This window comes from uncultured Meiothermus sp. (assembly GCF_937863175.1).
Taxonomy (GTDB): domain Bacteria; phylum Deinococcota; class Deinococci; order Deinococcales; family Thermaceae; genus Meiothermus.
In genome coordinates this window covers 1-42734 of sequence record NZ_CALMCQ010000124.1, presented here as the reverse complement: position 1 = coordinate 42734, position 42734 = coordinate 1, and the positions used below count along the sequence as shown (strand labels likewise).

Below are 42734 nucleotides of genomic sequence, written 5' to 3'. Positions count from 1 at the left end.
AGCCGTGCAGTGCAAGCAGCGCGGTTTTCTTTTTCACGACCTCGGCTTCGGACTTGCCGTAGATACTCTTCCGCACCCGCTTGCCGTTGTAGTAGCCCAGGGCCACCTGGGCTTCATACCTTCCATCCGCACGGCGGCGGATGTGGCCTTCGCCTTGCGCCTTGCGGGTACCTTTCTTATTGGGCATCCTTTTCCCCCCTGGCTACCAAGCGAATCTCCACCTCGAGAAACTCGAGCAAGTCCTTCCCGGTGTTGGTGAGCAGCCCCTTCCTACCGGTAAAGTATTGGCTCACCGTCTGCCGCTTCACTCCCTTCTTGCGCGCAAAGTCGGACTGGGTATAGTGGACCCCATAAACTGGACACGAAAACCGCAGGCTCTAAGCGACTATAGAAGATGAGAAAGAACCACTCAGCCAGTTTCAAAGCGCAGGTGGTCCTGGAGCTACTCAGGGAAGAAAAGACCGTTTCGGAGCTGGTCTCTGCTTACGGGGTACACCCCAGTATGCTGCACCGCTGGAAGAAAGCTGCCCTTGAGGGGTTGCCGCAGCTGTTCGACCGGGATAAGGATGCTAAAGCAGCCCAAGCAGCCTATGAGCAAAAGATCGAAGAGCTCTACACCGAGATCGGCCGGCTGAGCACGCAACTGGCTTGGCTCAAAAAAAAAGGTCTCTATGATGACCAGAGCTGAACGCCTGGCCCTACTCGACTGGGAGGATGAGACCATGCCTATCACGAAGCAAGCGGAACTGTTGAACCTGAACCGCTCAGGGCTCTACTACTGCCCGCTTGCGCCGTCGACTGAGGAGATCGCCCTGAAACACCGCATCGACGAACTCTACACCCGTTGTCCCTTCTACGGTTCCAGGCGGATCACCGCGAGCTTGCGCCGAGAAGGCTGGCACCTGGGCCGCAAGACTGTCCAGCGGCACATGCGGGAGATGGGCATCCAGGGGATTCATCCGGGTCCAAACCTGAGCAAACGCCGCAGCGATCATCAGGTCTACCCCTACCTGTTACGAGGTCTAGCCATCACCCTTCCTAATCAGGTCTGGGGGATAGACATCACGTATATCCGCTTAGCCAGGGGCTGGCTCTATCTGGTGGCCATCATGGACTGGTTCTCCCGGTACGTGGTCAGTTGGGAACTAGACGACAGCCTCGAACTGGGATTTGTGCTGGAGGCGGTGGCACGGGCCTTTGTACAAGCCAGGCCCGACATCTTAAATAGCGACCAGGGCAGTCAGTTCACCAGTCCCAGCTATCTCCAGCTCCTTCACCGCGCCGGGGTCAGGGTCAGCATGGACGGCAAGGGACGAGCCAGTGACAACATCTTTACCGAAAGGCTGTGGCGCACTCTGAAATACGAGGAGGTCTACCTGCACGACTACCAAACACCAAAACAAGCCAGAGGCGGTATCAGCTGCTATCTGGAGTTCTACAACCAGGAGCGGCTGCATCAGTCACTCGAGTATCAGACCCCTGCGGAGGTGCACTTTGGTTCAACCCAGCCGGTCAGCCAGAACGTCCAAACCAAGACTCATGCAATGCTAATGGAAGGGAGGGAGTGTCGCTTAGACCAGGCCCGAATCTTGTCTTGACAGAGGGGTCCACCTTAGGGTTTTCCCCTTGATTCGCATGACCCGCTCGATCTGCTCCAGCAGTTGGGCTTCCACTCGTCTCATCTCCGAAGCATACACAGCTATAAGCCCTTGGGACTGAGTATAAGTCTTCACGACTTATATTGCAAGTCCCTAAGACTTACCTTAGAGCCATTGCTGACAATCCTGGGAGTCGGGAAAAATATCACTGTCACCGACAATCGGGGCATGGCGGACAGGGATTAGAGCTTCGCCAACCTAAAACTGCTACATGATGACAAAGCCTCGCTGGTGATGATTGCCACTGGTAATATGGAGAGGAGTACGCCCATCAGGCATGACTATGGAGATTCGACCCGAGCAGTTACGAGGAGTAGTGCAGCTACTGGAAAACGACCCTGCTTCTTACCGGGCGTTTGGGCCATTCTGGTGGTTTATCAAGCGGCTGTTACGGCGTTTCTATGCCCAGAATCGCGCCCTCTATTTCCTGGGGGGTAGCGATGAGCCAGAAACCCGCCGACGGTTGGCAGGATTGTATCCGTCTGAGAGCGGTATGTTCGAGGCCGCCTTGCATCACTACGCCGCCAAAGTGCAATACGGTGAGGTGTATGACGGCGAAAGTTACTGGCCAGACGATGAAAGCCCCTACCGGCTGGTTGACCCCGACATGGGGCCTGCCAACCTAGTGCAGTAAGGCGATTTGGGAGATTTGTCAGTAGCGCACTTCGGATGGCGTAGTGGCGGTAGCGGAGAGAGCAGAGCAGTGTACGCGATTTCACCGACCATTGTTTGGTCGTGGTTGTTACCTCTCTGGCATTAGCCGGACTCTCGTTCTGGGTTAAGTGATTAGCGGTCGGTTATGCCGCTCCTGCCAGTCGCTCGAGCTCAGACACCACATCGTTGAACTCCTCCACCATTCGGATCGGAGCCTGCGCCTCCCTGAAGGCGCCAACCAACTCCCGGTAGTACCACAACTGGTCTTCCTTGCCCGCGTTGAACCGCAACCATAGTTCATCGCCGATCCGCCTGTAGTCGGCCAGGATGGCCCGTGCATTATGGAGCTTATCGGCAAGAGCCACCCGTGCGAACTCCGAGCCCTGCTGCCGGATGTGCTCGACGGACTGCCTCTTGCGCTCGTGCCAGGGAGGTTTCGCACCCCCATGATAGTTCGGCGGCGTGTCGGTACAGCCCTCGATAATCCTGACGACCCGCTCTCCAAAACGCTGGCGAAGGTCCTCTCGGGTGACCAGCTCCGGGTGATCCTCCAGGGTGTCATGAAGGAGGGCCGCAACTGCCTCCTCCTCGTCGCCACCGTGCTCCAAGACGATGGCGCAAACCGCCAGCAGGTGCGACACGTAGGGAATGCTGGTTCCTTTTTTGCGCTGGCCGTTATGCACCGTAGCTGCGTATGCCAGGGCTTCCCTGAAACGGGTTCCAAGCTGAGGGGTTTCCACCTATCCATCACCTCCGGGCAAATCTACATCCTGCGGCACAATAACTGCGAGCTGGACAGCGCTGCACAGCTACATCGTACATGACATCGCCCTGAGGCCACGTCCGCTCCCCCCGAGGTTCTTGGGATGCACAGCCTGTCCCTGGACAATACCAGACAGTTGAAGGTGTACTCGAGGGCTTGGCTGTATTTCTGTGTGAGCATGAATCCTCCTTCGGCTCCCTTCGGAAGGGGAGTCGCTTTTGGGGTACTGGATTTTGGCCTGTTGGGGACACCTCAATACTACACCCTGCGTGGGGTGGGGGTGCGGCATATGACCGTGACTTGGACACCTCGCTTTTGAAACGCGGGGTTTATGAAACAGCGTCGAGGTCGTGAAGTTCGCCCGCACCAACGCATATGCCGAAGCTGTCGGAGTTTGCGACAACTTCATTTTCCCCGACAAGGGCTGAGGTGGGGATGGGTAGCGTTTGAAACGCTACCCTACTCGAGCATCTCCCAACTCGGACAGCCTGGCGTGTCCTGGTAGGTCGGCACGACCTTGTTGCCGTGGCTGGAGTGCTTGCAACGATGGAGTTTGGAGTTGAAGAAGGCGCAGTCACCACAGGTGGGAGGAATAGGCTCGAGGCGTACCCTGACCCGCAGTGCAGCCAGCATCCTTCTGGCGGTTCCCGTGAGCAGCCCTCGCCCACCCGATAGGTAGGTGGTGACCTGCTTGTCGCCCACCTTGAGGGCTCTCGAGAGGCCTACCTGCGTCCTGCCTTGCACCTTGATGATCCGGCGGATTTCACTTGCTACTTGGGCCTCGACCTGCCGTTGTTTCTTGTCCATGATTCCACCCTACACGGCATAGGGGTAGGGCATACACAGCGTGGGGTGGGGCATACCTTGGGTGAGGTATTGGAGGATAGGACAAAGGGAAGGGGGTGTCTGGGGAGCCCTATGGACGTTAGTGCTAGGGTGTAGGTATGGAAGGCATAGACGACCGCCTCGAGCCTTTCTGCAATCATCTCAGGGGCCATCCTGCCCGCTGCCAGGCTAGGGCGCACGGCTCTGGGGAGCAGTGTAAAAAGCCCGCCGTGAAGGGCCTCCGGGTTTGCTCCACGCACGGAGCGGGCTACCCCAAGCGAGTACGGGAGGGCAAGCGCCAAGACCCCACCACTGCCTCCGTGAAGCACCGTCTTTACTCGGGCATAGAGTACGACAGCCCCTTCACCCTGATTGACCGCATCCACGAAGCTCTCAAGGACAACCACGCCACCGACGACGAGTTAGCCGTAGCCAAGAGCAGCCTCGAAGTGGCCCTGAACCGCTGGGTGGCGGCGATGGGCGGGAAAAGCCTGGGTGAGCTGCTGGCCCCGCTGGATGCCGAACTCGAGCGCTCCCTCTTTGATGGGGACGGCATAGACGTTCGCGCCCTGCGCCCCCACGTCCACGCGCTGCACCGCTGGCTCAGGGAGGTTGTTAGGGGAGGCGATCAGGTCTTGGACTACGCGACCGAGATCATCAAGATGGAGCGCACCCGCGCCGAGATCAAAGACCGGATGTCGAACGAGAAGGCCAAGCAGCAGTTCCTGCTCTTCTTCGGAGTGACCTGGAGGATCGCGCTCGAGACTTTTCCGCCTGAACAGGCCGCTTTGGCAGCGGAGCGGCTAAGGCGGGAGTTGATGAACCCACAACGGCTCGATTTCGATTTTGGGGTGTAGGGTCAGCGCACTTCGCAGGCTGCCAAAGCAACGCGAGTTGGAGTGGCAGTAATCTGCACAACGAATAGCCTTGAACCCTTCGTGAATACGTGAAGCGCGTCTGGGGCCAGAACCCCCTCGAGAACGTATCCGGCTCCCCGGATCGCCGCGACCAGTGTTGTGCGTAACTGTCCCCCATCCCGGATGTCCTCCCATAGCCTGAACTCGCTGTTACTCAGGCACTCGGCATAGTTGTTGCGCTGGAGAGTCTCGAAAAAACTTGCACGGGCCTCTATAAACTCCACGCTATCAGGCACGTAGGCGGTGGCGAACCGGGGAAGGGTGATACCCAGCAGCGCTGAACGTGCAACGGCGGGGCGTTAGGGCGGTCGGGGAGGGTCGGGGCCGCTGTGGCGGCTGAGGACACCTTGCAAGCGGTGTAGAGGACATTCTGGTTGCCCACACTGAAGAACACTACGAAGCTCTGATCGCGCCTCTGAAGTAGGTAGGTTAATTGGTTTGGCGGCAACCCATCAGAGAAGTCAGTCATGCGATACCCCTGTGACTCCAAGGCACTGAGGAACCTCAACAAGGAATCAACGGGCTGCGGTGCCTGCCACAACCGCAGCTCCATTCCCCCCAAACACCGTCCGCCTCCGACCTGCTCAAGACCTATCCTCATAACGCCAGTCAGGGTGCGGTGAACCTTATGATTTGCTGGGTAGGCGTGGGCGGTGGGGTATAGATTCACACCGAACATTTCGGAGCGAGCGGTCGGGATGTAGCCCGCCAGTCGAAGCTGGGCAATCGCAGAAGTGCTCAACAAAAGGGCAATTAGAAATGCCAGAAAGCGGGGCATAAATGATCTCCTTTCATCCACCCTAGTAGGATTGCTCTGCTTCCCTTGTTCAAAAACATCAGCACCGCTCCTGAAGCGGTGCTGATGTTCCTTGTCCGGGCTTCAGGTGCCTTTGTAGTTGGGCACAATTGCCCTCACCATCTCCACGGCGGCCTTCTTGACTTCCTGCGCCCGCGCCTGATCTAGGCCGCGCACCTGGATGTTGTCCAACCCCACATGTTCCACCACCCGCATGGTCTGCTGTTGCGACTGTGGGAGGCTGGCTCCTGGTTTTTCTTTGTCCTGCATGTAGAACTTCAGAAAATCCCCCATGTTTTCGAGGCGGTTTCCACCTTTCCAGAACTCCATATCCACGTGGGGTGCGGTGGCCGCACCCCTCATGCCCTGCATCCCGATCACATCGCCGCGCTCGAGGGTGCTGGCCGCCCTAGCGGATGGTTTTGGGGCGCGAGAGACAGCAGCTGGCGGGCGCAACAGGGGCAAGAGGTAGGCCCGCCGCGCCCCCTTATGTCTCCTCTGCCTCGGCCTTGACCAGCAGTTCGGCCTGCTCGAGCACCACCCGAGCCGCCTTCTCCTGCCTGTCGGGCGGGTAGCCGTGCTTGCGCAGCACCCGCTTGACCAGCCGGCGCAGATTGGCCCGCACCTGCTCGCGCACCGACCAGTCAATGGTGGTGTTCTTGCGCACCGTCTCGGCCAGCTCGCGGGCGATCGTCTTCAGGGCCTCGTCGCCCATGACCTGTACCGCCGAGTCGTTGACCTCCAGCGCGTCGTAAAAGGCTATCTCGTCCTCGCTCAGCCCCAGCCTCTCGCCCCGGCTGCGCGACTCCCGCATCTCGCGGGCCAGGGCGATCAGTTCCTCGATCACCTGGGCAGTCTCGATGGCGCGGTTCTGGTACTTGGCAAGGGCAGCCAGGAGCTTTTCGGAGAAGGCCCTGGACTCAATCAGGTTCTTTTTCGACCTGAGCCGGATCTCGTCGCTCAGCAGCCGCTCGAGCATCTCCACCGCCAGGTTGCGCTGGGGCATCTGGCGCACCTCGGCCAGGAAGCTCTCGGACAGGATCGAGATATCGGGTTTTTGCAGTCCAGCAGCCTCGAAGATGTCTATGACCCCGGTAGGGGCGATGGCTTTGTCTATCAGCTGCTGGATGGCCGCCCCCAGGTCGGCCCGGGCCTGCTGCTTCTGGCTCTCAGTGGGCTTGGCAAGGGCGGCCCTGACCGTGAGAAAGAACGCCACCTCGTCCTGGGCTCTGGCGCCCTCGTCGGTGGCGGCAATCAGCGCGAAAGCCTGGGCAAGCTCGGTGGCGGCCTTGAGGAAGCGCTCCCGCCCGTCCAGAACCTTAGGGTCGAGAATAAAGTCCTGAGCGTCTCGCAGAACCTCGAGCTTCTCGGCCGGCGTGCCCTCCAAAAAGTCGGTGTAATCGAAGCCGTGAAAGAGGCCCCGGCAGACCGAGAGCCTGTCCTCGAAGGCCCGTAGCGCCAGGTCTTGATCCAGCACTGGCTGGCCCTGTCCGCCGCTCTGGGTGTAGACCGCCAGGGCCTCGCGCAGGCTGCTGGCGATGCCGATGTAGTCCACCACCAGGCCGCCGGGCTTGTCCTTGAAGACCCGGTTGACCCGGGCGATGGCCTGCATCAGGTTGTGGCCCTGCATGGGCTTGTCAAGGTACATGGTATGCAGACTGGGCACGTCGAGGCCGGTGAGCCACATGTCGCGCACGATGACCAGTCCAAAGTCGGACCCGGGGTCGCGGAAGCGCCTGGCGATCTCTTTGGTGCGGGCCTTTGAGCGGATGTGAGCCTGCCAGGCAGCGGGGTCGCTGGCCGAGCCGGTCATCACCACCTTGAGAAAGCCCTTGTCGTCGGCGGGGTGGTGCCACTGGGGGCGGCGCTGGGTCAGGGCGTTGTACAGGTCCACACAGATGCGGCGGCTCATGCAGACGATCATGCCCTTGCCCTTGAGGGCCGTCTGGCGTTGCTCGAAATGCCTGACCAGGTCGTCGGCGATCTGCCCGATGCGTTTGGGGGTACCCACCAGGGCCTCGAGCTGTGCCCATCTGCTCTTAAGCCTCTCCCGGCTCTCGCGTTCTTCGTTCTCGGTGACCTCTTCGAACTGCTGGTCGAGCTTAGGCTTCTCGGCCTCCTCGAGGCTCAGCCGGGCCAGGCGGCTCTCGTAGAAAATGGGTCGGGTAGCGTTGTCGGCAATGGCCCGCTCAATATCGTAGATATCAATGTAGTCGCCGAAGACCGCCCGGGTGTTGCGCACGTCGCCGAACTCGATGGGGGTTCCGGTAAAGCCCACATAAGTCGCGTTGGGAAGGGCATCGCGCAGGTTGCGGGCGAAGCCGTAGGCGGTGCGCCCCAGTTCGTCCACCCTGGCGGCGAAACCGTACTGGGTGCGGTGGGCCTCGTCCACCAGCACCACCACGTTGGACCGCTCGGACAGGGTAGGAAACTTGTCGCCGCGCTCCTCGGGCAAAAACTTCTGGATGGTGGTAAAGACCACCCCGCCCGACTGCACCGCCAGCAGCTTTCGCAGATGGGCGCGGCTCTCGGCCTGCACCGGCTGCTGGCGCAGCAACTGGGCGCTGTAGGAGAAGGTGTCGAAGAGCTGGTCATCCAGGTCGTTGCGGTCGGTGATGACCACGATGGTGGGGTTTTGCAGGGCGGGCTCGAGCACCAGCCTGCCCGCGAAAAAGGTCATGGTCAGGCTCTTGCCCGAGCCCTGGGTGTGCCAGATTACCCCTCCACGCCCGCGTTTCCCCTCTTCGGCGCTGCCCTGGCTGGCCGCCTTCACCGAGTCCAGCGCTTTCTGCACCGCGTGGAACTGGTGGTAGGCCGCAAGCTTTTTGCTGATGTTTCTGGTGTCGTCCTCGAAGGTCACGAAGTGCCGGATCAGTTGCAGCAGCCGCGCCCGGTCAAACACCCCCTTGGTCAGGGTCTCCAGCGACTCGCTCAGCACCTCCTGGCCGGTGACGGTCTTCCAGGCCAGGAAGCGCTCAAAATCGGCCCCCAGGCAGCCCAGCCGGGCCGCAAGGCCGTCCGAGATCACCTGCAAGACGTTGTAGACGAACAGACGGGGAATTTGCTGCGCATAGGTCTGGAGCTGGTCGTAGGCTTTGCCAACCGTGGCCCGCTCGTCCTTGAGGTTTTTGAGTTCAAAGATGGCCACCGGGATGCCGTTCAAGAAGACCAGCACGTCCGGGCGGCGCTCGACCGGGCCCTCCTGGATGGTGAACTGGTTCACCGCCAGCCAGTTGTTGTTGTCCGGGCTGGCATAATCCAGCAGTTGCACCCGGTACCCCCTGGGCTGGCCTTCCCAGAGTATCTCCACCTCCAGGCCGTCGGTGAGCATCCTGTGGAAAGCCCGGTTGTTCTGCATCAGGCTGGGGTGTTCCAGGGTGCCGATTTTGCGGATGGCCTCGTCCAGCGCGGCCTGGGGCAGGCCCGGATTGAGACGAACCAGCGCATCGCGCAGCCTGCCCAACAGCAGCACCTGGCGGTAGCTCTCGCGCTCGGCCTTGGGTTCTTCGGGGGCGATGCTGGGGCCGAACTGGTACTCGTAGCCCATGCTGCGGAGCCACTCGAGGGTGGCCTGCTCGACAGTGTTCTCGCTGAAGGCGTTCACGGTATATCCATCGTACAAACCACTCGCAAAATTCAAGGTTTAGTGCAATGGTATGTGTCGAAATTCTGTCTCATAATATACACATCTAAGCCATGTGTCGAAGCGAGCGACATTTGGGGGCGACCCTTGTCTGGAGGCATTGCAGCGGTCGGAACGTGATTTCGCACTCGCAGGTCTGCTCTTGCCATGCTACATTGTGCTCATTGGCCGAGAACTGCGTAGCGGGTCTCGGCGTTATTGTTTTGGCAAAACCACCAGGCCCGCCCCTGATAGCTGCCCTGATGCCGCCTGAATTTCGATGCGACGATTTCAAAATCTCTGTGCGTGCTTACCCCACACATGACGGGTCACAATCAAGTCTGCGAGTTGTAGCCCGGCAATGTTCGATCAAACGCCATAGCTGAAGTATATGTCAAATATCGTACTCACACTTTACACAGCAAATGAGAATGTCGTTTGGGTGTACATTGTGCTTGAGCTGCCTCTGTGACAAGCTGCTCGCGTTATCTGAAGCCAACCAGAAGTATAAAGAAGTGGGTGACGCGTAATGTCTCACAAGACGTTACCTAATAAGAATGTGATTTTTATACTAACTAATTAATAGCTGCTCTGCTAAGCTCTAACCATAAGCCGAGAACTGCGTAGCGGGTCTCGGCTTCATTGTTTGGGCAAAACCACCAAGCCCGCTCCCTTATAACTCCCCCGATACCGCCGGAATTTGGATTCGACGATTTCAAAATCTCTGCGTGTGTTCTTGCCCAACACATGGCGGCCTATCGGGCTGACAACCAAGTCTGCGAGTTGTAGTCCGGCTATGTTCTCGTTTTTTCGGTGGATCTTCAAACCTGCGATTCGCCGCTTGATCTGTGCGGCACGCATAAAGTGTGTACCGGCAACCTGAAGGTTAGCCCACGCCAGCCGGAGCTGGGCATCGAGTGGGCGGCCCCTCGCCTCTACCATCATCAGCCCACCCGAGGGTTGGTCGCCGATCTCCATACAGAAACGCTCTACCAAAACATTCAGACTAAGCATGTACGGGTCAAGGGCGTCATTCTAATACCTCGACAGGTGGTGATCCTTACGAATCGCACAAGCCACCACTTGATACTCCCAGCGCTGCATGACCTCATTTAGTCTCTCGAAGAACTCGGCTCCAAAAATGCTGTCTTTCACGCGCTCAAAACCGTTGCGGTTGCGGCTTATGTCTGCCGTGTGCAAAATTAGGCTCTCAGTGCCGAATAAATCCCGCTTCAGCTGGTCTAGCTCCGGCTGAATAACACTGCTGGCGTAGTCCTGATCAACAATCACGCCCCCCAACACAAACACCGGGTAGGACGGGTCAATCTTGGTCAGGCTGTGGTCGCCCGACTCGTCGAGGTACATGATCTTCACGCGCTAGCCTCCGCCAGTTGCCCTACTTCCGAAACCGACAACTCCCCCGACAGCAGCCTGGGCAAAAACGAATCTTGAAGGATAGCTTGCTCGACGGTGTTCTTGCTGAATGCGCTCACGGAATTAGTATCGTACCGCCGGGTTGAATTTGCGTTGGGTCATCAATCGTTTTGTCCCCGTTTCAATCCTCTTTGGAGGCGTTGGTTTTCCAGATGTACTGTTGGCGCAATGAATGCAGGTGTGTGGGTGGGAGGTGTTTATCGTACTGCAATCGCCCAACCACAATCCCGGCATGAACGCCAATATGCCGAGCAAACGTGCTCACGTCTGCATAGGTAAAGCTGTTTTTCCAGATGAAGCTTTCGTAATCGCCTGGTGCGATCAGGGTATTTCTAGAGAAGCAATTCGCTTCCTCCTCGAGTCGGGTAAACTCAGGGTCGTCGCTGTTATCTTCCTCGAGGATGGACTTCTTGCCATGCAAGACTAAATGTCCTATCTCGTGGAAAAGGGTAAACCAGAAGATGTCAGCCCACTTCCCGCGAATCGTCACCACCAGCACGGCCTTGTCGCCCACCCAGAAGACAGCACCGTGGGCGTAGGTCTTGGGCAGGTGGGGCTGGATAACGAGTGCAACCCCACACGAGGCCAGTAAGTCGTAAAGTTTGGGCAAAAAGACTTCGGGTTCGAGTGCGGTTAGTGCCCTGATTTCGGGCAGGAGAGCCTTTAGTCGGCCTAAACTGAACGGTGCGGTAGGGGTTTTGATGGCCTCGAGTTCGGCATGCCGCAGCCAAGCTGCTACCGCGTAGGGGGATGCCTTGCCCTTTTTGCGGAAGGCCAAGTTGTAAGCGTGGACGTTTTGAACCGACCCAAGCGAAGAGACACCGAGATAGCCTCTAAGCGCAAGCACCTTATCGGCGGGCTTCCGGGCTGGCGTAACCCACCTGAGCTTCACCATCTCGCGGTAGGGGAACTCGTCCACCAGACCGACCTCGAGCATCGAGTCCGCTCCCTCTGTCTGGCGGGCCTTGGTGAGCTGGTATTGACTCTCGAGGCCCAGCCATAGCGCGGCGGGCAGCCCCAGCGCCTTCTCAAGTTGTAAGGCGGTGTCGGGGGTGATAGCTTTGTCACCCTTAACTATCTCATTCACGGCCTGAGCGGGTCTCCCCATGCGGCGGGCCAGCTCGGCTTGGCTCATCCCGTACTCCTCGAGCACCTCTGAGATGTACTCGCCAGGCGGGATGGCAAGGTCAGACTGTAGAGCCGCTTCAGTCATCATAGTGGTTGCTCACCTCCTCTATCTGCACTATGGTTCTTGTGTCATCCTTGAACGTAAAGATTAGCCGCCACCGGTCTACAAGTGTGATAGCCCACTGACCGGCCCGCTTTCCCTTAAGCGGATGGCAGCGGAGCCCGGGCAGTTTCATAAGAGTGTCGTAGTCGGGTGCATTCTGAAGAATATCCACCCGCTGAATGAACCGGCGCGCCACCTGCTCCCCAAACTCACGAGTCGCCTTTTTGTGCTCAAGAAAACACCTCTCGAGCTTTTTGTCGCGGAACCTAACCTGCAACCGCCCCTCCCAACCGGTCACAACCCCGCGCCATCCCTACACAGAGCCCCGCCTTCAACCCTGGCGTGAAGAAACGGCCTCTAAATACGATAATATCGCATTTCCTAGAAATCATTGTAATATATATACACCCTTGGGGTGAAAACTGACAAGCCTATTTATGCCCGTAACGCTCGACTCCACCGAGAGCAGCCAGATAACATTTCTACTCAAGGGTGGCTTGTCCGGCATTGTTTTCGTCGAATGTTGACATCACTTTGCTCCTGCATCGGAAAGAACCTCATCATCAGGAACGTGAACACTCAGCCAATCGAGCAGTCTTTTTGATAAATGCTCGGCCTGCTCTGTTTTCTGACCGAACCTCAGGAAGACTCTTTTACTAGAAACCTTCAATCTTGATTGAAGCGTCGCTCTTGTTCTCCAATCAACGCCCATGTTCTCGTCAACAGTCGCCAGTAGCGAGTCAACGATGTGGGCACCATCGGAAATTGTAGCGCTAGTGTCTAACCCTTCGGACAGTAAGAACACATTCAACTTGGGTCTGAGCGGGGCTAGACGGCCGTTGTACGTAGAAGTCACTTCAGGCACTAGCTTAAAACTTGGGAACTGAAACTTTTCCACTATTTTTACTGTGGCATCATCGGGCCGAATTTCCTCAGGCATAATCTTGATGGACTTAGCTTCCTCAAGCATTTCGACGTATGCAGAACGATCAATACCGTACAGTAAACGACTAGGCTCAATCCGAATTTGCATGGCCTCATCGGGCCTACCTACAGCAAAAGATAGTACAATGGTTGATTTACCTTCGTCCTCCTCGGTTGCTGCCTGAACCGAAACGGCTTGATCTATCAGGTCATTGTAAGTTGGGAAACTTGTGTACGGCTCCCGCGTGACCTCAAGGTTAGGTTCTTTCCCATCAAAGGCATTTAAAAGGATGCCGAGGATTGCATCCCCCGCGTGAAGAAACGTCCGAGCATGATCGGCACTAATCGCGTCCAGAAACGCGTCTTTTCCATGCGCTACTGGGCCTAAATCGTTCCGCATATCAGACAACGCATCCGTAAGCTTATTGAAGGCGGAAAGCACTTTGTCGAGTTTGCTTGCCCCCCTAGTGTTCTGTAAGCCGAGAGGGCGTAGAGCTGCGACAAGCAATTCAGTGGTTGATGGCTGATTCGAGGGCATAGGTTGGCGAAACTCACCCAAGATTGTTATGCAGACGCTCTCAATGAAGGATTTGACGTGTTCAACTAGCCCGTGGTCGTTGGCTAAGAAACATGCTGAGAGCGCTTTGTGATACTGAGCAAGCGTAGGTGCGTTGGGCCATCGCTCTTTAGCACGGGTAAAGTTGACCGCCAACGAATCCAGATCAGCCATTAGGTCACCTCCCGATACGCTTCAGCTACATTTCCAGTGCCCAAATCCCCAGATAGCAGCCTAGGCAATAGCGCATCCCGCAGTGCGACAAGGGTGCGGGACTCCTCGAGGTTGGCAACCACGCGAGCGTATATGCCTCCAGCGAAAGTCTCGAAAGCCCGGAGACTTCCCGCGTCCGGCACGAGAATAGGCAACGTCCTGAAATTTGCCTTGCTGACCTCGAGGAACGTCGTTCCGTTTGCCCGGCCCTTGATGGCTTCCATGTTGTGCTCGGCCCAGTGCAGGACGTACCAACTGGACAGCTGCCTGGTGCATTTCATCGAGATGAAGCCCTGGTTAGTGGCGACAGGTATCTGGCTGACTGCCAGGTATCCGATGGGCGCTCTCGAGGACATCAACACAGTACCTACAGGCAGCAAACCAGAACCAATTTCAGCAAGTCCTAGCTCGGTTATCTTCCGCTCTGTGTCGAGCAAAATCGGGTTAGAAAGTGCCGATAAATCCTTGGGCGTTACCCAGTGAATATGACCATCCCAAAAGCTGGGTTCTTTGGTGCTGGGTGTGCTGCCACCGACAACATCAACCTCGAGGCCAATCTGGCTCACCGTCCACCCTCGAGGCACCTCCCCCAACTCCGAATCCTCAAACCCATCGGGACACAGGGCCGCCGTCTCTGCGTACATGCCTTCTGGCTGCCTGCCCCCCTGCTTAGCCCGCACGGGGTCGAAGTCCACGAACCACGACTTGAAGAGGGCTTTGGCGATGGCCTCGAGCGTCTCACTCATCCGCCGGTTCAGGTCTATCTTGTCGTCCAGCGTGCCGAGGATGTGGGCGATGGCGCGTTGGGTCTCGAGGGGCGGAACTTTTACCTTATGAGCTTTACGTGATTGCGGTTGACTCCAGGAACACTACTTTTGTCGTTGAACTGGTGAAAATCGATTGTCTGCAAAAGGTAGTAAATGTACCGAGGCAAGTTGCCGTGAAAGTCTTTTACCCAGAGGGTGGTGTTCAAGGGCCAGTAGTCTTGTTCGATGTAGAACACTTGGCCTATCGTGCCGTATCGTCCAGTCACCACGCCCGGCCCACTCACTCGAGCTTCGGAGTGAGTATCACTTGGCCCAGAAGATGACACTATCGGCACAGAGCCAGATTTACGCTCCTGGGTCGGCAGATCAAAACCTCTTTGCAAAGTAGCAACTTCGCCGAGAAGCTGTTCCCGCCACTCAATCCCCATAGCCCAGCCTCCGCAGGTTTTCTCCGGTTGGTGTTTTTGGTTCGCTCATAACGGCTCGGTTCCTTCGTTCAGGGTGGCTAGGTAGCGGCGGTAGGCGAACACCCGGTTGCGGCGCTGGCCGGTGATTTCCTCCACGATGCCCAGGCTTTCCAGGGCACCGATTCCCTTCGTGGCGGTGGGGAAGCTCAAGCCCGTGCGGTGGGTTACTTCGCCCACGCTCAGCAGCGGGCGTTCGCGTAGCACGTCGAACACCCGCAGGGCCGTGGCGGTCTGGCGGCCCAGGGTTTGAATCCGGGTGCTGTCCTCTTTGAACAACCCCACCAGGCGCTGGGCGGTCTGCACAGCGTTGTTGGCGGTCTGCTCCACGCCCTCGAGAAAGAAATCTACCCAGGTCTCCCAGTCGCCCTTTTGTCGCACCAGGTCCAGCAGGCGGTAATACTCGCTGCGATACCGCTTTAGGTAGAGGCTCAGGTAAAGCATGGGGCGAGAGAGCACCGCACCCTGGCTCAAGATGAAGGCAATCAGCAGCCGCCCGATGCGCCCGTTGCCGTCCAGGAAGGGATGGATGGTCTCGAACTGGACGTGGGCCAGCGCGGCCTTGACCAGGGTGGGGTAGGGGGCCTGCTCGTCGTGGATGAAGCGCTCGAGGGCCGACATACACTCCTGCACATCCGGGGGGGGCGGGGGAACGAAGTGGGCGTTGCCGGGGCGGGTGCCCCCGATCCAGTTCTGGCTGCGGCGGAACTCGCCGGGGGATTTGCCGCTGCCCCGCCCCCTCGAGAGCAGTACCTCGTGCATCTCCCGAATCAGGCGGCTCGACAGGGGGAAGCCTTCTTCGAGGCGAGCCATGCCGTGCTCGAGGGCTGCTACGTAGTTCGACACCTCCACCACGTCCTCGAAGGGCACGCCCGGCGCGTCCTCCAGCTCGAAGAGCAGCAGGTCGGAGAGCGAGGACTGGGTGCCTTCGATTTGCGAGGAGAGCACCGCCTCCCGGCGCACGTAGGCGTAGAGGAAAACGTTGGGCTCGGGGAGCAGCAGGGTGATGCTGTCGAGGCGGCCCAGGGCCAGGTGGGCGCGCTCTAGTAGGTGCTGGCGGGCGGGGGTGAACTCGAGAGGCGGAACCGGGGGGAGAGGGTTGGGAATGAAAGCCCGCACCACCTCGCCTGTTGTGCTCGTGACCGTGTAGCGCCCAGTCGTTCCTCTGTGCATGAAGGGGTAACTCCTTATTCAAACAACGTTGAATATAGCCGACCGCTATTAAAGCATAACAGCTTATCGCTTAATAAGCCTTTATTCCCCATAGCCCAGCCTCCGCAGGTTCTCTCGGATTTGGGCCTCGAGCTTCGCCCCCAAGGCGAACTGCTCGTTCAGGGTCTTGGTCAGCCGCTGCATCTTCTGGTCGAAGGGCTCGCCGTCGTCCTCCACCGCCTCTGCCCCCACATACCGCCCAGGGGTCAGCACGTAGCCGTGCCCCTTTATCTCTTCGGTTGTGGCGCTCTTGCAGAAGCCCGCTACGTCTGCGTACTCCCCCGCGCCGTCGCCACGCCAGTTGTGGTAGGTGCTGGCAATGCGGGCGATCTCCGAGTCGCTCAGGTTGCGGTTGACCCGGGTCTCCATATAGCCCAGCTTGCGGGCATCAATAAAAAGGGTCTGGCCGCTGCGGTTGCGCAGTATCTTGCCCTCCATGCCGCGCCCGTTCTTCTTGTTCTTGGCGATAAACCACAGGCTTACCGGGATCTGGGTGGTGTAGAAAAGCTGCCCCGGCAGGGCCACGATGCAGTCCACCAGGTCGGCCTCGATAATCGCTTTGCGAATCTCGCCCTCGCCGCTGGTGTTGCTGCTCAGCGAGCCGTTGGCCAGCACGAAGCCCGCTACTCCGTTGGGCGCCAGGTGATAAACCATGTGCTGCACCCAGGCATAGTTGGCGTTGCCCACCGGGGGCGCGCCGAACTGCCAGCGTTTGTCCTGGCGCAGCCGCTCGCCGCCCCAGTCGGAGATGTTGAAAGGTGGGTTGGCCAGAATATAGTCGGCCCGCAGGTCGGGGTGCAGGTTCTGGTGGAAGGTGTCGGCGTTGTGCGGCCCCAGGTTGGCCTCGATGCCCCGGATGGCCAGGTTCATCTTGGCCAGCCGCCAGGTGGTGGGGTTGGACTCCTGCCCAAACACGCTGATGTCTCCCAGCCTGCCGCCGTGGGCCTCGACAAACTTCTCCGAACTGACAAACATCCCGCCTGAGCCGCAGCAGGGGTCGTAGACCCTCCCCTTGTAGGGGGCCAGCATCTCCACAATCACCCGCACCACCGACTGCGGGGTATAGAACTCGCCCCCCAGCTTGCCCTCGGCGCTGGCAAACTTGGAGAGGAAGTATTCGTAGACCTGCCCCAGCACGTCCTTGGAGCGGTGCTCTGCGCTGCCCAGCCCCAGGTTGGAAAACTGGTCAATCAGGCCACCCAGCACTTCCTTGTTGAGCGTAGGGCGGGCGAAGCCTTTGGGCAGCACTCCCTTGAGGGTTTTGTTCTCGCGTTCCAGCGCTTCCATCGCCTGGTCAATGCGGCTGCCGATCTCGGGCTGCCTGGCGTTGGACTGGAGCACGCCCCACCGCGCCTCCTTGGGTACCCAGAAGATGCCCTCGGCGGTGTACTCGTCGCGGTCTTCGGCGGCCTCTTGGCCGTACTCGGCGCTCACTTGCTGCTAGCGCTCCTCGAAGGCATCGGAGATGTACTTGAGGAAGATCAAGCCCAGCACCACGTGCTTGTACTCGGCGGCGTCCATGTGGCCGCGCAGTTTGTCGGCGGCGGCCCACAAGGTGGCTTCAAACCCCAGCGATGCCCCGTTGTTCTTCCGGCTCGAGACTGCCTTAGCCATAGCTAGCTAATAGTCTACCCGGCTGCTGGTGTTAGCTTAAGCGGTTTTCGCTTACCCCAGGCCGCTGCCTATTGCGCTTCCCCTTTTGCACCGCTCCCCCGACTGTCCAGGCCCCAAATCCAGCACCTTGCGCCTGGCCCGTGGTTCAGGGCATCCTCGGGGGCCTCCCGGATAGTGCCCAGGGCGGGGGTGGGGAGTACCCAAAGGGAACCCCATATACCATACCAATAAAGGAACCCTCATGAACCAGGCCAATAAAGGAACCCTCTTGCACCTGATAGTGCCGGCCCTGACCCCTGAGCGAACGGGCTACAGCAACGACCCCTTTGTGCGCGCTGGACAGGCAGACCCTCCCGGTCAAATCCGGTGGGTAACGCACCTTGCTCGCACCTTATTGGGAAGGGTGGGGTCTATCGCTCGGGCCTGCGCCACGGCCACAGCCCAGAGAGCAGGGGGGCCCAGAATTCGGCCAGGTCGCCCCTTTCTAGCGCGTCCCGGTCTCCCTGGGCCAGCGAGTTGCCCTTGCCGGCCTCGACACCAGCAGGTTGTGTGTTCTTGGTAATGCCAACAGGGCCATTGGGTTTGGCGGTCTTACCGGAGGTCTGTCCAGCACGCACGCTGGTAACACCGCCAACCTGCCAGACCCAGCCACCTTTACTCCTGTTGCCAGTGCTTCGACAAATGGTCGCAGGTTCGAGCCCTGCTCGCGGAGCCAACAAACCCAGGGAAACCTGGGTTTTCCCTTGCTACAAACGCCCGGCTTCGATGATGCTCGACAGAAATTGCTGGGTACGCTCGTGCTGGGGGTTGAAAAATATCTGCTCAGGCGGGCCTTCCTCATGCACCACCCCCTGGTGCATAAAGCACACTTTGCTGGCTACTTCCCTGGCAAAACCCATTTCGTGGGTCGCCAGAATCATGGTCATACCCTCGTGGGCCAGCTCACGCAGCAGATTGAGCACCTCCGAGACCAGTTCCGGGTCAAGCGCCGAGGTGATCTCGTCCAGCAGGAGCAGCATGGGTTCCATGGCCAGCGCCCGCACGATGGCAACCCGCTGCTGCTGCCCGCCCGAAAGCTGGTCGGGATAAGCCTGGGCCTTGTGCTCGAGGCCAATCCTCCGCAGCAACCCCATGGCTTTTGCTTTGGCCTCGGCTTCGGGCATACGCAGCACCTGAATAGGGGCCAGAAGAATATTCTGCAAAACCGACATGTGCGGAAACAGGTTGAAGCTCTGAAACACGATGCCCACATCCCGCCGCAGAACGTTCAGGTCAACCCCCGGCCCGGTAATGCGGTCGCCGTGCAGTCGAATCTCACCCTCCTGGATTTCTTCCAGCCCGTTCACGCAGCGCAGCAGCGTAGACTTGCCACAGCCCGAAGGCCCAATCAAGCAGACCACCTGATGCTCTTCTACCGCTAGATTGAGGCCCCGCAATACCTCGTTGGTTCCAAAGCGCTTAACCACGTTTTTGACTTCCAGAAAGCTCATGCATGGCCTCCCAAGCCGAAAGCCCAAAGCCGAAGGCCAAGAGCCGAAAAAGCGCCTTTGGTCGGCGTTCTATCCATGACAAACGGTAAATTCACTCCCACGCTCCCCTGCTCAATTACCCCTGCCGGAAGCGGGCCCGATCCCGTTCTACCAGGCGATCCACAAGGCGGGTCTGGGGAATGGTAATCAGGATGAAGAGAAGCGCCACCGTGGTCACTGCCGAGAGATTAAAATCGTTGGAAGCAATGATGCGGGCCTGGTTAAAGGCATCTATCACCCCCACCACATTGACCAGGGCGGTGTCCTTTTGCATCCCGATAAAGTTGTTGAGCAGGGGTGGGATGATGCGCCGCACCGCCTGGGGCACCACTACAAAACGAAGGGTCTGTCCGTAGGAGAGACCCAGGCTGCGGGAGGCGGCCCACTGGCTGGGGTGGATGCTCTCGAGACCTGCCCGGTAGACCTCAGCCATATAGGCTCCGTAGGTCAGCGTCAGAGCCACCACCGCCAAAGCCTCCAACGGCAGATTGCGGAAAAAGGGGATACCGGTAAGCGGAAGGCCAAAGCCAATTAGGTAAATCACGATGATGGAGGGTAGGCTCAAAAAGGCATCGGTATATATGGTCGCAATGAAGCGAATGGGCTGGGCTGGTTTACCAGGCAGTAGCTTGGCAATAGCCACCACCAGGCCCCAGGCCAGCGAGAAAACACCTGCGAACAAGAAAATTACCACATTGACCCAGAATGCTTGCAGAATGAGGCCAAACGAGTCTGCAATCAGTGGGAGCTGAAAAAAAGTGCGCCCCACCGCCACATTATTGGCGATAAAGAACAGCACCAGGAGCAGGAATAGCAGCAACGCCCCTGCATAGCCCAGGGTAAACCAGGCCCAGGTATGGGCTTCTGAGCTGTGGACTCGAGCAGCAATCAGATTATCCTTCTGAAGGGCCAGTTGGGCTGCTCGCGACTGCCGCAGGCTGTGGCTGGCTGTGAGCAAAAGCCCCAGCGGAACCAGCGTTACCAGTACCAACAAACAGTCGGCCCATAAGGCCTGAAAAAGGTTGGTGGCCATGGTCTGCTTGACCTCCCACATCACCGCCCCGGTAGCCACAATCAGCGAGATAGCCAGCAGGAGCGCTACCAGGGCAAATCTGAAACCATCCCTGGGCAAGGTGGGGGTACGCCGACGTGCTTCCTTTAAGTTAGAACCTGTCTCCGGCATGAATAAGCGATTGTACCGAAAAAAACCGGGGGCGGATTTCTTTTGCACCCCCGGTTACAAACCTGGTGATCAGGGTTGCCAGACCGGCACGGTGGTGGGGTCAATGCCCCATTCCTTAGCCAGATAGGTCTGGGCCAGCTTTTTGAGGGTACCATCGCTCTCGAGCGCCTCCAGAATCCTGTCAACCAGGGCCCGGTTGGTACTGCCTCTCGCAAAAAGCGCCCCGTAGTTGTCGCCGGTCTTGAACTGACCAACCACTGCCAGCGCACCCCGGGACTTGCCCGCCTCGGACAGCACTATCGCGGTATCAATGATGAAAGCATCTATCTGACCAGCCCGTAGCGCTGTGAAGCCCGCTGCCACGTCGGGAAAAACCCTGGTCAGGTTTTGCGGGTGGCGCAGGCGGTTGGTAAGGAAGGTAGCCGCAGTAGTGGCCTGCTGCACACCCAGACGGGCGGTGCGGAGACTGGCTACAGAGTTAAACTTGTTTCTGTTCCTCGCATCCACCAGCACCCCAATGTCGGAGGAGAAGTAGGGCCGGGAAAAGTCTACCACCCGCTTGCGGGCCTCGGTAATGGTGATTTGCGACAGCGCAAAATCAAAGTTGCGGGTCTGCCCCGCAATCAAGGCATCCCAGGCCACATTCTGCACCACCACCCTATCCAGTCCGGCGCGGTGGGCAATGTTGGCCGCCAGGCAGTACTCGAAGCCATCCCTGATGGTGGCAGGGCTGTCCCCATTCCAGAAACCCGGCCCCGGCAGGTTGGTTTGCACGGTGAGCTGGCCCGCTACCACCGGGCGAATGGGAAACTGCCCTTTCTGGCCCGTTACTTCACAGTTGCCGATCCTGGTCTGGGCCAGCCCCAGCGAAGCCAGGACGATCAGACCTACCATCCACAGTCGTTTCATTTTCGAACCTCCCTTTTGCAGTTGGAGCTTTGCTGCCAGAGAACGTTGTGCTCAACATTACAAAACCCAGATGAGTGTGTCAACGACCTGGTGAGGGCTGGGGCTTGATGATGATCAGTAAGTGCCAATAGCTGGCGGCGATAGGCGGCGAATTCCTGGCTTTGTGCAGCGTTTACTTACAGAGTTTCCCGGGGCATCGGCTACAATGTATAGGCTGTGCAGGAACGGATTAGAAATTTCTCCATCATCGCGCACGTAGATCACGGCAAGTCTACGCTGGCGGATCGCATTCTCCAGACCACCCGGGCGGTCTCGGATCGGGAGATGCGCGAGCAGTTTTTGGACTCGCTGGAACTCGAGCGCGAACGCGGCATCACCATCAAGGCCAGTGCGGTGCGGCTGTATTACCAGAGCCAGTCGGGCCTGACCTATACCTTCAACCTGATTGACACCCCCGGCCATGTGGACTTTGGCTACGAGGTCAGCCGGGCCCTGGCGGCAGTGGAAGGGGTGTTGCTGGTCGTGGATGCCTCCCAGGGGGTCGAGGCCCAGACCATCGCCAACTTCTACCTGGCCATGGAACACGAGCACACCATCATCCCGGTCATCAACAAGATTGACCTGCCCGGCGCCCAGCCCCTCGAGGTCGCGCTGGAAGTGGAGGAAGTGCTGGGCATTCCCGCCGATGAGTGCGTGTTTGCCTCGGGCAAGACCGGACAGGGGGTGGAAGAGATCCTGGAAGCCATTGTGGCGCGCGTACCAGCCCCCAGAGGCCAGCCCACCAACCCCACCCAGGCCTTGATCTTCGACTCGATCTTCGATGCCTACCAGGGGGTGATTCCCTACGTGCGGGTGATGGATGGCAGCATCAAGCACGGCGACGTGATCCGTATCTGGTCTACCGGCAAGGAGTTTGAGGTGGATCGGGTGGGGGTCTTTCGGCCTGGGGTACTCGAGCCGGTTGGGCAGTTCGGCCCCGGCGAGGTGGGCTGGATTACCGCCTCCATCCGCGAGATCGGCGATGCCCAGGTGGGCGACACCATCACCTTGGCCAGAAACCCCTGCCAGGCCCCCTATCCGGGCTTCCAGCCGGCCAAGCCGGTGGTGTTTGCCGGCCTCTACCCCACCGATACCCAGGAGTACAACCGGCTGCGGGAAGCCCTGGAAAAGCTCAAGCTCAACGACGCCGCGCTCTCGTTTGAGCCGGAGACCTCTGAAGCCCTGGGTTTTGGTTTCAGATGCGGCTTTCTGGGGCTCTTGCACGCCGAGATTGTGCAGGAACGCCTCGAGCGCGAGTTTGATCTCGACCTGATTTCCACCGCCCCCAGCGTAATCTACCGGATAAACCTTTCAGACGGTTCGGAAGTTGAGATCCACAACCCCTCCGAGCTGCCCAGCCCCGACAAGATCGAGGCGGTATTCGAGCCGTACGTCAAGCTGATGGTCTACACCCCCGAAGAATATGTGGGCCCCATCATGCAGCTCTTGCAGGAAAAGCGCGGCAAGATGAGCAACATGCACTACATTGGCAAGCGGGTCGAGCTGGTGTACGAAGTGCCTTTCGGTGAAATTTTGTACGACTTCCACGACCGCCTGAAATCCATCAGCCGGGGCTATGCCTCGATGGACTACGAACAGATCGGCTACCAGGAAGGCGACCTGGTCAAGGTCTCGATTCTGGTGAACGAAGAAGGGGTGGATGCCCTGGCCTTCATCTCACACAAGGACAAGGCCTATGGCATCGGGCGCGATATTGTGGACAAGCTGGGCGAGGTAATTCCACGCCAGCAGTTCGCCGTGCCCATCCAGGCCGCTATTGGGGGCAAGATTATTGCTCGAGCCACGGTCAGAGCCCTGCGCAAAGACGTGCTGGCCAAGTGCTACGGCGGCGACATCACCCGCAAAAAGAAGCTTTTGGAGAAGCAAAAAGAGGGCAAAAAGCGCATGAAGGCCATCGGCAAAGTAGAGGTGCCGCAGGAAGCTTTCCTGGCGGTGTTGTCGGCTGGGCGGGACTAACACCGAATTTGGCTGTACTCCACACATCAGAAAGAAGCGTCACTGCGAGGCCCCAAAGGGCTTGAAGCAATCCAGCGAAGGATGCAGATCAGGACTGAATTGCTTCGCGTCCTTCAGACACTCGTCATGACGTAATCGTAGCCTTGGATTCATCGTGGTAACATGGATGACCATATGCCATCGCACCCGCTCTAGTTACGGGTAATATCAGATAACCGTTTGGCAAGATTGCGTGGTGCAGCTTGAAAACTTAGTGGATTGGAAGGTACACGGGTGTCACGCCCGCCTTGATGGATTTCGCCTTGCAACGAAAAAGCAATTCGTGCAGAACTATGGGCTGCTTGGAGGGGAGTTGGTGGAGCAGTAGGGCAGGAAACCAGAGTGGCAATACCTGCTTCGTCAAATCCCAAGCAGTCAGGATAGCTAACGGTAAACCTATTTGGCGCTACATAGTCAGCTAACAATTTCCCGCTATTACCCCCAGGAGTAGAAACAATTGGAAAGCGAGTAGGAATCGTTAACGGCAGACCATTGGGCAAGCGATTTGCCACATCTACATTTACCAACACTTCATATATGTAAAGCACCCACTTGTTGTCATTGGGCACACTACGCTCCGGGATTTCAGAGGAGGGGGTGCGATTAGTAACCCAGCCACGATTCATAGCATAAATCATCACAAATCTGAACTCACCACTGCCGGGGTTGATGGGTTGCAGCATGGCTACCGCTGGATGCGTACCAATAGTCCAAACGTTGGTGTTGGTTATAGGATTTCGTACAGTATAGCTACTGAGGGTATTCAAGGTAATCACTGTTCCAGGTGGATAGACAAAGCTTGCTGTGGACAGGTAATCACTAATGAGGTTACCAGCGGTGCGGATATCTTCGGTAAGCATCTGTGAATTTTGTACAAAGCGTATGCTGTCGGTACTGCCTCGAAGGCTGGTGGCAATTAGGGTCAGAATCGCCACCCCAATAACGGCGGCTATCAATAATTCAATGAGGGTAATGCCTTGTTTACGCATAAAACCTCTACTGGGGGGGCAACACTACCTCGGTGGCAAAGCGGTAGGTGCGGTTTTGTGGCCCGGTGAACTGGATGGTAATCCGGCGCACCACCACCTGGGTGCCCACGGTCTGGACTGTAGTGAGGGTAGGGGTGGGATTACTGAAACCGCTTGGAGGGGTGACAGAGGGCGCTACAGCGGCGTTGTAGGCTGCGCGGGTAGTCCAACTGGCCCGCACATTGTCGAAGTAGCTGCGGGCAAAGGCCTGGGCCTGGGTGTCTATCTGGGCGTTGCGGGTGAGGGTGAAGCTCGAGCCGAAGTAGCTCAAAATAACGATGGTAAGAGACAGGATTGCCAGTGCCACCATCACTTCGATAAAAGAGAAACCGCTACGGTGCACGAACCACCACCTTTCCAGTTCTCCCAACAACGTTGATGTTGAGCACTCGGTTACCAGGCCCTCGCAAGACATAACTGCCATTGGCTCCACTGCTCACAATGCCGTACGGGGCATCAAACCTGACTATCCCCCCACCAGAAGGCACGCTTTGAAAGACCACGCCAGAGGGCAGCGATTTGCTGGGGAGAGAAGCTAGGTTGCTGCTGCGGCCTGCTCTGTAAGTATTGCCATTTGCGCTAGCCTGGAACGTAAAGTTTACCGACTGCCGACGGGCCTGCTGGCGAATGCCCTGGAGCTCGGTGGCAACCTGGGTGGCCGCCTCACGGATGATCAGGCTCTGCTGGTAGGAGCGCAGCGAAACAAAGCCTGCTCCCAGCAGAATACCCAGCACCGCCAGCGCGATCAAAAACTCCACCAGGCTCACGCCCTGTTTGGAGAGCCTTCTCACTGCCCCACCACTTCCCAGATGCCACGGTTGAGCTGGGCCTGCTGGCCGGTTGCAATGCGCGGTCGCAAGCGGTTGTCGTGGTAGATGGTCAGGCCCGAGGTGCCGTCTCCGGGGCCGGGCACAAAGATGCCAGTGTCGGCAGCGACCAGCCCGCCCCGCAGATCCCAGCGCCCATTCAGTTTGGGGTACCTGCGCTGGGAAAGACCAAAAATGGCATTGGCGGAGTAGAGCAGACCATCGGTGCGCAGGGGGCCGGTACCTCGAGCGTTCATCGAGTCGGCCCAGAGGTTTTTGAGGGTGGCGTTGTCGAAGGTGCTCGAGGTGGTCTCAAAACGAGCGGAATTTCGCTGGATTTGTTCGGCCTGATCCGCGGTTAGGGTGACCGTGCTCAGTACGCTATCTCCCCGGCAGAACGAGACCTGGGCCCCGCTACGGATGGTGCTGTAGCCCCCGTACCCCTGTGGGTCGTGGTAGCAGCGTCCACTAAAGAAAATCCGGTCCTCCCCAAAGGTATAGAAGCGGGGGCGGTAGCTGTTGTTTCGCAGCCAGCGTTGTAGCTCCCGGCGGTTGAAGTTGGCAATCTCGGTGAGGGCGAGATTGGGACGGCTGCTTCGGCCAGTGGAGGTGAGCTGTGAGCAAGCCCGATGGGAGGGGTTGGTTTGGCAGAAGGACATGGTCTGCTGGTTGCGCTCCGTACTCAGCATATTGATGCGGTCCCGGCTTGCATCGTTGTTAAAGGTATCAATGGTCATATAATCGCCCACCACCGCATTCCCACCGGCGATTAAGTTGAGCTGGGGCAGGCGGCTGGGGGTGCTGTAGTCGCAGGCGGCCAGGCTGCTTCCGGTGCCACAGTCGTAGGTCAGGTCGCCCATCACGTAGACGTTGCCACGGGCCAGGAGGGTGCCGTTGCCGCGAACCCGCCCCCGAATCACCACATCCCCGTCAATAAAAACCGTACCGTTCAGGGCAATGGGGGTGACCGAGCCATCCAGAATCACATTGCTGCGGCGCTGACCCAGACTGGCAGAGGTTAGGGTCTGGATCGAACCTCCTCCCGGCCAGGCCATGCTGCCGCCAGGGTTGATGGTCATGGAGGCCGTGATGGTGCCGGCGCTGTAGCTTTCGTTGGTGCCAGTCAGGCTCGAGCTCACCTCGGCATTCCACTCGACATCGTCAATCAGGCGGTTGTTGTTGGTGTCAGCGATGGGCAGGGGAAAACGATCCGGCAGCTCGCCATCCGGGAAGCGGTTGCCAAAGGCCGCCAAATTGCTGCCATCCGGATAGTTGTAGTAGAGGTTCTGTGGGCTCAGGCAGTTGCTGGGGGTCGAACAGTTGGCAGGCGTGGGGCTGACTAAGGTGGTCGAGCGAATTCGGGTGTCGCCGGGGTTCATGGTGGTACGGTAGCGGTTGGAAGGCCCGATGTTGCCGCTGTACTGCTGGCTCACCGTACCCCGGGCCAGCAGCGAGCCATGAACCACCCCGGCCTCTTCATCGTCGCGCATAATCAGGCTTTCCAGCACCCCCACCCTGGCCCGCCGCCACCAGGTGCTGGGGTCGGCGGGATTGGGGTTGCCCCGCAGGGCATCCAGGCTTTTCACGTCCAGATGGCAGAAAATGCACTCGGCGTTGTTGGTCAGGAGCGCAAAATCGAAGGGAAAGAAGGCCCGGTCTACCCGAAAAACCTGGCGCAAGCGCCTGGTGGTTCCGTCGGCCAGGGTGCCGGTAGAGGTAAGGGTCAGCACGATGGCATCGGGGTCGGTGCTGGTATCGTCCTGGCGTGAGACCCGCACCACAAAACTCGAGCCATCCCCCAGGTTTTGTGGGTCGCCAAACAGGCTGGCAATGCTGGTGCCGTTGGTCAGGCCGAAACGGTTCAACTCGACCGCATAGGCACTTACGCTAGAAGAAGCGGCACTGGCCAGAATTTGATGCCACAACCGGCCCACGGCCCGCTCGAGGCCAGCCTCGGCGGCAAACTGAGCCTGCGAGGTACGCAGGGCATCCTGGGCATTGCGGCGGTTGTTGAGGGAGGTAAGCGTAGAGACGCTTACCAGAATAATAACGATGAACATGAAGACCAGTGTTGAAACCAGCGTAATTCCCTTTGTATTTGGCATGGAACGCCTCCAAACCTTACAACCGTAACTTAATGGTTTGCAATTGCCTTGAATTGTAACACCCCCATTTGGGGGTGTGCGGTAGGACGAGGGAGCAGGCCCCTGGCACAAGACCCGTACGCTATAGGGTTTGCCGTACCCGAGATAACGACTCGCTAGGTTCTATTCACGACTCCTGCAGGAAGTCTACCGAAATATGAGAGCAGCAGAAATGGTCCTTTCAGTGGCTCAGCAGCCCCAGGCTGCGGGCCCGCTCGAGGGCCTCGACACGGTTGCGGGCCTCGAGTTTTTCGTAGAGCCGCACCAGGTGGTCTTTGACGGTTTCGGGCGAAATGTGCAAATTGCGGGCAATCTCTTTGGTAGAGAGCCCCTGGGCCATCCACTGCAACACTTCTTGCTCGCGGGAGGTCAGTTTGGGAAGTTCTGGAGCCCTTAATCGAGGCTCCAGACCCTGATCCAGGCGGCGTAGCCGCTCGGCCAGCGCCTCGGGAGGAAGTTCCTTTAACCAGTAGGCGTCGGCCCCCGCAAAGGCGGCTTGCTGAACGAGAACAGGTTCGGCGAAGGTTGTCAAAAGGGTGATCAGGCCGCGAAAGCGGCGTTCGCGCAACATGCGGGCTGTAGCAATTCCATCCAGCTGGGGCATTCGCACATCCAACACCACGCCATCCGGCATCAGCTCGAGGGCTTTCTCGAGGGCTTCCTGGCCGTTGCTGGCCTCACCCACCACCTCGAAGCCCTCCCGCTCGAGGGCTGCCCGCAGACCCACGCGAAACAGGGGGTGGTCGTCGGCGATCAGCAGGCGCATCTCGGCTCAAAATAGCACATCTTCCGCCCTTTACACCGAAACCAGCGCGGAGCCAGACTCTTATCACAAAAGCAGGACTGGTCTCCGGAGCGCTTACCACACTGCCGCAAGGCCACTCTAAGGCCGTTGGGCCGAAGAATCGGATACTCCCAGGTCAATCGAATTCCGGGCAGTGCAGCGCATCATACCGGACTCAAAAAGACCATCCTCCAACCCGGAGACCCCGAGGCTATTTTTTTGAAGCCTGGAGCACACCCCTCCCGGACGGTCGGCGAAAAAAGCGCCTCCCTTCGGTCGGGTTAGACCGAGTCGGGTATCGGATCCTTCAGCGTTGCCCTGAGTCTTGCCCTGAGCCTAGTCGCAGGGTTATCGAGGGTCAGGGTGACCGCGAAGCCCGGCAGAAGCCGACTGCGATTTAAGCCTGGCCTTCCGGTTGGTCTGGGGTTTGAAGGCGTACCTTGCTCCGGCCAGGCCGGTTTGTGCAGCCGGTTTACTGGTTGAAATCCCGGTGGAAAAGCTCCTGGCTCATGTACGAGGCCATGGGCGAGAGCGGGGGCAGCAGGGTGAAGTTACGAAAGCGAGTGTCGAAGCCCCAGTTTCGCACGGGCGGGTGGTACCAGGGCTGGCCCAGGAAAAACTGCCCATTGACAAACCGGGGACCATTGGTGGTCAGGCTCACAATCGAGCCAAGGTAGCTGTAAGTACGACTCGAGGTCAGGTTGTTAAACCGCCTCATGCTCAGACTCGTGCCGTTGATGGTCATGGTCACGGTTCCAATTCGGGAACCTTTACTGGCGGTCCACAGGGACTCGCTCGAGGGTGCGATCAGAACCTCCGGCCACTGGTTGGTCCACTGTTCGTGGAAGCGCATGATGTTGTGCACGCCCCCTGCGCTCTGGCCGCCGATGCTGGGGGTGATGGTGGAGCCGGTCAACACGGCGGCCTGCACCCTCGTGTCGGCTGCCGGAGGGATCCAGCGGTTGCGGGCGTTGGCGCTGTCCTCGCCCGATGGAAGGCTCATCCAGCGGTTGCGGCACCGGGGGTTGCTTTTGGCATCGCCGGCAATCTGGGGGGCGGTCGCGTTGGTAACCATGCCGGTCAGGCTGAGGGTGCCGCAGGAATTGGGGAGGTTGTTGGTCAGGCCACCCGGGTTGGTAAATGCAGGCCCATAATGCCCGCTGATGTAGGGGTTGGGGTGGTTTTGAAACCAGTCGCTCGAAAGGATGTTGAGCGAGTCGCTCAGCAGGGCCGCCGGACGCCAGCGCGAGCCGGTCCCGGTCGAGGTATCACTGTTATAGTGGCCCTGTAGGTATAAAGCCTGGTTGGTGACTACGGTCAGACCCCGGATCTGCGCGTTGGCGGCGGTAAGGTCGGCCCCGTTGCGGATGCGCACCCCGTAATTATTAAGGGCGTTGCTGTTCGGCCCTTCTACGCCAAAGTAAAAGACCAGGCCGTTGTCGGTGGTGTCGGCCAGGTTGACCAGGCCGCTGCTCTGCAGGGCTTGCAGCAACTGTCCCATGTTCACTTCCAGCATCTGGATGGGACCCAGCGTAGGCCGGGTGGTGAGTTCGCGGTTGTTGTAAAAGGATGCAGAAAAGTCCACTGCCCGGCTTCCCCCCCCTGAATTGGGGTCGAAAGCGGTGCCTGCGGAAAGTGCCGAGGTCAGCGCTGCATGAACCGTACCATCCAGATTGCGGGCCTCAACCCGGGGGGGGGTTACGTTGAGGTTGAGCACCACCCTGAGCTCGGCCCTTTGCCAGTACAGCCCGCCGGGATCGAACGCTGCTGGAGCGGGAATTTCCAGGCGGTTCATGTTGTTCTGCACCCGTCCGTTCCAGCCCGCGATCTCGGTTGCACCCAGGATTCGCCGGGTTCCGGTATCACAATCAATGGTCGTACCAATAACGCTCACGGTGCCGCCGCAGCCCACATTGCTCTTTCCCCCACGGTACAGGTCTCGAACCGAGGTCACGTTGTCGCTGATGGTTAGGCTGGAACTCCCGCCCGCATCCAGAAAGATGTTGGAGTTGGAGTGGATGGGCCCGGCCATGCTCATGGTAGCGGTGCGGTCGAACTCGAGGTCGCCTTCATAGAAGACCCCAAACTGGAAGAGGGGAATCATACGCTGGCGGAAGGTCATCCGCACAATGGCTTCGGGCTGCCCCTGGCGGGTTAAGGAACGGGCAAACACATCGTAGCGGTACTGGTTGGCCCAAAGCCCCTGATAGGGCTCGCCTGGAGGAATGTGGACGGTGTCTCCGGTAGCCAGATTGGTGGTCAGCTCGCGCATATAGGTCACGACCTGCTTACCCTGGACGGTGGTGGTCTGACAGGCGAAGTCGCCGCTGCCGAGGTTGCCGGGAGTGCAGGCATTGGAGGTTGCGGGGGCTGTACCGGTAGGCCGCATATGATGGGCAAACTGATCCTTTACTGCGCCAGCCCGCAGGTTCAGGCCGGTCTCGGCCGCAAAGAAGCCCTGGGTGCGCGAGGCAACGGCAGCCGAGTTGCTGGTGTCCAGAATGCTGAGGGTAAAGTAGGCGGTAAGCAGTGATGCCAGTACCGCCATCATCAGTACCACCGACAAAAAGGCGAAGCCTCGATTAGACATTTTCACAGGTGTCCTCCTACTGCGAGAGGAAGTTTCTTGGGAAGAAGGTGTTGGTCTGGGTGCGGGTCAGACCCTGGGGATCCCGGGCGGTGATGGTCAGGCGAACCTGACTAAAGGTCGAGAGCTGCATGCTGGGAGTCCAGGCACCTCCGGTAGTGGTGAGCGGTTCCGCTCGGAACTGGGTAATTCCGACCATCACCACCCGATTTGCACCTCCGTTCTCGGAGATCAGGAGTTGTCCATCCATAACCGAGTAACGGCGCCGGTTGAGGATGATCAGACTCGAGCCCTGGCCATAGGTGCCCCCGGCGGGCCCGGTATAGGTAAAGTTGAAGTTGGCAGCCGTCCCAGTACGTCCTGTGAGGTTTACCAGTTTGCCCGTGCGGGTGGCGGGATTGTAAAGATAGACCTCTACAATTCCCCCCTGTGCAACGCGGAAGTTCTCGAAAGGTTCTGCGGCGTCGGGAATGTTGTTGCTGTTGGCATCGCCCTGGGCGCAACCGCTGGACGAACTGGAGACCGGAATCTGGGTGGAGGTGACGGTACCGCAAACCCCGATGGGGGTGGGGGCGTTGTTGCGGGCAGTCCAGACCTCGAGGGTATCGCCCCCGGTTCCCGAGGTCACTATGATCGGTCTGGGGCTGGAGTTGTAGCCGGCGCCCGCGTACAGCAGCCCCTGACCCGCCTGGCGCAGGTCGTCACCGATGATCGAGGCCACGGTTTGGAGTTCCTGGTTCACCCCGGTTCGGGCCTGATCCAGGGTAAACAGGCGGCGACTTCCCATCACAATGGGTACCAGCAAGGCCAGTATCAAGATGGATACCGCCGAAGCAACCAGCAGTTCGATCAGGGTAAGGCCAGCCGTTCGGGTTGGTTGACGTCTTGGCCTCCTGGAGTCTGGCCGGAAGGTATCTGGCCCGCCAGTCTGGAAAGAGCTAGTTGAAAATGACATAGACCGCCTCCAGGCTATAAACCAGCCGGGTTCCCATGCGCACCTCTACCCTGAACTGGCGTTTATCGCTCGAGCACTGGGCCGGGTCGGGACAGAACCGGGTGGTTACGTTGAAAGTGCGACCCCCCTGCGCAATGGACTGGGTCCCAGAGTTACCCGAGGTGGGCAGGGTAGAGCCGGTTACGCCTTTCGCTTGCTGTCTCCAAAAGTCCATCTGCTGTTGGGCGACCACTATGGCCTGATTGCGAATTTCGTTGTTGGAATTGGACTGGAGAAACCCAGCAAAACTGGGAATAACGAAGGCCAGCAGGATGCCCAGAATGGCCAGCGCAACCAGCGCCTCGATCAAAGAAAAGCCGTTTCTCATTGTCTAGCCACACCTCCACCCAAATGAACCTGCATACTGCGGGTATTACCACTGCGGCTCAGGTTTAGAGTCAGGTTGCTGGGAGACCCCAGGCTGCCCCGGCTGGTAAAGCAGAGGATCCAGCTTGCTGGGGTCATACTGACCCCGTCACTGAGACGAAAACCTCGAGTCCCACCACCAAGGTCTCGTCCAATACTGGGGTCGCTACTCCAGGTGGGGGATGTGCAGTTGGGAGCAAACTCGACCCTCACCACGCCCGCGTCTGCGCTAAGACGATACGCGGCGGTGTTCTGCATCGCCTTGATGCGCGCGAGGCGTATAAGCGAGATCAGTTCGGAGTACTGGTTCTCGAGGGGGTTGGAAAAGCCTCGAAAGCCCATCAGGGCAACCGAAAATATAATGGCCATGATGGCCGTCACCACGATTCCTTCAATCAGGGTAAAGCCACCAGGCGACCAGGTTCTTGGCAGTTTTTTGGCCATGTTTAGGGACGCTCCCCGCTTCCTTAGTTCCTAAGGTAGGGGTTTTCGATCAAATCAAAGACCCCCGGTTGGGGGTTCGGGTGTTACGTTAATTGCTCATTAATCATCCGGCCAACCACCGTCAACCTAGACCGATCTACGTTCTCAACGAATAAGCTTGAGGATAGAGCAGGAACGGGTCAAGCTGTTCAAATGTCACAAACTACGGTGAGGCCACCGGCTGGAGTCTAATTCTGAGCCGGGTACTCTGGGATACAGAGGGCAGATTTTCCAGCCGTCCCCCATGCACCTCGGCCACCCGTCGGGCCACATAGAGTCCTAACCCTGCGCTTCCGGCCCGCACCCCCCGCAGGCGCTGGCTGCGGAAAGGCTGGGAAAGAGTTTCCAGGCTATCCGGCAACCCCGGCCCATCGTCCTCCACCTCGAGCCAGCCATCTCCGGCCCGTAACACCACCCGGCTTCGGGCGTGGCGCAGAGCGTTCTCGGTCAGGTTGGCCGCAGCCCGCTCCAGGAGCAGCCGTTCGGCCCTGGCCTGCCCAGCCCCTTCAATCTCCAGGCGCAGGCCGCGCTTTTGTGCTTGTTGTGCATAGCGAAGCCGGAAATCCTCCAGTAGCGAACGCAAATAAAGGTTTTCCGGCTGGATGCGCTGGGCTTCCAGCCGGCTGGCGGTAAGCAGATTCTCCACCAGCAGATAGCTACGGTTCAATTCTTCCTGCAGGTTGCGTAGCATCTCTTTGCGCTTCTCCGGCCCTATCCTGTCGGCCTCTTCCAGGTATTCCAGCGCCCGCAAGCTGGCCAGCAGGGGGGTTTTGAGATCGTGGGTCAGGGCGGCGTAGGTGGCTTCGCGGGCTTCCAGCAGGTCGCGCAGATGATCCAGCACTTCCTCAAAGCCCTCGCGCAGTTGTCCAATCTCGGCGGGTGGGCGCTGTTTGGGCGAGGGCAACGATAGTTCGGCCAGGGTGCGGCCCGCTCCCCGGAGGTAGTAGAGGCCACGGGTCAGCTCGTCCATCGGGCGCAGCAGGGTGTTGGCCAGGATATAGCCCACCGAGGCTGCGATCAGGGCCAGTACCAGCACCCAGATCAGCAGGAAGAGCGAGGTCTCCAGGGGCTGCCCACGGGCCGAGACCCAGAAGGTCACCACAATAACCAGGTTGGGAATGAAGGCCAGTAAGCCAATGACCCAGGCCAGTTGGTGCTTGAGCGGCATGGCTTCAGTCTACGATCCCCACAGCCTGGGGTCTGGTGTTCTGGCTGCCTCGAGCACAACCCCCACACTCCAGACGTGGGTTGAGTTAGACCATCGGATTAGCGCCGCTCATAGGACATGATCTTGAAGGAGGCGATGATGGTGTCTTCGGGGATTTGTGCGGCCACCGGGATATTGCCCATGGTCGGAATGTAGGTGACCTCGGCCCGTTGACCGGCGTTGCACTGGCTACCGCCCGCACTGGTGGTGCAGAATTCGTTGGCCACAACGGTGCCCAGGGTGCGCTGGTCACGCTGGGTGCGGAAGCGGTTTCCGGCATAGAAGATGCCCATGGCATTGCTGGTGAGTTGCTCGATGTTGTTCTGGGCCAGCAGACCCAGTACCTGGCTGGGGAAGGTGGCCGAGCTGGCATCGGGCAGCAGATCGCGGCTGAGGGTGATGCTACCCCCCTCGACAAAGATCGAGGCATTGCGGTCTGTGGTGGGGTTGGTGAAGTCGAAGGCCCGGTAGTTGACCGCATGGTCAAAAAAGACGTTGATGCCATGGGTGTGGAGGGTGCCGTAGATTTCCAGGGTGCCGGGACTACCCGCAGTGTAGCGGAAGCCGCCAGTTCGGCCATCCAGGGTATAGCGGCAGTCCATGCTGGCGTTGCCAAAACGCAGTGCCCCTCCGCTGAGCACGTTGCCCAGGACGCACGATAGGGGACTGGTGGGCAGGGCTCCTGGCGGAAAGAGAATGCCGCTACCGGTAATGCGGATGCCCCTGGCAGCGGCCTCGTCGCGCACACAGGCGGCCCAGGTGCGGCTGGGGTCGCTGGCGCAGGGGGTGGTGTTGAACTCGGGGAAGCGGGGAGCCAGAGCAGGAGGCAGATCGAAAGCACCCCGGTCGTCGGTGCAGATCCCCCGGTTGGCGGTACAAACGCTGGAGGTGTTGCCAAAAATATCGTTGGTAGCATCGCCCACATAGGCGCCCAGCAGGGGGTTGCTGGGGTCGCCATACTCCGAGCTTCCGCTCACCTCCACCCGCCCGTACTGGACGCGCAGGGTGGCACAGAGGTTGGAGAGGCTGCGCATATCGCTGTTGAGGCGGTTGGCCAGTACGCTGTCGGTGCTGTAGTTGTACTCGTTTTCCATGCGGAAGTTGCCGTTGGAGTCAATCACAGTCCGGTCGGGGTCGCTGCTCTGGCCCTGCACATAGAGCCCCCCGCGTATCAGGGCCCCACCGTTGAGGTGGCGGTTGGCCGCACCGCGTCCGCTAAAAATGGCATAGTTCCAGGGACCCGTGTTGGAGAGGTCGAAGGTAGCCTGAGCGACGGCCTGGGAGCCATTGAACCGGCCCACCGAGCGCACCAGCATGAAGCGGGGGCGGGTGGGATCCTGGGCCACCGTGATGGTGTAGGTGCCGGTGCCGGGGCCCATCGGTACGCTCCCGGTGCGGGTGGTGGGCAGGGTTTCATCGCTGTCAATGCGCCCATTGCGGTTCCAGTCCACCCCGCCCGCCAGCACGTTGCCGCACTCGCTGCGGGTGGGGGTACGGCTGCCACTGGTGTTGCGCACCGTCTCGTAGAGCTGCCAGCGATAGGACTGGAACAGGCGGGTTTTCCACTGCTGCAGGCCGGTTTCGGCCACATAGTAGGCTTCGGTCGCGCCGCGCTCGTTGCGGGCACTCCACTGGCTGATCAGGGTGGTGATCGAGGAGGCAAAAGCCAGCAGCCCGACCGCCACCAGGATGGCCAGCGTGACGACCAGCGCGATTCCCTGGGGTTGTCGCATCACAGCACCTCGTCGGTTTTCAGGTTGCGGATTGGCACCCGCTGGGCGATGGTGTAGGTGTAGCCTCCCTGCGGTGAGGCCGCCGTGACCGTGACCAGGGCAGCCCGCACGAAGCGTTCGGTGGGGTTGGCTACGGCAATGCAACCGCTGGGCAGCCCTACTTCGGTAGCAGCGGAGTCGCCGCAGACATAGCGAATATTAAGCTGGGTGATCTGGGTGGCGAACTCGAGGTAGCTGCCAGCGGCGATAGCCCCGGTAGGGGCCTGGCTGCAAGGTACGTCGGCCCGCATTAGGGTGGTGGCGTTGAAGCGGTAGCCAATGGAGCGGCACTCCTGGCCGCTCGGGTAGAGGCTGGTGTGGTAGCGGGTCACGAAGGTATCGTGATCGGTGTGGTCGGTACCGGTCAGGCAGGGGGTTCCAGGCGCACAGGAAACCCAGTTGGCGGCATCGAAACGCACTTCGTTGTTGCGGATGAAGCGGCTCGAGCCCGCCAGAATCAAGTCCTGGCTGACCATCTGCAACACCAGGCGCGCCCGATCCTGTACTTCGTTACGCTCCTGCACGATGCGGGTGTCCTGCGACTGGCTGGCAAAGAAACGGGTAGCGATGGCCAGCACGATGCCAAAAATCGCCAGCGCCACCATCAGCTCGAGGATCGTTAAACCTTTGGTTCTCATGGCAGGCTCCTAGTTAACCCGGGGGCAGGGCTCGAGGCTGCCTGAACCGATGGCCGCAGTACGCGAAGCAAAACTGTCGTAGCACGAGACCCGGGTAGCCAGGGCGATGCTGATGCCCTGGCTGGCCGCCGAAGACTGGATCAGAACCTGCCCCTCTCCCTCCAGTCCTTCATTGATGCCGCTATTGATGATGAACCCGGTGCCCGAGCAAACAAAATTACTCCCGCTTTCGTTGCCATTGGGGCAGCCGTTGTAATAGCGGGTGAAGTTCGCCAGTACCACCCCCACCTGGTTCTCCAGAATTTGCGTGGCCGTATCTTTGACCTGGCTGACCACCCCGGCCCTGGCGGTAGCCTGGTAGTTGGTAACCTGGGCATAGACCAGCACCCCAAAGGCCACTCCCATCACCGCCAGGGCAATCAGCAACTCGACCAGCGTGATTCCTCGATTCTGCATATACGCTCCTATGGACAGGCCGTCCTGATCTGCGCCCTACCTTGTTGGTTGATGTTGATGAAGCGGCTATAAGAGCCAATGGAAAGCTGCACGCTGCGGCTGGTGGCGAGCTGATAGACCCCCCGGGCGTCGAAGACCACCTCGGCACTGGTAGAGGCAGCTGCATCGGCAGCCGTGCACTGCCGCAAGCCACCCAGCACCCGGCCCCACTCCCCCGCCCCAAACTGGGTGCGGCTGATCACCAGGTCTTCGTTATCGAGACCATCCTGATCGGTATCGGCCACAATTTCGTAGCGGTTGGTTCCGCTGGCAAAGCTAAAGCGAATCCCGACCGGCACATTGCGCCGCAAGGATTCAAGACGGGCCCGGGTCACATCGGCGCTCAGGATCTGGGCCGCCTGGTTGACCCGCATGCGATCCGAGCTAAACCAGCCTCCGCCCAGGGCAATCAGGATGCCCAGAATCGTGGTCACCACGATCAGTTCAATCACGCTCAGGCCACTAGCTTGTTTCACAAGACCCCCTCAACATCGCCGCAGTGGATGTAAACAATTGCGGAGTACTGCTCGAGGAGAAACCGGCGTGAACCCAGGAAGATTTCCTGCTACCGTCCAGCGCTTGCTCCCAGAGTGCATCTTAGAAGGGGTCCGGAAGGTCTCTGGTGAACTCTGACCTGATAATTCACTTTAAAAGAAGCGCTGAGTAACGCTTAGATTAATGCCGGTTATTGCAATGGAGGCTCGACATTTTTGAAGGGGTGTCCTCGAGAAATTAACAAACTCACCCCCCATTTGGGGGATTCGGGATGGGTGCTGGGACAAACAGCAGTCTAGGGTCTTGGCTACCCCGCACTGGGTTTGACAAACCCACCGGCAAACCCGCTAGGCTAAGTCTTATGACCTACGGCGACTGGGCCTTGCTGCAGGACCGGCGGGGCCGCACCTATCTCTTCCGGTTGCAAGAAGGAGGCAGCTTTAACTATCACCGGGGCTCGATACGCCACCAGGCCATTGTGCAGGCCGGCGCTGGAAAGCAGATCGCCACCCCGCAGGGGGAGTCGTTTACCATCCACCGCCCCACCCTGGAAGACTATCTGCTAAACATGCCCCGCGAGGCCACCCCCACCTATCCCAAGGATGCCGCCACCCTCTGCTTTCTGCTCGACCTGGCTCCGGGCATGACGGTGCTGGAAGCGGGTTCGGGTTCGGGCGGCCTGACGATGTATCTGGCCAGGGCGGTGGGGCCAGCGGGCCAGGTCTGGAGCTACGAAGCCCGCACCAGACACCAGGAACGGGCCAGACGAAACGTGAGCGAATTTGAAGACTGGGGCAACCTAATCTGGGTGGAAGCCGATCTGGCCCAGGCCGAACTGGAACCCAACACCTTTGATGGCGTCGCGCTGGACATGATGGAGCCCTGGACGGTGCTGCGCGCCAGTACCCCAGCGCTCAAACCGGATCGTTTTCTGGTCTGCTATCTGCCCAATATCACCCAGGTGATCACGCTTCTCGAGTACATCAAAACCCAGAACCTGCCGTACCTGCTCGAGCGCACCCTGGAAGTGCTGCACCGCGAGTGGGAGATCCGCCCCCCTGTCGCCCACCCCAGGTTTCAGCAGGTGGGGCATACGGCTTTTCTGGTGCAGTTGCGGCGCATGATTTAGACTTCTGGTATTGCAAGCGACCCCTGCATGCGAAGCAATCCAGCTTTGGTCTGCGTCATTTTAGGGCGGCTGGCGTAGAAGATGCACCCACTTAGGGAACCCATAGGAGTAAAGAGGCGGTTTTCAAAGTAACCAGAGATGCAATCAAGTTGAAAACTGCCCGAATGATGTAAAGCTTAACTTAAGCGTGATGTACAAGAAGGTAGATTTATGGGAAACATTCGATTGCTGGTTGGAACCTGAAAAGGGGCCTTTGTCCTCACGTCAGACGAGCAACGCACTGCATGGAAAATCGCCGACCCCCACTTTGCCGGATGGCAGGTTTACCACCTGAAGGGCTCCCCCATGAACCCGGACAGGATATACGCCCCCAGTCCGTGGACTGGTTTGGCCAGGTCATCCAGCGCTCGGACGACGGTAGTGTTCGACACGGATTCGACCTGAGGAATGACGGAATTTGCTGTGAGAAGGCTTGTTTCGGAATCTTGAGTGCATACAGATTTCTTTGTTGCCAGACCCCTGGCTCAAGCGAAAGGCCTGATAGTATAGCGGACTGTTCGCTTCCACACCCTCTACGGGAAGCCCAGGGTTCGACGCAGGGCGTCACCTTGACCGAGGGGCTAACCGATTAGACGGGTGGAGTCGGCCTCACAGCTATGCTCAAACTCGAGACGCTTCCCATTGGCAAACGTGAGGGTGGCCCGAACATCGCCGGACTCGGATCCCTCGTAAGCCACTGCTTGAACCGTCTGGCCGACCACCGACTCCATCCCAGACAGATCATTGAGCAGTAGCCCATGGGTGAGGTCTGCGTTTTCGGCTACTTCCGGCGGCTCTGATGCGCGCCAAAAGATGGTTGCGCATTCGAAGTACAAGCGATACCACTGCTCGCCAAAGCGCAAGTAGGCGACATTGACTTGATCCGTGATCTGCTGGCCCTGGTAGAAGTGCTGGAGCACGAAGCCCGTGCAGCGCTGCCCAACCAGAAGAGGCTCTTCACCCATAAGAGAGTAGTGTCCACTGGTGTTCATCGTCGGCTAACGGTCAGGTTCAGGCGCGTTGCGGAGCAACGTCGCCTGCATGCCATTGTTGGGCGCACGCCCAGATACTATATTACGTCTGCCAGACTTCCGTCAGGCTTTCCCTGAAAAGCTCATCGAGTTTGTCGCCGGACAACGTGACTTTGTAATCAGCAATCTCATGTCGCTCCCAGCGTTCCAGTTCACTTTCGATAAACTCACTGATCGGCGCAATTCTTGGCCCTTGGTCTAACTCTGCCCCGGCGCGTTTAGCCGCCAGTAAGCGGTCAATTTCTGACCTCAGTTTCGGCTCGGTAACGAGTTGGTTGACCAGAACATTGAAGTTGGTCGGGACAACGCCCCATCCTTTTTCAATCCAGTTCATCGCTAAAATAGGGCGCAAGACGTAGAAGTATTTCTTGACCCAAACCTCGTCGCCTTTCAGATAGTCTCGGAAGTTGCCGCGTGCCATGTGCAAATAGTGATATAGACAGGCGGTCGGTGAGTAATGTACTGTGGCAAGCTGACGCATTCTCCCGGCTACCGAATACTTTTCGAGGTAGACGATCGGTGAGCCAAGCCACTCCAACAGCGGTGGGTTGGACTTGCGGAAAAGTTGCAAGGCTTTTTTCAAATCCCAGCCATTGATATCTAATCCTTCATAGATGGGGCGCTCAATAACGTCTCGCTTATCGTCAATGGATAAATACCAGGCGACTGGCCGAACATACAGGAAGCGCACGTCGTAATCGCTGTCGGCGGAGGGAAAGCCCCAGGCCCGGCTACCTGACTCACAAGCATACACAATTCGGATGTTTTCGCTGGCTTCTATCTTATTTAGATGAAAGCGTATAGTTTCTTCCACGACTTCAACCTACCAGTATTGTTAGCCATGAACGAGTGCGACTAACACCAGGTATGAGCTGCGTAGCGTAACCGCAGTCGACTCCAGGCCCTTGTTCGGTCGGCTTCTCCCCTTACAGAGCTTATACATTGGCATGTGCAGCAAAAACATCCCGGAAAGGCCCAAGAAATTTCCTCTCGGGCGACCAATCTGTGATGGCAAAGACGATGTCGGAGAACGCTCCGCTAAAGTCGTTTTCCAACGCCTGCCGAAAATCCATAGCAGTGCGGTGCGGATCATTCACGAAAGCCCCACAGCCCCATGCGCCGAGAATGAGCGCGGCATGTCCGTATGATCGTGCGATAGCGAGCACCCGATGCATCCGTTTCTGCAAGAGGTCTCCAGCTTGCGGTTGACCAATGACAGGCGCATATGGAGCGGCACATGTAATGAAGCTCAGGATCCAAGGCTGTGGCAACTCCGTTCCATCATCCCTGCGAAAGACGGGAACGTCAGGTGAATAGATGGCCCAATCCGTAGAGTCCGGTAGGTGGCGCTTTCGGTGCTCCTCATACATCGGATCGTTGACGAGTGTCTGATATAGAGCGCTGGATCGACAAAGCACCTCTTCCTGTGCTCTGGCCCCGCTAAGGAAGCCTCCGCCGGGGTGGATACCGTTGGCGAAATTCAGGGCCAGAGGTCGCAATCCGCACTCAACGAGGCGTTGTGACGCACCGAGCGTTGTCTCATTGGTGACCTGAACCCGTGTTTCTGCAAACGCGATTCGCTGGTTACTTGACAGCGTAGCGTCTGGGCGAATGCTCAGCTTGGCGGCACACGCAGCTTGTACAGCATCACGCCAAACGACTTCCTGACCGGCCTTGGTAATATAGCGACCTGCGTGGGCAGCTTCCACCGCAGACCGACCGAGTGCAGCAGCAACATCTCTAGGGATGTTTAACTCCTGCCGTCGGGAGGCGGCCATCTGCTCGGAATCGAGGCAAGGCAGTATATGCAGTTTGCTCATGATTCTACCTTCTCTGGCTGCGCCAGCAGGTGGCGAATGGACTTGTCAAACACAGATTCGTACTGTCGGTAGTCCTCCGAGCGGCCCAGATTGATTTGAACCCATTCCCGCATCTTCGGTTTCCCTCGGGGACGGAACGGAACGGTATTCCCGTCCTTCTCCAACAGCTTTGCGGCTTCTTGCTCAGGCAACTTGACCCCAACACCTTGCTCATACAGACAGATACAGAGCTTCCTGCCAACGTAATAAGCCGGATAGCCAAACATCTTGCCAGGCCTTATATGAGGGTGGCCCAGCAACAGGTCATCGAGAACAGCTTTGTGTTCAGGATTGAACTTGGTCATTATGTGCTCCTTTAAGCATAACGCGGGGCTTCGCAGGCGGGGTAGCGTTCAGACCCCGTGCTACAGCTTTGGTATCCACCTGCGGGAGGACAGCAACAACATCCGCACGGTACAAGGGTTGCCTGGCTGCAAGGACGTGAAGATGACCCTAATTTACACCCCTCTAGCCAACCCTGGCTGGATGCCTGAGTGGAGGGGTTGAAAAAGCGACCTCACGCCAGGGGAGCCAGATGTTGTCCTGCTACCCTAGGCCATCACCTCTTCGGGGTGGTGTTTGTTCCAGTAGCGCACCAGCCCATCCACACTCATCCAGGAGGGATCGGCAAACTCGTACTCCTGCACCTCTTCGTCGGAAAGCCCGGCAGCCCGCAGGCCAGCGGCCACATAGGCCTCGAACTCGAGCACCATCTGCTCGCGGCTTAGTCCGGCTTTGAGCCGCTGTTTGATCCAGCCGGCCCACTCTAAGAGCCGGGTTTCCAGCATATCCAGGTGTGGCCCTACCTCCTGGGTCTGGCCAAAATGGGTCAGATAAATCCTGCTGGGCTTCAAGGTTCGAATCCGGGCCAGGGATTCTCGCCAGACCTCGAGGTGAATTTCCGGCGGCGGACAGGGCGGCAAGACCGGGCCGTGTCCAATTTTCACCCCGGTCACATCGCCCCCAATCAGGCTGTCGCCAATCAAATAAGCGTGGTGGTGGTAGGCATGGCCAGGGGTCTCGATGGCCTGGATGCTCACACCCCCCAGCACAACCGTATCGCCATCCTGCAAGATTTCTATCTGGTTCTCGGGCACATAGCCCATCTGGCCCCAGAGTTCTTCCATCTTGTCGCCGTAAATGCGGGCCGCCGAGGCCCAGAGCTTGCCGGGGTCTACCAGGTGCGGGGCTCCCCTGGGGTGGACGTAGATGGTGGAACCCAGCTCGGCAAAACGCCAGGCCGCGCCTGCGTGGTCGAGGTGGATGTGGGTTACGAAGACCTGCTGGATCTCGGAGGCGGCGTAGCCCAGCGCATTGAGGCCATCCAGCAGCGCCGAGAAGCGCGACTCGGGGCCGGTTTCGAACAGCACTGGCCCCCGAGCAGTCTCCAGCACGAACGAAGCAATGACCCTGGGGGCGCGATCATGGAGGTCAATGGTGTGGATCACCGGGCTATTGTATCGCTTCTGCGGTGGCCGCCTGTAGCCACCAAACTTGCCTTCACCCCAACCCGATACCCGGCTGCTCAGACCCAGCTTGGCCGGTCTCCTC

General features: G+C 58.9%; 44 protein-coding genes and 2 pseudogenes. 7 read left to right on the top strand and 39 right to left on the bottom strand.

What is annotated here, in order from left to right:
- Positions 1–187: pseudogene (locus Q0288_RS05185) on the bottom strand (hypothetical protein); the annotation flags it as partial.
- The gene (locus Q0288_RS05180; protein WP_299428199.1) at positions 177–374 is read right to left on the bottom strand and encodes a helix-turn-helix transcriptional regulator; all 198 of its coding nucleotides are present in this window, start codon (positions 372–374) and stop codon (positions 177–179) included. The gene Q0288_RS05180 and the pseudogene Q0288_RS05185, both read right to left, overlap by 11 nt.
- 20 nt (positions 375–394) lie before the next feature.
- Here Q0288_RS05180 and Q0288_RS05175 point away from each other — a divergent pair, with 20 nt between their 5' ends.
- The 3 genes from Q0288_RS05175 to Q0288_RS05165 all read left to right on the top strand — a co-directional run bounded on the left by Q0288_RS05175 (position 395) and on the right by Q0288_RS05165 (position 2292).
- Positions 395–688: a transposase gene (locus tag Q0288_RS05175; protein WP_299428181.1), complete on the top strand. Its 294-nt coding sequence runs from the start codon at positions 395–397 to the stop codon at positions 686–688.
- On the top strand, positions 672–1598 hold the full coding sequence (locus Q0288_RS05170; RefSeq protein ID WP_299428178.1) for an IS3 family transposase: 927 nt from the start codon (positions 672–674) through the stop codon (positions 1596–1598). The genes Q0288_RS05175 and Q0288_RS05170 overlap by 17 nt, the downstream gene beginning before the upstream one ends.
- Before the next feature lie 337 nt (positions 1599–1935).
- On the top strand, positions 1936–2292 hold the full coding sequence (locus Q0288_RS05165) for a hypothetical protein (protein ID WP_299428175.1): 357 nt from the start codon (positions 1936–1938) through the stop codon (positions 2290–2292).
- 163 nt (positions 2293–2455) lie between these two features.
- Here Q0288_RS05165 and Q0288_RS05160 read toward each other — a convergent pair whose 3' ends face one another.
- Positions 2456–3052 carry an HD domain-containing protein gene (locus Q0288_RS05160; RefSeq protein ID WP_299428172.1) on the bottom strand — a complete coding sequence of 199 codons (597 nt, stop codon included), beginning with the start codon at positions 3050–3052 and terminating at the stop codon, positions 2456–2458.
- 126 nt (positions 3053–3178) lie between these two features.
- Here Q0288_RS05160 and Q0288_RS05155 point away from each other — a divergent pair, with 126 nt between their 5' ends.
- Positions 3179–3394, top strand: a complete 216-nt coding sequence (locus Q0288_RS05155; protein WP_299428169.1) for a hypothetical protein — start codon at positions 3179–3181, stop codon at positions 3392–3394.
- 140 nt (positions 3395–3534) lie between these two features.
- On the opposite strand, the gene Q0288_RS05150 is transcribed toward Q0288_RS05155, so the two are convergent.
- Positions 3535–3882, bottom strand: a complete 348-nt coding sequence (locus tag Q0288_RS05150) for a hypothetical protein (protein ID WP_299428166.1) — start codon at positions 3880–3882, stop codon at positions 3535–3537.
- Between the two features lie 338 nt (positions 3883–4220).
- On the opposite strand from Q0288_RS05150, the gene Q0288_RS05145 reads away from it, so the two are divergent.
- The gene (locus Q0288_RS05145) at positions 4221–4757 is read left to right on the top strand and encodes a hypothetical protein (protein ID WP_299428163.1); all 537 of its coding nucleotides are present in this window, start codon (positions 4221–4223) and stop codon (positions 4755–4757) included.
- A gap of 940 nt (positions 4758–5697) precedes the next feature.
- Here the strand turns inward: Q0288_RS05145 and Q0288_RS05140 are convergent.
- The 16 genes and pseudogenes from Q0288_RS05140 to Q0288_RS05065 all read right to left on the bottom strand — a co-directional run bounded on the left by Q0288_RS05140 (position 5698) and on the right by Q0288_RS05065 (position 21271).
- Complete coding sequence (locus tag Q0288_RS05140; RefSeq protein ID WP_299428160.1) at positions 5698–6069, bottom strand: hypothetical protein; 372 nt, start codon at positions 6067–6069, stop codon at positions 5698–5700.
- Between the two features lie 31 nt (positions 6070–6100).
- Complete coding sequence (locus Q0288_RS05135; RefSeq protein WP_299428157.1) at positions 6101–9217, bottom strand: type I restriction endonuclease subunit R; 3117 nt, start codon at positions 9215–9217, stop codon at positions 6101–6103.
- A 657-nt stretch (positions 9218–9874) separates the two neighbouring features.
- Entirely contained in the window at positions 9875–10213 is a 339-nt protein-coding gene (locus tag Q0288_RS05130; protein ID WP_299428154.1) for a DUF3800 domain-containing protein, read from the bottom strand.
- 57 nt (positions 10214–10270) lie between these two features.
- Positions 10271–10600: a DUF3800 domain-containing protein gene (locus tag Q0288_RS05125; RefSeq protein ID WP_299428196.1), complete on the bottom strand. Its 330-nt coding sequence runs from the start codon at positions 10598–10600 to the stop codon at positions 10271–10273.
- A 190-nt stretch (positions 10601–10790) separates the two neighbouring features.
- Positions 10791–11885, bottom strand: a complete 1095-nt coding sequence (locus Q0288_RS05120; protein ID WP_299428151.1) for a HigA family addiction module antitoxin — start codon at positions 11883–11885, stop codon at positions 10791–10793.
- Positions 11875–12177, bottom strand: a complete 303-nt coding sequence (locus Q0288_RS05115; RefSeq protein WP_299428148.1) for a type II toxin-antitoxin system RelE/ParE family toxin — start codon at positions 12175–12177, stop codon at positions 11875–11877. Before Q0288_RS05115 ends, Q0288_RS05120 begins: the two co-directional genes overlap by 11 nt.
- 252 nt (positions 12178–12429) lie before the next feature.
- Positions 12430–13554: an abortive infection family protein gene (locus Q0288_RS05110; RefSeq protein WP_299428145.1), complete on the bottom strand. Its 1125-nt coding sequence runs from the start codon at positions 13552–13554 to the stop codon at positions 12430–12432.
- Entirely contained in the window at positions 13554–14381 is an 828-nt protein-coding gene (locus Q0288_RS05105; RefSeq protein ID WP_299428193.1) for a restriction endonuclease subunit S, read from the bottom strand. Before Q0288_RS05105 ends, Q0288_RS05110 begins: the two co-directional genes overlap by 1 nt.
- Before the next feature lie 38 nt (positions 14382–14419).
- Positions 14420–14788 carry a restriction endonuclease subunit S gene (locus Q0288_RS05100; RefSeq protein ID WP_299428142.1) on the bottom strand — a complete coding sequence of 123 codons (369 nt, stop codon included), beginning with the start codon at positions 14786–14788 and terminating at the stop codon, positions 14420–14422.
- Positions 14789–14833: 45 nt separating this feature from the next.
- Positions 14834–15997 (bottom strand): Fic family protein, encoded by a 1164-nt coding sequence (locus tag Q0288_RS05095; RefSeq protein WP_299428139.1) that lies wholly within the window; start codon positions 15995–15997, stop codon positions 14834–14836.
- A gap of 81 nt (positions 15998–16078) precedes the next feature.
- On the bottom strand, positions 16079–17173 hold the full coding sequence (locus Q0288_RS05090; RefSeq protein ID WP_299428190.1) for an SAM-dependent methyltransferase: 1095 nt from the start codon (positions 17171–17173) through the stop codon (positions 16079–16081).
- A gap of 54 nt (positions 17174–17227) precedes the next feature.
- Positions 17228–17650 (bottom strand): annotated as a pseudogene (locus Q0288_RS05085) (type I restriction-modification system subunit M N-terminal domain-containing protein); the annotation flags it as partial.
- 410 nt (positions 17651–18060) lie between these two features.
- Positions 18061–18267, bottom strand: coding sequence for a hypothetical protein (locus Q0288_RS05080; RefSeq protein ID WP_299428136.1), 207 nt, complete (start codon positions 18265–18267; stop codon positions 18061–18063).
- Between the two features lie 129 nt (positions 18268–18396).
- Positions 18397–19140 (bottom strand): amino acid ABC transporter ATP-binding protein, encoded by a 744-nt coding sequence (locus Q0288_RS05075; RefSeq protein WP_299428133.1) that lies wholly within the window; start codon positions 19138–19140, stop codon positions 18397–18399.
- 115 nt (positions 19141–19255) lie between these two features.
- Positions 19256–20362 carry an amino acid ABC transporter permease gene (locus tag Q0288_RS05070; protein WP_299428130.1) on the bottom strand — a complete coding sequence of 369 codons (1107 nt, stop codon included), beginning with the start codon at positions 20360–20362 and terminating at the stop codon, positions 19256–19258.
- A 69-nt stretch (positions 20363–20431) separates the two neighbouring features.
- Positions 20432–21271 (bottom strand): ABC transporter substrate-binding protein, encoded by an 840-nt coding sequence (locus tag Q0288_RS05065; RefSeq protein ID WP_299428127.1) that lies wholly within the window; start codon positions 21269–21271, stop codon positions 20432–20434.
- A 216-nt stretch (positions 21272–21487) separates the two neighbouring features.
- Here Q0288_RS05065 and lepA point away from each other — a divergent pair, with 216 nt between their 5' ends.
- Positions 21488–23287 (top strand): translation elongation factor 4, encoded by a 1800-nt coding sequence (gene lepA / locus Q0288_RS05060; protein WP_299428124.1) that lies wholly within the window; start codon positions 21488–21490, stop codon positions 23285–23287.
- Positions 23288–23478: 191 nt separating this feature from the next.
- Here the strand turns inward: lepA and Q0288_RS05055 are convergent, their stop codons facing one another.
- The 14 genes from Q0288_RS05055 to Q0288_RS04990 all read right to left on the bottom strand — a co-directional run bounded on the left by Q0288_RS05055 (position 23479) and on the right by Q0288_RS04990 (position 37106).
- Complete coding sequence (locus tag Q0288_RS05055) at positions 23479–24315, bottom strand: type II secretion system protein (protein WP_299428120.1); 837 nt, start codon at positions 24313–24315, stop codon at positions 23479–23481.
- 7 nt (positions 24316–24322) lie between these two features.
- Positions 24323–24697 (bottom strand): prepilin-type N-terminal cleavage/methylation domain-containing protein, encoded by a 375-nt coding sequence (locus Q0288_RS05050; RefSeq protein WP_299428117.1) that lies wholly within the window; start codon positions 24695–24697, stop codon positions 24323–24325.
- The gene (locus Q0288_RS05045; protein ID WP_299428115.1) at positions 24687–25145 is read right to left on the bottom strand and encodes a prepilin-type N-terminal cleavage/methylation domain-containing protein; all 459 of its coding nucleotides are present in this window, start codon (positions 25143–25145) and stop codon (positions 24687–24689) included. The genes Q0288_RS05050 and Q0288_RS05045 overlap by 11 nt, the downstream gene beginning before the upstream one ends.
- On the bottom strand, positions 25142–27265 hold the full coding sequence (locus tag Q0288_RS05040) for a pilus assembly PilX N-terminal domain-containing protein (protein ID WP_299428112.1): 2124 nt from the start codon (positions 27263–27265) through the stop codon (positions 25142–25144). The genes Q0288_RS05045 and Q0288_RS05040 overlap by 4 nt, the downstream gene beginning before the upstream one ends.
- A 220-nt stretch (positions 27266–27485) precedes the next feature.
- Positions 27486–28070, bottom strand: a complete 585-nt coding sequence (locus Q0288_RS05035; protein ID WP_299428109.1) for a response regulator transcription factor — start codon at positions 28068–28070, stop codon at positions 27486–27488.
- 490 nt (positions 28071–28560) lie between these two features.
- Positions 28561–30684: a hypothetical protein gene (locus tag Q0288_RS05030; RefSeq protein ID WP_299428106.1), complete on the bottom strand. Its 2124-nt coding sequence runs from the start codon at positions 30682–30684 to the stop codon at positions 28561–28563.
- Positions 30685–30694: 10 nt separating this feature from the next.
- Complete coding sequence (locus Q0288_RS05025) at positions 30695–31630, bottom strand: hypothetical protein (RefSeq protein ID WP_299428103.1); 936 nt, start codon at positions 31628–31630, stop codon at positions 30695–30697.
- Positions 31614–31997, bottom strand: a complete 384-nt coding sequence (locus tag Q0288_RS05020; RefSeq protein ID WP_299428100.1) for a type II secretion system protein — start codon at positions 31995–31997, stop codon at positions 31614–31616. The genes Q0288_RS05025 and Q0288_RS05020 overlap by 17 nt, the downstream gene beginning before the upstream one ends.
- On the bottom strand, positions 31994–32479 hold the full coding sequence (locus Q0288_RS05015) for a prepilin-type N-terminal cleavage/methylation domain-containing protein (protein WP_299428097.1): 486 nt from the start codon (positions 32477–32479) through the stop codon (positions 31994–31996). Before Q0288_RS05015 ends, Q0288_RS05020 begins: the two co-directional genes overlap by 4 nt.
- A gap of 202 nt (positions 32480–32681) precedes the next feature.
- Positions 32682–33686, bottom strand: a complete 1005-nt coding sequence (locus tag Q0288_RS05010) for an ATP-binding protein (protein WP_299428094.1) — start codon at positions 33684–33686, stop codon at positions 32682–32684.
- A 98-nt stretch (positions 33687–33784) separates the two neighbouring features.
- Positions 33785–35458 carry a pilus assembly PilX N-terminal domain-containing protein gene (locus Q0288_RS05005; RefSeq protein WP_299428187.1) on the bottom strand — a complete coding sequence of 558 codons (1674 nt, stop codon included), beginning with the start codon at positions 35456–35458 and terminating at the stop codon, positions 33785–33787.
- Positions 35458–36135 (bottom strand): prepilin-type N-terminal cleavage/methylation domain-containing protein, encoded by a 678-nt coding sequence (locus Q0288_RS05000; protein WP_299428091.1) that lies wholly within the window; start codon positions 36133–36135, stop codon positions 35458–35460. Before Q0288_RS05000 ends, Q0288_RS05005 begins: the two co-directional genes overlap by 1 nt.
- Positions 36136–36144: 9 nt before the next feature.
- Positions 36145–36591: a type II secretion system protein gene (locus Q0288_RS04995; RefSeq protein WP_299428088.1), complete on the bottom strand. Its 447-nt coding sequence runs from the start codon at positions 36589–36591 to the stop codon at positions 36145–36147.
- Between the two features lie 8 nt (positions 36592–36599).
- Positions 36600–37106, bottom strand: coding sequence for a Tfp pilus assembly protein FimT/FimU (locus Q0288_RS04990; RefSeq protein ID WP_299428085.1), 507 nt, complete (start codon positions 37104–37106; stop codon positions 36600–36602).
- A 380-nt stretch (positions 37107–37486) separates the two neighbouring features.
- On the opposite strand from Q0288_RS04990, the gene Q0288_RS04985 reads away from it, so the two are divergent.
- The gene (locus tag Q0288_RS04985) at positions 37487–38254 is read left to right on the top strand and encodes a tRNA (adenine-N1)-methyltransferase (protein WP_299428082.1); all 768 of its coding nucleotides are present in this window, start codon (positions 37487–37489) and stop codon (positions 38252–38254) included.
- A gap of 620 nt (positions 38255–38874) precedes the next feature.
- On the opposite strand, the gene Q0288_RS04980 is transcribed toward Q0288_RS04985, so the two are convergent.
- The 5 genes from Q0288_RS04980 to Q0288_RS04960 form a co-directional block, all read right to left on the bottom strand.
- A complete protein-coding gene (locus Q0288_RS04980) occupies positions 38875–39258 on the bottom strand; it encodes a hypothetical protein (RefSeq protein WP_299428080.1) in 384 nt (127 codons plus the stop codon).
- A 109-nt stretch (positions 39259–39367) separates the two neighbouring features.
- Positions 39368–40138, bottom strand: a complete 771-nt coding sequence (locus tag Q0288_RS04975) for a nucleotidyltransferase domain-containing protein (protein ID WP_299428077.1) — start codon at positions 40136–40138, stop codon at positions 39368–39370.
- 121 nt (positions 40139–40259) lie between these two features.
- Positions 40260–41144, bottom strand: coding sequence for a TIGR02452 family protein (locus Q0288_RS04970; RefSeq protein ID WP_299428074.1), 885 nt, complete (start codon positions 41142–41144; stop codon positions 40260–40262).
- The gene (locus Q0288_RS04965) at positions 41141–41488 is read right to left on the bottom strand and encodes a hypothetical protein (protein ID WP_299428071.1); all 348 of its coding nucleotides are present in this window, start codon (positions 41486–41488) and stop codon (positions 41141–41143) included. Before Q0288_RS04965 ends, Q0288_RS04970 begins: the two co-directional genes overlap by 4 nt.
- Positions 41489–41734: 246 nt before the next feature.
- Positions 41735–42631, bottom strand: a complete 897-nt coding sequence (locus tag Q0288_RS04960; protein ID WP_299428184.1) for an MBL fold metallo-hydrolase — start codon at positions 42629–42631, stop codon at positions 41735–41737.
- Between the last annotated feature and the right edge of the window lie 103 nt (positions 42632–42734).

Excerpts from the sequence above, each read along its gene's own strand:
- Q0288_RS05175 (WP_299428181.1), top strand. The coding sequence starts at position 395 with ATGAGAAAGAACCACTCAGCCAGTTTCAAAGCGCAGGTGGTCCTGGAG.
- Q0288_RS05170 (WP_299428178.1), top strand. The coding sequence starts at position 672 with ATGATGACCAGAGCTGAACGCCTGGCCCTACTCGACTGGGAGGATGAG.
- Q0288_RS05165 (WP_299428175.1), top strand. The coding sequence starts at position 1,936 with ATGACTATGGAGATTCGACCCGAGCAGTTACGAGGAGTAGTGCAGCTA.
- Q0288_RS05155 (WP_299428169.1), top strand. The coding sequence starts at position 3,179 with ATGCACAGCCTGTCCCTGGACAATACCAGACAGTTGAAGGTGTACTCG.
- Q0288_RS05150 (WP_299428166.1), bottom strand. The coding sequence starts at position 3,882 with ATGGACAAGAAACAACGGCAGGTCGAGGCCCAAGTAGCAAGTGAAATC.
- Q0288_RS05130 (WP_299428154.1), bottom strand. The coding sequence starts at position 10,213 with ATGGAGATCGGCGACCAACCCTCGGGTGGGCTGATGATGGTAGAGGCG.
- Q0288_RS05125 (WP_299428196.1), bottom strand. The coding sequence starts at position 10,600 with ATGTACCTCGACGAGTCGGGCGACCACAGCCTGACCAAGATTGACCCG.
- Q0288_RS05120 (WP_299428151.1), bottom strand. The coding sequence starts at position 11,885 with ATGATGACTGAAGCGGCTCTACAGTCTGACCTTGCCATCCCGCCTGGC.
- Q0288_RS05110 (WP_299428145.1), bottom strand. The coding sequence starts at position 13,554 with ATGGCTGATCTGGATTCGTTGGCGGTCAACTTTACCCGTGCTAAAGAG.
- Q0288_RS05100 (WP_299428142.1), bottom strand. The coding sequence starts at position 14,788 with ATGGGGATTGAGTGGCGGGAACAGCTTCTCGGCGAAGTTGCTACTTTG.
- Q0288_RS05095 (WP_299428139.1), bottom strand. The coding sequence starts at position 15,997 with ATGCACAGAGGAACGACTGGGCGCTACACGGTCACGAGCACAACAGGC.
- Q0288_RS05075 (WP_299428133.1), bottom strand. The coding sequence starts at position 19,140 with ATGAGCTTTCTGGAAGTCAAAAACGTGGTTAAGCGCTTTGGAACCAAC.
- Q0288_RS05070 (WP_299428130.1), bottom strand. The coding sequence starts at position 20,362 with ATGCCGGAGACAGGTTCTAACTTAAAGGAAGCACGTCGGCGTACCCCC.
- Q0288_RS05065 (WP_299428127.1), bottom strand. The coding sequence starts at position 21,271 with ATGAAACGACTGTGGATGGTAGGTCTGATCGTCCTGGCTTCGCTGGGG.
- Q0288_RS05055 (WP_299428120.1), bottom strand. The coding sequence starts at position 24,315 with ATGCGTAAACAAGGCATTACCCTCATTGAATTATTGATAGCCGCCGTT.
- Q0288_RS05040 (WP_299428112.1), bottom strand. The coding sequence starts at position 27,265 with ATGCCAAATACAAAGGGAATTACGCTGGTTTCAACACTGGTCTTCATG.
- Q0288_RS05035 (WP_299428109.1), bottom strand. The coding sequence starts at position 28,070 with ATGCGCCTGCTGATCGCCGACGACCACCCCCTGTTTCGCGTGGGTCTG.
- Q0288_RS05025 (WP_299428103.1), bottom strand. The coding sequence starts at position 31,630 with ATGTCATTTTCAACTAGCTCTTTCCAGACTGGCGGGCCAGATACCTTC.
- Q0288_RS05020 (WP_299428100.1), bottom strand. The coding sequence starts at position 31,997 with ATGAGAAACGGCTTTTCTTTGATCGAGGCGCTGGTTGCGCTGGCCATT.
- Q0288_RS05015 (WP_299428097.1), bottom strand. The coding sequence starts at position 32,479 with ATGGCCAAAAAACTGCCAAGAACCTGGTCGCCTGGTGGCTTTACCCTG.
- Q0288_RS05010 (WP_299428094.1), bottom strand. The coding sequence starts at position 33,686 with ATGCCGCTCAAGCACCAACTGGCCTGGGTCATTGGCTTACTGGCCTTC.
- Q0288_RS05005 (WP_299428187.1), bottom strand. The coding sequence starts at position 35,458 with ATGCGACAACCCCAGGGAATCGCGCTGGTCGTCACGCTGGCCATCCTG.
- Q0288_RS05000 (WP_299428091.1), bottom strand. The coding sequence starts at position 36,135 with ATGAGAACCAAAGGTTTAACGATCCTCGAGCTGATGGTGGCGCTGGCG.
- Q0288_RS04995 (WP_299428088.1), bottom strand. The coding sequence starts at position 36,591 with ATGCAGAATCGAGGAATCACGCTGGTCGAGTTGCTGATTGCCCTGGCG.
- Q0288_RS04985 (WP_299428082.1), top strand. The coding sequence starts at position 37,487 with ATGACCTACGGCGACTGGGCCTTGCTGCAGGACCGGCGGGGCCGCACC.
- Q0288_RS04980 (WP_299428080.1), bottom strand. The coding sequence starts at position 39,258 with ATGGGTGAAGAGCCTCTTCTGGTTGGGCAGCGCTGCACGGGCTTCGTG.
- Q0288_RS04970 (WP_299428074.1), bottom strand. The coding sequence starts at position 41,144 with ATGAGCAAACTGCATATACTGCCTTGCCTCGATTCCGAGCAGATGGCC.
- Q0288_RS04965 (WP_299428071.1), bottom strand. The coding sequence starts at position 41,488 with ATGACCAAGTTCAATCCTGAACACAAAGCTGTTCTCGATGACCTGTTG.